Below are 57,671 nucleotides of genomic sequence, written 5' to 3'. Positions count from 1 at the left end.
AACTTCCGTAATACTCTAATACATATGGGAGAATGATCGCATTCGCTAATCCATGTGGGGTGGAATAAAAACCACCAAGTGTGTGTGCAATCGCATGAACATAACCCACATATGCACGAGTAAAGGCAAAACCTGCTAAATAGGAGGCTTTCTGCATATTCGTACGAGCTGTAACATTTGGACCGTTTGAATAAGCTTCAATAAGGTTTTCAAAAATTAACTTTACAGCTTCTCTACTACTCTGTCTAGTTTGTGATGTATTGCTTTTTCCAATGTAAGCTTCAACGGCATGTGTCAGGGCATCTATTCCTGTTGTAGATGTAATATGTGGTGGGAGATTTATTGTTAGTAATGGATCAAGTACCGCATAGCTTGGTATTAAAACAGGGTCATTAATAGGGTATTTCTCATGAGTCATGCTGTTTGATATAACCGCTGCAAGAGTGGCCTCACTTCCGGTACCAGATGTGGTCGGGACCGCAAAAAGAGGAGGAATTGGCTTTCTAATTTTTAACTGACCTTTCATTTGCTCTAACTTCTTATCCGGTCTAGCTACACGTGCCCCAACTCCTTTGGCGCAGTCCATTGGGGATCCACCGCCAAAAGCGATAATTCCTTTACAACCGTTTGTGTGGTAGAGGGTTAATGCTTCCTCGATGTTATCAATAGTAGGGTTGGGCACAGTCTCATCATACACCGAATAATGAATACCTTCTGACTTTAACCCTTTAAGTAAGTCATCCATTAATCCAAGTGAAGTAATACCCTTATCCGTTACAATTAGAACCGTATCAATATGAATACTTTTAATTAAATGGGGTAATCTTTGTAGACTATTTTCCCCTTCCAGGAGCTCTGGTTCACGCCATGGAATAAAACGAGAAGCAAGCCGATAAACACTTTGGTATGCTCTGCAATAGGTTTGATACATGTTATAGCACTCCTAATAAAAATTTAATTGGTTAATTTTATTCTATTAATGTTGAATACCCAAAAGACCAAAAAACAGATGGAAGCAAATGGTATCTAGTGTTATTGGCATAAGCCCAATATTAATTATAAAACTAAAAATCCCCAAAAAACCAAAAAATACAGTATATCCTTCTTATACCTTAAGGTTTAATATCGTGTCAAGTAATATTTTAAAAATTCTGACTATACGCAACTATTGCTATATAAAGTAAACACTGCAAAAATAAGGTTAGTAGAAATTTGCTATGGTAGAAGCAGTCTTGCTTGGAGGTCTAAGATGAAACTGACAAATCGAAGGAAACAGTTTTTAGAACAAATTGTACAAATGTACTCGGAAACAAATGAACCGATTCATTATAAAGACATAGCCGAATTGATAGGAGTAAGCAAGTGGACTGCCTATGATATGTTAAAGGAACTTGAAAAGAGTGCTTTCTTAGAGCGTACGTATGTGGTAAACCAGAATGAAACAGGGAGATCCATGGTGGTGTATGTGCCAACGGATAAATCCATAGGTTTGTTTGATTTGCCTAGAAAAAATATAAACAAAGCGGAAGAATGGGAAAAGATTAAACATGAGGTCCAATCTTTTATAAAACGAAATAGTGGATGTGAAAAACCTATAGAACCTTTATTAGAGATTCTTACAAAAGTTGAGTTAAAGGTAGAGCTATGCGCTTATTTTATTGCTGTACTTTTAATCTATTTGAATAGACAAGGTGAAACGATTAAGGGACTGACCATTAATCTTCTTAATGTATCAAAAACACCTGTTATCCAGCTATCCACTTTTGCGGGAGCTGTTATTGGGATGATCATTGACTCTGCCAGTGATGAAATCAGTCCAGAGATGGTTAATCTAGTAAAACAATTTATGGACACATTTGAGGAACTAAACGAGGAAGAATTGAAGTATATGATTGATTTTATAAATGAAGCTTAGATTATGGAAATGATCAAACAAACACACAAGCAATATGGACAGCCATTTCATATATTGTAGTAAAAAAGGAGATTCTGAAATGGCGAGTATTGAAAATTTCCCACAAAATTTGTTGGATGAACATGCCGAGTGGCACAGGAATATGAGAATGGATGATTTTCGAGCAGGGGACGGTTTAGACTTTTTACAATTTCATAGAGATTTTTTAAGGAAATCTTTAAGGTGGTATAGAAATCAGGGGCTGGATACAAGACTAGTACAACCTTGGAGAGCAATTCCTTCAGACTTGAAAAATCACCCAAGATGGGGAAGGGAACTTCTTGAAGCGGAAAACAGGATAGTCAATTCTCCGGAATCCTTTAGATCTTCAGATGAATTAGGTATCTATTTACAAAGCACTTCTCTACATGATGCGGTCCATGTGCTAGGGGCTGAAGTTTATAATGACCCCGATTTCAGTCTAATATTTCTTTCACCAAGAAGCACTTATTTTTATAACTGGCATGGATTAATTGACCAATGGTATAGTAATGTAGAGCATTTATAATTTTTTCCAGTACCCATATTGGGTGCTTTTTTACATGTATGTATAAAATATTCTTTTTGGTATGGATATTTCTATTAAAATATCTTTATATGGGGGAATGACAGTGAATCAAGCAACCATTCATGCCATAAACGAAATGGTGTTTATGGACAAACTAAATTTATTTGAAAAGCCAGATGTAATCCTTTATCATCCCGGACACTTCCCAGAATTGAATGACCAATTAGTTGCGTACTACAAAAGTGTAGGTGCAAGCTTAATTATGATACCTGGAGTGTATAATTCATTTTTGAATGGTATTGAATATGAATTTTATGCACCATTATTAATTCGTGAAGGTATTGAAAAAGAAAAATTAGTATCAATATCAGCAGATACATTGGCAAAAGGTGTAGAGGGTGTGGTTGAGTCGGCATTTAGTTATATCAATCAAACTGAATACAAAAATATTCTATTGGCTGGTAAGTCTTTTTTTTGTAGAAGATTCTATTTATTATCCTCTATTTACGCAAATGATGAAAAGGTAATTGATATTTTACCACTCGAGGATAATAGAGATATTACACCATCGAAGTGGATAAATAGTGAAAAAGGGAGGGCAAGAGTTTTAAATGAAATTGGTCAATATTCCAAGATCTTGACTGATAAATATCCAATTAATAAATAAATACTTTTTAGTGGGTGGGGAAAATTTATGAATTTCCACATTAGAGTTAGAGCAGGAGCATTAATCATTGAGAATAACTCCATACTCTTAATTGAATTTAATGATGAAAATGGATTGCATTATAATCTACCAGCAGGTGGGGTAGAACCAAATGAGTCAGTGAAAGAGGCAGTAAGAAGAGAGGCATTAGAAGAAGCTTCTATTAATATTGAAGTCGGGCCATTAGCCTTTGTCTATGAGTATGCACCGCACTTAAATTCTAATCTCTACGGTAAAACACATTCAATAGGGTTGATGTTTGATTGTAAGCTTAAGGGCGATACTAAGCCAATAATGCCTAACAATCCCGATCCCAATCAGACAGGGGTAAAATGGGTTTCAATAGATGAGTTGAAAAATATTGTTCTATATCCAAACATAAGGGAACAGATTTTTGGCTATGTTAGGCACAATAGAAACATAGAATTAATTGAAGAGCAGTTTTTAGGTAGATACTAATAATAGGATTTTAATTGAGGGCCACATTATGAAGAAGAAATTGAGTTTATTTGAATCATTTGGTTATTATTTAATAGGGTTCGGTTTATTTTTAGTAATATTTAAAGAGGTCAATTTTCTACATACACTGATTTTAATAATGGGGTTAATATTAATCTTTATTTACATATATACCAGTAGACGGAAAAATAATTGATGAGTCCGTAATTGCTCTTAAGGAGGGAAAGCTTATGAAACAAAATATATATGATCATCCGATTTTCTTTAAAGAATATACTTCCTTAAGGGAATCAGGTGTTACTTATAACGATTTCGTTGAACAACCTGCGATAAAATCCTTGCTCCCAACGTTAGACGGTAAAACCGTTTTAGATTTAGGTTGCGGAACGGGCCACTTTGCTAAGTACTGTGTGAATCACGGTGCATCAAAGGTGTGGGGAATAGATATTTCAAGTAAAATGATTAAACGGGCAAAAATGGAAAACAACCATGATCATATCGATTATATTTGTAAACCAATAGAAGACTTAGAGCTAGCAAATCAAAAATTTGATTTAGTTGTTAGCTCTTTAGCAGTGCACTACATAGAAGATTATTCGGCAGTTGTTAAGAAAGTGAGCGGTTTATTAGTCGAAAATGGCGAATTTATTTTTTCAACTGAACACCCGATTGTAACAGCAAATAAAGAAGCTAAAAAGTGGGTCAAAGACTCGCAAGGAAATAATTTGCATTGGCCTTTAGACAACTACCAAGAAGAAGGGAAAAGAGAACAACATTGGTATATTGACGGTGTGGTAACCTATCATCGAACCATTTCAACTTTAATTAATACTTTGCTTGATAATGGATTAGCTTTAGAAAAATTGCTAGAGCCTCAATCAACTCCAGAGGGATTAAAGGTAATGCCCAAAATAGTGAACGAAACACGGAGGCCATCTTTTATTGTCATAAAATCAATCAAGAAAAACTAGGGCAAGGGATTAGTATTTGAGTTAATAATAAACCGCATTGTTGAAGAGGAATTATTATGATTTTAGTAGAAATTATAAACTAGACAGAAAGAAATCCTGTATGTTCAAAACATACAGGCATTTTTATATAAATAAGGAGTCTAGACCCTATGAACGAAAAAATTAAAACTTACGATGAAGCAGTTAAAGTAGTACAGGACATTGGTTTACTTCCCCTAGCCCCGTTAGTTCCTGGCTATCCTTCTTTGAATAGTATTACATCACCAGAATCGTGGCATTCAGAAACGGAATTCGACCCATGGATATGGAGAACTAAGTTTTCGGTTGATGGAGTGGCAGGATACGGAAAATTCATAAAGAAAAAGTCTGTATTAATATCTAGGGAGCTCCTTCCTTACGTAAAAAAAGTAATAGGTAGCGAGCTTTCGGTAGAATCCCGTTACCAGAGCGGAAATATGTCAAAAGTAGCCGTAGAAATGTATAACATTGTTAAAGAAACGGAAGGGATCGATACTAGGTTATTACGAACAAAAGCAGGTTTAAGGGATAAGGAACATAAGAAGATTTTTGAAAATGCCTTATTAGAGCTGCAAGGAAGTATGGATCTTGTTATCTCCGGAATAAAAGAAAAGATAAATGAAGATGGAGAGAAAAACGATTGGAACAGTACTTCTTTTGAAACCTACGATTCATGGGCGGATAGAAATGAAATTATGGTGGTTGATATAAGTCGGGAAGACGCCAGAATCTATCTTTTAGAGCACTTTTCAAAGTTTAGTAGCCAGGAAACGTTGAAGAAGTTTCAGAAGATATTTTGATATCTCAATGAACTCCAACAATAAATATGGGCTGTTCAAAAAGTCATTTTACTGACTATTTGGACAGCCCCTTTGTTTTATATTTTTTATATCTATACAGTAATTCGGGTCTTTAGAGTTATAGTAAGCAAACATTCTCTGACTTTCTAGGTCTTTTAACCAATTCTCCGCCACAGTTTGGACAGACATGATTCATCTCTTCCGTACATGGAGAGCAAAAAGTACACTCATGCACACAAATATATGCGATTGAGTGGTCATCTATGGTTGAGTTACAACGCTCACATTCTTTTCTCATTTCTAATGCCATGTTAAATTCCTCCATTCATTGGTTTAGAAGAAATATAACATTATAAATAGGAATGGATAAGGTACAGTTTTAATTAATATTTCGGGTACAGCTTTGTAATGAGTCGTTTAATGTTAGACAGTTTCGTTTTCTCATTAATAATGGATTTCATATTTGTTACCTCCCATGGGATTATTTGCAAGAATATGGTAGCATAGTATAGTAATCAAAAAGAATATTCTAATAAAATTTCTTTGGCACTGTAAGATAGGTATTGAAGTTTAAGAAGTTAGTAGTGATTACTAGGAGGAAATAAAGTGGACGTAGTTTTTAAAACGGAAAGTGGTGTATTTAATTTCCGTGTAGCTGGTGTTATGATACGAAACGGTCATATTCTTATTCATCGAGATAGAAAAGATGATGCTTGGTCACTTCCTGGTGGTAGAGTTGGATTGGGGGAGGAATCCCAAGTGGCACTTCGAAGAGAATTTAAGGAGGAACTTGGGGTAGACGTAAAAATAGAAAGACTAATGTTTTCGATAGAGAATTTCTTTGGTTATAATGGTCATCGTTTTCACGAGGTGGGGTTTTATTATCAAGTTACAGATGACAGCTTGCCATTGAATACGGATGAATTCTATGGGTTAGAAGGAGATCGATTAATCTATAGATGGATTCCAATTGCGGCACTTCACGAGATAACCATATATCCAGAGATTTTAAAAACAGAACTACAAAATATCTCAAATTATCCAAAGCATTTCGTTGTCAATGATTAATCAATCTACTTTAATATTCGTTTTGGATATACCTATAGTAGGAATTGAAAATAGTAATATACTATGACAGTATATAGATATAGAAATTATGGATTAATTTCATAGAATACATATTAGAAAAAACGTTGGAGGTATTTATTTTTATCATGTCAACTTTACCAAATTGTCCAAAATGTCAATCAGAATACACGTATGAGGATGGAAGCTTGTTCATATGTCCAGAATGTGCACATGAATGGACTGCCGATTCGGAAATACAAACTACAGAAGACACTCTGATTGTAAAAGATGCAAATGGTGCCATCCTTGCTGATGGAGATGCAGTTACTGTTATTAAGGACCTTAAAGTAAAAGGAAGTTCATCAGTGCTTAAACAAGGAACAAAAGTAAAAAGTATCCGTTTAGTAGACGGCGACCATAATATCGATTGTAAAATTGATGGTTTTGGTGCGATGAAATTAAAGTCTGAGTTTGTTAAAAAAGCATAATACTTGTAATAAGTGAAATTTAAAGAGTTGAGGGCATAGAAAACTGCTTCAACTCTTTTTTCTTTTGTGGATTATATTCTATCCCTTGAGAGGACTAGGTATATAAATTAATGGTAAAATATAGATAAATAGAGTTCAAGGCAAGGGGAGTTGATTACATGCTAAAGGAAGCACTTAAAGCGGTAGAAAATTACAGAAAAATGGTTAATGGTGGGGATGTAAACGAAGTTAATGCATGGATTTCCAATGATTTTATTGGATACTTTGGGTATTACAATGATAGAGATTATGAAGTTTATACTGGAGAATCATATAAACAATCAAACGTTGAAACATTTAGCTCATATGAGGGGAAAAGTCCATATTGGGATTATCATGATTTAACACATAACATGAGGTCTGAAAGTGAAATTATCATTTCTTCTATTGTTGATTTTTATTTATCAAATAAAAAGGTTGCCACTGCATTAGCGATGGAAGTTTTTAGAAAGGAAAATGAGGAATGGAAGCTTTATAGGCAACACATGGAAAGGTATGCGGACGTAAAATAAATGGGTGATAGATATAATGAAAGGAGATGTAATGATGGGATCTAGAATGATGCACGCCATTATAGCAAACCGAATAGCGGACCAATTATCTATTAAAGACAAGCCGTCCTTCTTACTAGGAGGAATTGCTCCTGATGCAGTTTCACCAAAAGAAGCATCCCATTTCTATAGTGGAGATGTAAATGATTATACGAGAAGAATTGATTACGAGCAGTTTATACATAAATATAATAAACATATTCATTCTGACTATATGTTAGGTTACTATACCCACCTCATAGCAGACGATTTATGGCTTAAAGGATTTTATTTACCTTGGCTAAAAAATCGTATGGAGAAGGATGAGAGTATTTTTACCCAATATCATCAGGATTTTCGCTTATTAAATGGTAAATTATTAAACTATTACTCAATAGCTGAAGAAATAAAGGCTAACCTTCAAAATGATGGTGTTGTAATTGAATTAGAAGAGGTTAGTAGAAATGCTGTAATTCATTTCATTCCTCATATTATTGAAGATATCCATTATAATTCAAGTGTCATTCATGAACCTTTGAATGTTTTTACACTAGATCAAATAGTGGGTTATATCGAGACTTCTGTAGATATGGGTCTTATGCATTTAAAGAGAGTATAATATGAGAGTTAGTAGAATGTTGTCCATACTATTAATCATATTAAAAAAGGGAAAAGTAACCGGCAAAGAACTTGCTGAGCACTTTGAAGTATCACTTCGAACCATCTACCGAGACATTGAAAAAATTGGTGAAGCGGGGATTCCGATTGCCTCCTTTGGTGGAAAAGGTGGCGGTTATTATATTATGGATTCCTACAAAGTAAATAACCTCTTTTTAAATAACCGTGAAGCTAATATTTTTATTGAAGTAATGAACAATCTGGATTTTTTGTTCGGGAGCAATAACCAGTTTAATGATGTAGTCTTAAAGTTTGAAAATACATACAAAAAAAGTTCAAATCTAACAGACAACTTAAACATTAATATGTCCCATTTTAGTATGGAACAAGAGTTAGTGCAGTATTTAGGAATAATGAACAAAAGTATAGAAGAAAGCAGATTACTTGTCTTTGAATATGTGAACCGGAATTTGGAGTATAAGGAAAGAACGGTAGAGCCTTTACAAATCGAATTTTATAAAGGGCATTGGTATTTAATAGGCTTTTGCAGACTCCGAGATGATTTCAGGAGGTTCAAATTAGTTCGAATCAGGAATTTACGAATAGGGGAATTCTTTGTTGGCCAAAGTCTAACAACAGTAGAAATTAATCAAATCCTTGATGATGGCTTTAGAAAACAGAGTATAAATATTGCTCTAAAGTTTTCAAATCGTATAGGGGAGCAGCTAACAGAGTATTTTAGCGTAGATAAAATTACTAGATTAGAAGACGGACACTTTCTAGTGGAAGATTCCTATCCTAACAACGAAGGGTTAATTAAATTTATTTTAGGCTTCGGTCTTGATTGTGAAGTGCTGAAGCCAACTGAGTTAAGGGACGAAGTAAAAGAATATACAAAAAATTTATACCTTCAATACAATGACTGACATACTGTTGTCAGTCATTGTGTTTTATATTGGAACTAAATAATAGGAAAAGTGAGTGAGAGAAATGAAGTTTGAAAAAATAAAAAATAGAAATTATGTTTTTACAAAAAATACTCCTTGGGGATGGGATCTTACAATTCATGTCATTAAGGGCGATAAATTTAACTATGTAATCGACACAGGGCTAGGGTCTGAACACTTTGCTCCTGTACTAGAATTTATTATGCATGACAACAAACCAATAATTGCCATCAATACCCACTACCACTGGGATCATATTTGGGGAAATTCATCTCTTCCAAATGGCATGCTCGTTTCTCATAAATTATGTAGAGATATGATTGAGGAATATTGGGAAGAGATGATACAGAAAAATCAAAAGTGTATCGAAGGGGAGACGGCAATGGTTCTACCTAATGTAACCTTTGATCAAGAATTATACTTTCCGGAAGATAAAATAAGACTTATCTATACACCGGGACATACGATTGATTCTATTAGTGTGTTGGATGAAGTGGAAGGGGTTTTAAATGCAGCTGATAATATTGGCGACTCTTTAGAAGAACTGATTCCTAGTCTAGCCATAGAAAAAGAGCAATATATACAAACATTATTGAAGTATAAAGAGCTAGATTTTGATACTTGTATTTCGGGTCACAATGTCGTCCTAGATAAGAGTGTGATTGACCAAATACTGAATTTGATACAATGAACTACATAGAAAAAGTCCCTTTGGAGATTTCTTTCCAAGGGGACTTTTCCGTTTTAGATTTTCTTTCTATAGTGAAAACCACTGTTGTATTTATAACCTTTTTTTCCAATACAAACGGTTAGCGAACCAAGATGTTTTGAGTAATGAAAGCGAACTTGTCGGTTATCTAAATAAAAGGTTTCCTCAGTATAGGAATCCATATTTTTTTCATGTGCAATGTTATAGATAACGGTATAAAGCTCGTGGTAATAAGTAGGATAATAGAATCTCAAGATTTCCCTAACAGTTGAAGGGATAAGTTTTTCTTCCTCTGAAACTCCCGGGTAATCCCACGATGAGATATCTAGAAATGCTTCTGATACTTTGTTCGTATTATAGGTTAAAACTTCTTTTCCATATTCACTGACTGCCAGTGTTCCATTTGGTGCAAAAGAATAATCATTATCAAAACGTCCTGCGCCTAGCCCAAAACCAAGTGTCTCTCCAATCATCTTCAGATTGGTTTCAGGATTGTTTGTTGGTTTCCCTTTTAATGATGGTACTTTCGTTTTAGGGACAGGTGCTTTTTTGGATAGCTTCTTAAAGGTTCGTACCGGTTCAATAAATTCACTAATTTTACTATCTGGCACTAGCTTGGAGACATGTTTACCATCTATGTAATGTTTTTCGTCCCCTGGATATCCCACTCGATACCACCCATTGGACATTTTTTCAACAATAACTGGATGTACAAAACGTTTAATTTTTCTAATTTTCTTATATGAAGTACCAGGCCCTGAATATACGTCTACAAAGAGTGGTTTAATAACAGCATACATATTCTCGCCCTTATAGTACTTCTTCACTACTTTAACAGAGGCTTTCTCGGCAGCGTTTATAGTTGTTGCTTGGGTAGTAGGATAGCTTGAGACCAATAAAATTAGCAAAGTAGCTATCAAAATTTTTTTCATAAATCCTCCTCCTAGATGACTTAATATAGGTTAATGTAACTATTACATTTTACCATAATTACGCATATTAATAGTTACTTTTACCTAATTGGAAAGATTTACTATGTAAAAATTGAAATCAACTCAATACACGATTAGGAAATTCTTTAAGACTTGTTGATGGAGAAAAAAATGAGGAAGATTTATAATAGGGCTATCTTAATAAAGGTAACTTATTCCTTCTGTGAAGATAGTAGGATTAGAAGTTTAATTAGATAACACCATCATTAAAATAAATAGGAGGAAGAGTTGTGGAAATTGGGATTAGTACATTTGTAGAGACCACTCCTGATGTTAAAACAGGAGAAGTAGTTAGTCATGCACAAAGAATTCGTGAAGTAGTAGAGGAAATAGTTCTTGCTGATCAAGTAGGGTTAGATATTTTTGGTGTAGGAGAACACCACCGTGAAGATTTTGCTGCTTCTTCTCCTGCGGTTATTTTAGCAGCTGCAGCTTCAAAGACGGAGAAAATCAGATTGACAAGTGCCGTTACCGTTCTTTCTTCTGCCGATCCAGTTAGGGTCTATCAAGACTTTGCCACAGTTGATGCCATTTCTAATGGACGTGCAGAGATTATGGCAGGTCGAGGATCGTTTATCGAATCTTTTCCTCTATTTGGATATGACTTAAAGGATTATGATGAGCTCTTTGAAGAGAAGTTAGATTTATTGTTGAAAATTTGCTCGTCTGAAAAAGTAACATGGCAGGGGAAACATCGTGCCGCTATCAATAATTTAGGAGTTTACCCAAGAGCTGTGCAAGATCCATTGCCAGTGTGGATTGGTAGTGGTGGTAATTCAGAATCTGTTGTCCGCGCGGGACTACTTGGTTTACCACTTGTTTTAGCTATTATTGGGGGAAGTCCACGACAATTTGCTCCACTTGTTAAGCTATATAAAAAAGCGTTAGAGCATGCCGGTCATGATTCGTCCAAGTTTCCGGTTGCGTCACATTCCCATGGATTTATTGCGGAAGAAACAGAACTAGCAGCTGATAAGTTTTTCCCTTCCACTCAACATGTTATGAATAAATTGGGTCGAGAAAGAGGCTGGAGTCACTATGATCGTTCTAGCTTTGATTCAGCAAGAAGCTTAGAAGGAGCCTTATATGTAGGTGACTCAAAGACTGTTGCCGAGAAAATTATTCACTTACGAAAAAATGTAGGAATTACACGTTTTATGCTCCATGTACCGGTTGGCTCCATGCCTCATGAAGATGTCATGAACGCAATTAAACTACTCGGAACAGAAGTAGCCCCAATAGTTCGAAAAGAAGTGGCTATTTGGGAAGCGGAAAACAAAGAACAACTTTAAAGGAAGAAGAGTTGCGGATATCCTCTGTAACTCTTTTTTATTTGTTAAACATTCAAAATATTATGTTAAGATAAAATAGTAATGGATAAGCAAAATATAAGGGAGAAAAAATAAATGACCATTCATATTAGACAAGAAAAGACTGAAGACTATTCAATAGTCGAAGAAGTTATTAAAAGTGCGTTTGCAGATATGGAAATCAGTGATAAAACTGAACATGAACTAGTGGCACGAATTAGAAAATCAGAGGCTTTTATCCCTGAACTATCATTAGTAGCAACAAACGAAGAGGAGAACATTATAGGGCATATTCTTTTTTCAAAAATACACATTGTTAATGACACTCACTCAGAGGAATCACTTGCCCTAGCTCCTGTTTCTGTTCTACCAGACTTCCAAAATATTGGGGTTGGTAAGCTTTTGATTAATGAAGGACTTAAAATAGCAAAGGAACTTGGATATAAATCCGTCGTTGTGCTCGGCCATCCTAATTATTATCCAAAGTTTGGATTTGAGAAAGCCTCCTCATGGGGAATTAATCCTCCTTTTAAAGTACCAGACGAAGTATTCATGATAATGGAACTAAGAGAAAACGCCTTAGAGGGTGTTTCTGGAGTGGTTGAATATTCGAGTGCATTCTCCGGATAAGGACAATTTTAATATTTGAAATAAAAAGGGCTTTCGTAGCTCTTTTTTTGTTTTAAAAAGTCCTTTAATTAAAACAGGTTAGAAGAAACGTAATTGGGAATTATATGCTTATTATTGCTGAGGGTGTGACAACTATGATTTTAATACTCAAGATATTCACCTTATATCTAACCACCATTGCTGTTATGAGACTAATGGGGAAGTCCACCATCATTCAAATGACTCCCTACGATTTGGTTGCTATTATTATCGTTGGAACGGTAGCATCCGAACCACTGATAAGTACCGAATTTTTACCCACCGTGTACGCATTAGTCATTCTAGTTGTGTTACATATTCTATTTTCTAAGCTCACTCTTTGGCAATGGGGGAATCGGTTCTTTTTAGGTGAACCAACCATTCTGATTAAGGATGGAAAAATTATTGAAGATAATATGGAAAATTCAAGATTATCCATTGCCCAGCTTTTATCCATTCTTAGAAGTAAAGGATATCCAAAATTAGATGATGTAGAGTATGCTATTTTAGAACCCATTGGTGAAGTAAGTATTATTCCTAAACCTGAAAATACTCCTGTAACCGTAAAACATCTTGAAATATCTATAGAAGATGAAGGTTTACCCATATCTGTCATTATTGATGGAAGAATTCAAAAGAAAAATCTTAAGTTTCTAGGGAAATCAAAGGGTTGGCTATTAGCACAATTAGAAAAACATAATTTAAAAACAAAAGATATCCTGTATGCCTATATAAATGAAAAAACTAAGAAACTTAATATTGAAAAACGAACGAATGGCTAGTATTGAGAGGAAATTTGTAAAGAAGCAATTTTTTAGGGATATGTAGATTATGTAAATTATGGTAGAATGTGCATGGAGGGAGACCAGCTCTTGATCTCCCCAAATGATGGATTAAGGTCTCCAAGGGTATAAGTACGGATGTATTCCATAATGGTGATGATGCAAGGGTTGTGGTGTAGAATGCCAGTGATAAAGATGGTGTCCATGCTGATGCCAGGGGTTTGAGTGATGATACCCCCAAGGGTGATAGTGCTGATGCTGTCCATGCCAATAAGCATAAGGATACATTCTATAATCTTCCTTTCCATTCAGGATAATACCATTCTATTGAGGGGAACATCTAGTGGAGCTTTTCCTATTGAAATTAATAAAACTGTATTAGGCTATAAAACTATTTTGGAGGAGGCTTAACCATGGATTTATCTAATGAAATCAAAAGGATTATGAACAAATATCCTACTTTAAGTGCCATAGCTCTCACTATTTTCATTTGGTACGGATCTTTTTATCTAGGAAACCATGTGGGAGAATTTTTAGGGAATTTAAAAGATTAACCTCCGAAAAGTATTCCCCCTCTAGGGTTCCTCGTTATTGCCTCAGGATTCTTATCCTTCATCAAATATTTTTTTCCTTTTTTGCAACCTTTTTTCAAAATGGTCGTCTATACATAAACCAAAAAATGAGGGGAGGTGTATTTGTGGTTGAGCCCCACAAAATATTCAACAAAGACAAAGCGTTAGAATATTTGCTAGAACAGTATGGTGACAGTGTTAAGAAGCTAGCTTATACATACGTCAAGGATTGGTCATTAGCTGAAGACATTGCACAGGAAGTTTTCCTTACAAGTTATAGAAATTGGGATTCTTTTAGGGGAGAGTGCTCCTATAAAACCTGGCTATTTAAGATAACGGTTAATAAATGTAAAGATACATATAAAACAAAATGGTTTAATGTTCAACACTTATTTGAAACACTTAGTTTCAAGTTAAAATCAACGTCCTCAACGGAGCAGGAAGTTATTTTAAAAAGTGAATCTAGAGAGCTATCAGAACATGTTCTCCAATTACCAATAAAATACCGTGAAATCATCATTCTATTTTATTATGAAGAATTGAAAATTAAGGAGATTCAAGAGCTTACTGGATTGAAAGTAGATACGATTAAATCAAGACTTAAGCGTGGAAAAGAGAAACTACGTCAAATGTATCGGGGTGAATAAAAATTGGAAGAGAAGCTTAATAAATTAAGAGAGAGCATGAATCGAACGGTTTTAAAGAATGGAAGCATGACAATAAATGAAAAACAGAGAATCTTACTAAAAGCTCAGCAAGAGGACGGTCCAAAGGAATCCTTTATGGGACCGGTACTAACTTTTATCTTTTCTTTATCCTTCTTGATTTTTATTAGCCTATTTATCTATAACCAAGTGTTTGATAAAGGAGAGTTTATTATGTTAAGTATAAATCATATGTTTTTATGGTTGATGTTCATAGTATTTGTTGTCGTGGGAACTATATTTTTATTTTTACAAAGAGAAAATAAGTATTTTAAGCAGTACTTTGTTGCTATACCTACTCTATCCATTATCGGGGTAATATTATTGCTCAATCAATCAGATGACTCTGTGGCAATGGTTTCAAACAATGCAGCTGCACCTAACAAAGAAGTGAATGAAAAACAAACATCTGCAGTCGAAATGAAGGAAGAAGAGAATTTACCACTTAATCAGAAGATTCATAGAACTCTTAACGAGAAACTTTATGCCATGACGGACGTTAATGAAAAAAGAGTGGAAGAAATTATAGTAAGTAAGGATGAAAAAGAAGTACAGCTCTTACTCGGAGCAGATAGCATGGGACATATGGAAGATATTAGAACGAAATTAGGTAAAAGCAGTAGCAAAGCTTTAAGAGTTGTATTTGATAATAAGCAAGTAGATAAGGCTAGTTTTGAGTGGCAAGTAAAGCACTATGTAGGTGAATTTAGGGAAGCTAAAGAATTTTACGAAGTAGGTTTATCCTATGAGTTAACTAGAGCCGATTATGAAAAAATTAACTGGGATGATTTTAGCCTAGCAGAGATAGAGAAAGTGGCTACAAAATATGAAATCCAGCCGTTTCTATTAGAGAATAATTAGTTCAAAGTGTAATTGTATAATTAGCCAATGAATGTGCATACGTGGGTTGATGAGCAACGTTGTGATTTAATACGTTGCTCTCTTCTATTTATGAAAATAAAATCCGAAAAAAGATGGAATTATGAAACTATTAAAATATTCAATCGTAAATAAGTGAATAACTTTATTATAGAGGTACATAAATTGAGTAAAACGATGACTGATAAAAACAAAAAAATAAAAGAATTTAGTTTAAAAGAAGCTACACCAATTATTGGGTTGTTTTCATTAATTCTCTCCGTTTTAATACTTGCACTTACTATGGCAGGGAAATTACCTTTTGAACTATATTTATCTTTCAAAGACCCTATTAAACTTTTCGTAAGCTCATTGATTGCTTTTCTTGGGTTAATGACATTAGGGATCGTATTGACGTTAATAACTCCTGCACATCTCATTGATGACACCAATAAATCGTTACATAATGAATCATTATTCTCTATTATCATCGGAATGTTTATTTATGTTTTATTTGAGGAATTATTGTACAGGGGTTTAATTCAAAACTTTATATTACTAACTCTGAACAATGAGTGGATTGCCATTCTTGCCACAACATTCATTTTTGTTATGGCCCATACACGATATTTTAAGAAACCAATCATGTTATTAAACATTATCCTTCCAGGTTTCATATTTTGTTGGATCTATAATTATACAAATAACCTTTTAGTTCCTATCACCATTCATTTTCTTACAAATGTAGGAATGACATTATTGTTTAAGTATAAACTCTTAAAAATTAGAGGGAATGTTAGTTAAGTTTTCAAGATGGAATTAAAGGAAGCTGACGAATGTAAGTGAAGCCCAAATACCAAAAGGACTTGGGCTTTATGAATTTGCAGTAAGTGGTACTCCGAAAGCTAAACTTATGGAGTTGAACTATCTTGCTGCCCAAGCCTCAACTTCTACTTTAATATCAGGGCGAGCTAGGGCGGAAGCGTAAGCTAAAGTGGTTGCAGGTGGGGATTGGTTATGGAACGAGCTCCAGATTTCAGTGTATACTTCCCTATTAATAGGCTCAGTTAACCAAATATTTATTTTAAAAACACTGTTTGTTTCCATACCTTCACTTTGTAGTATTAACTTGATATTTTCAATTGCATTGGCAAATTGTGATTCGATATCTGACGGCAAAACACCGTCTATGTTATTTCCGATCTGACCAGATAGAACAACGAGCTCTGCGTCTCTAGGAATGACAGATACATGTGAGTATTGAGCGATAGGTGGTGCAACATTAGTTGGGTTTGATTTTCTAATTTTCATAGAATCCTCCGTTTAAGTTACTAACTTTATAATATATGATTGTTCTGAATTGTCAAAACGTGGATAAAAAAAAAGCGAAACTAGGTCGCTTCTGGTTTTATTGCTCAGAACCCCGCTCGAAGTGGTTCATGTCTGTTAATTCAATAATATACTCATAGTTCATAATAGTATTTTTTATGTTATCTTTTTCTTCTAGGGATAATAAATACATATTATTTAAGGATAAATGGTGGTCAAATGAAGAAAGTAAGCGTTATTTCTCTAATTGTTTTGATTGTTCTTATGACAATTCCATTAATAATTTATGAAAATTTAAATGTGGAATTTTCCTTTTACTTCATTGTTGGGTTTATTATCCTTCTCCTATTTTCCTTTCTATACTTCGTCATATTGATGTTTATAAACAGTAGACGCATATCTAAGAAGGAGTTAGTGGAGAGGGCTATAAAATTTATCTTCCTTTTCATTCTGTTTAGTGTAGTTAGTTACTTTCTAAATTCTATTTTTAAACCAGAGGATTTAAGTGTTTATAACTTTGGCATTCCTTTAGGGCTAGCTCTAGGATTAAGTTTTTTTGACTTGATTTATAGAAATAACGAGAAATAGACTTTTTGACGGTATTAGGATAATTTGGTATTATATTCAAAAAACTCTGAAGAGAAGATTGAACACTCTCGCCTCAAGATTTTTGTAGGTGGGAGTTTTTTGTAGGGGGAAACATTTGTGAATATTAGGCTTGCAACGATAGAAGATTATGCTTATGTGAATGAAATTGTTAAAGAAGGTCACGATGAACATGCAGAAGCACTTCCACATATTTTTCAAAAAGTAGTCCCAGTAATGCCTATTTCATATTTTAAAGAGCTATTAGATGAGAAGGATTGTGATATTTTAATAGCTGTAGAGGAAGGGGAGATTGTCGGATTTGCTGTTATGGAGTTAAAACAGTCACCACCCTTTGATTCAATGACACCTAGAATATATGCATATATGAGTGACTTTGGGGTGAAAAGTAATAGTCAAAGAAAAGGGATTGGGACAAAACTATTTCAAGCTTGTGTGGATTGGTCAAAGGATAAAGGGGCTACCTCACTTGATTTAAATGTATGGGAATTTAATAATAGAGCGATTTCTTTTTATGAAAGTTTTGGGTTGGAGACCGTTAGTAGGAAGATGAGTCTAACTATTTAGACTAAAACGGTGAACAGAATCTTAAATTGCCCATCCTATTTCTGTTAAAATATAGAAAAACATAAAAGGAGGAGTTCTCTCATGAAACGATTGCCGTTTGAACCACCTACGAAACATTATGACACTAGTATACAACATATTGATGAGCAGCTTTGCAATTTACTAAATAAGCGCAAGGAACAATCTAATGATCCGGGTTTTCCACCTCTTGAGAAAATTGTGGAATGGTCTATGAAATATAACTTATACGAAGATTTTCTCTCTTCTTTTTTTGGTTCCTTACTATTGGAAGAGGAATTTCGACCTCGGATTGAGCCGGAAGGATTTTTAAAGCATGTTCCAGTGTTAAAGTCAGTAGAAGTGGGAGAAAATCTATACACGATTACTTTTATTCGTCAATTCGAAAATGCTAGTGTAGTTCATCTGACAATGGATTGGTACGAACCAGATGATTCTAGACATTTACGTCCTCGACGTGTACGTGACCATGCATTTTTACAATTAGAAATTGATGAGAAATATGATTGTCGAACTACTGGTGGTGGAGGATCTACTGGACATATGACTTATGATTTTGTTGTTTCACCTCCTTTACCAGATGATGTTAGTGGGCTGATACTTACGTTTAAAGAATACAGTACCCCTTTCAAAAATAAACCGACGGGTATGGAAATTGTTATAAGTATAAGTGAAGATAACTCGAGGGAAAGGTCATGAAACAAATTATTGCTCTAGGAGGTGGAGGTTTCTCAATGGAACCGGAGAACCCTTTATTGGATCAATATATATTAAAACAAGCATATACAACTTCACCAAAAATCTGTTTTATTCCTACAGCTAGCGGTGATTCGGAAAACTACATAAACCGATTTTATCATTTTTTTAATGCGCAAAACTGTACACCATCACATCTATCCTTGTTTAAACCACCAACGAGAGATTTAGAAAGTTTTATTTTAGATAAAGACATCCTTTATGTTGGTGGTGGGAACACGAAGAATCTGCTGGCTCTTTGGAAGGAATGGGGACTAGATTTAATCATTGAAAAAGCGTGGAACGAAGGAATCATTCTTGCCGGAATTAGTGCTGGTTCTATTTGTTGGTTTCAAGAAGGGGTAACGGATTCTTTTGGAGACGGTCTAGCACCTATCAAATGCTTAGGCTTCTTAAAAGGTAGTAACTGTCCTCATTACGATGGTGAATCAGATAGAAGGACAGCCTTTCACCGTTTAGTTCGTTCTGGTTGTATACATTCAGGGATAGCTGCAGATGACGGAGTAGCCATTCATTACAAGAATGATGAGATTCATAGAATCATCTCGTCTAGACCGAACGCCAAGGCTTATCATGTCACAAATAATAACGATGAGTTAACCGAATCTGTACTTCAAACAGACTATTTAGGTTGAAATCTGGTTTGAACAGCGAGTAATTGAGTGTAAGAATATAATAATTATGAATATGATGGTACTACAGGAACCTTATATACAATTTATAGAAGAATATTAATATATAGAGTGAAGAGGTGGAGTATTGCTAATCGTATGGGGAATAGTCATGGTTTGTGTGGCTGGTCTTTTGGTTTTCGGTAAATATTTAGATTCAAAGACTGACCGTTACCGTCAAATGAGTGATAAAAAAGTGAAGGAAGAAATTGAATCTGTTAAAGACCGCACTTCAAAAGAAAGCTATCCTACAAATATCAATAATCATGGACCGTTTTAAATTTTAGTAAAGGTAACAAAATCCCTTATCATCACAACATGTGTGATAAGGGATTTTTCATTTTAATCAGAAATGGGACAAGATTTACATTTAATCCAAAAATGGTACAACAATCAACCCGAAAGGATTACTTAAATTGCTGGTATTAAATTCTCCTAAATGGACAGGGGCAATAGGATTAGCAATATTAAAAATCTCAACATTACTTCCAATGATGTTTGCTACATATAGTGTATCATCAGCTATGGCTAATTCAGTAGGACCGTTCAAGAATCCAGAACCAAACCTGTTTAGAAAAATGGGAGCTAGTGGGTTTGAGATATCATATATAGAGATTGTGTTAGCAAGGCTGAATTGAAAATTTGCTACATACAAAATATTACCTGTTACGGCAAGTCCAATAGGATTACTTAATTCCGATGCATTTCCAAACTGTCCTAGGCGAACGGGGGATTGGGGTTCAGATATATCATAGATTTCAATGGTGGCATCACCGGAATTCGAAACATAAAGAAGATTACCGATAATAACAAATCCATTTGGACCACTGACTTCACCTTCGCCAAATTGACCTACTCGCTCAGGAACTAGAGGTTCAGTAATATCATAAATTTCAATCGTAAAATCTATCAGATTGGTTACATAAAGAGTATTTTCTGCAATTGCTAATGCGTTAGGGTTAGTTAAATCACCTGTACCAAACTCCCCTACACGCACCGGAGCAAGTGGGTTGGAAATATTAAATATTTCAATGTTGGATGAACCTGCATTCGCCACATAAAGTAGGTTGCCCGTAATAGCTAAACCTGACGGTGCACCTAATTCGTTTACCCCAAACTCTCCAATTCGCACGGGAGAGTCTAGATTAAAAATATTATAGATCTCTACAGTTGAATCACCAATATTCGTCACATAAAGTAATCTAGGTTGTAACCCCAAATCATATCACCCTTTTCCCTGATTTGTTCCTATCCTATTCAACGGAATGACAAATTGTATAGGGCTTAACCTATGAAGAGGATTTTAATGATACTTCTTACCTCATTTTCTGTTTACAACCCAAACTTTCCACGAATTTCCTTAACTAGTATAATAATAGATAGTTTTATAGTAAGTACTAACTTTAAAGGATGAAAATTTATATGATCTCCATAGATAACTTAACAATCAGAGCTATGAACCAAAATGACTTTCCGTTGATGGCAAAATGGTTGAGTCATCCTGAAGTATTAAAGTTTTATGAGGAATCACCCTATAATCTAGAACAAGTATTTTTAAAATACGGGCCGAGAGTTGAAGGTAAACATTATGTCAAACCATGTATAGTTGAATATAAACTTCTACCCATTGGCTATATACAGTACTATCCTGTGCAGGATTCTGAACTTAAAGCCTATGCTATGAGGGAAAATGGAGTAATATTTGGTATCGATCAATTTATTGGTGAACCTGAAATGTGGGGTAAGGGAATCGGAACTTCTATGGTTTCTCTGATGTTAAAGTATTTAAGCCAAGTAAATGAAGAAGTGAAGGTAGTTCTAGACGTAAAGAAAAATAACATAAGAGCCATCGCTTGCTATAAAAAGTGTGGATTTAGGATTGTGAAAGTTTTAGAAGATGAAAAGTGGTTAATGGAGTGGAAAAAGTCGACTGTTAGTTAAAGGAGGATTCTATTTGAAAAAAACAGCTGTTTTATTATTTCCCCTATTTAGTGAATATGAAATAAGTGTAGCATTGTCTATTTTAATGCAAGGAAACAAACCTGTTGTAACGGTTGGAATGTCGAAGGGGCCTATTAAGGGAGAGGCTAGCCTATCTTGTGTGGCTGATTTAACGATAGATGAGATAAATTTTAATGAGATTGATAGTCTTTTAATCCCAGGTTGTATGGATATTAGCACCATCATGAACGAGGAAAAACTGATTCATTTTATAAAAGAAATTGCTTCTGAAAATAGAGTAATTGCAAGTATCTCTAGTTCACCATTATTATTAGCAAAAGCAGGTGTGTTAAAAGGGAAAAAGTTCACGGTTGGACTAACGGAAGAGTTCATGATCGAAACCGGAAGTTTTGAGATGGAGAACTTATCAAAAGAGCTCGTTGTTCGTGACGGAAACCTTCTTACTGCTAGAGGGAGAGGGTTTATCGACTTTGGCGTTACGTTTGGCCATATGCTCCATTTAAATTTTGATAAAGCCTGGTATTAGTACATATGGGGGCACCCACCCCCAACTATATACTATTTAATGGAGAAACCAATTCAATTAAGTCATTTTTTGGACTGTTAACTAGGGAAGAGACAGGATATTTCTCCATTTCATCTGCAGAATAGGGTACGAGTAAGGATTTTAGTCGATTACTATCACTAAAATGCGGATTCATCCACGTATCATAATCTTCTTCCTTTAGAATGACAGGCATCCTATCATGTACATCTTCAGTCACTTCGTTTGGAATGGTAGTGATAATTGTACAAGAGGTAATGAGCTGTCCGTTCTTTTTCCATATATCATACAATCCAGCAAATGCAAAAGGCTTTTGATTTTTCATGACAAATCGGTATGGCTGTTTTCCTTCAGTTGTCTTTTTCCATTCATAAAACCCATCAGTCAGGATTAAACATCTTTTATTTCTAAAGGAGTGCTTAAAGGAAGGCTTAGTATCAATCCCTTCACTACGAGCATTAATCATTTTATATCCTACTTTTGGATCCTCTGCCCAAAATGGTACAAGTCCCCATTTCAACATACTTCCTTTTCTTCTTTCTCCATTTGAACCTACCGCTAGTACATATTGACTAGGCGCAATATTGTATCTTGGGAAAATATCGTCTGTATACTCAAATAAAAACTGTTGCTGTAACACTTGAATATTCTCGGTTAATGTAAACCTTCCACACATGGTCCTCACCTCATTTTTGTCCATTTTAGCATAATGGCCAGATAATATAAGAATTAGGGATGCATATCTAGTCCATTATTCTTATTTTTTTCACTAGTACAAGATATATATTTATGCAATTGGTCATACATTTTGCTTATAAATCTACTTTTAGGAGGCTATAGATGGAAGAGGTTTTTATAAATATTCTACGTTTTTTAATATTTTTGTCATTAGTGCTAACGACCGTTGAGCTTTATCAGAAACATAGACAGAAGAAAAAGAATGTAAGTGAGGATTGTTCATCTAATAAAAACAATTAAATATAGTTGCTCCACCCTTTTTCCTCTACTCAACTACTTTTATTAAAACTCTTTTTTATCCACACTGTATCAGTATTTGACTCTTTATCCAAGCGGGTATTAACGCTTCTGTGAGGTGTTGTCATGCACATTATACCAGATAATGCTCAGCATATAGGAGCAAGAGAGAGACAAGAAGATTCCTTTGGTTTCTCTTCATTTGACAACGAAGAACTTGTGAAAAATCGAGGTTGCCTAGCTGTTATTGCAGATGGCATGGGAGGAATGTCTTCAGGACGCGAAGCTAGCAACACAGCCGTTCAATCATTTTTACATTATTATCAAGATTTAATGAATGGGGGGGATTTCCCTACTGTATTAAGAGAGTCGCTCTTGTACGCAAACCAAAAAGTTTGTCAGTATGCTAAAGAAAATGACCTCGTCAATCAAGTGGGGACTACTCTGATAGCAGCAGCAATAAAAGATGATCATTTATATTGGATTTCCGCTGGGGATAGCCGAATTTACTTATTTCGTGACCATCAGCTAATCCAACTAACTCAGGACCATGTATATGAAAAGATTTTACTTGAAGAAGCAGCGAGTGGAAGAATGTCGATGGAAGAGGTGAAGAATCATCCCCAGAAGGAAGCATTAACAAGTTTTCTAGGATTAGAGGAATTGAAAAAAATCGATGGGAATGTAAAACCATTTCCACTTGAGCCAGGTGACAGGATTCTTCTATGTACGGATGGTTTATTTGGTTTTTTATCAGAAGAAGAGATAACCAATACTTTAATGGGTCATATTGAGTGGGCCTCTCAGGAACTTGTGAACCGAGTTGTCGGAAAAAGTCACCCATACCAAGATAATGTAACCGTCGCTATTTTAAACTATAGAAGGGAAGTGTCACATCCTACTACACAAGTCTATAAAGAGGAAGTAAAGCCAACGGTCCGGCAACATAAAAAAACTAGAAGGTACTTACCAATCTTACTATCTATGATTCTAATCATTGCGTTAGGTGGTGGTGGGTATTTCGGTTATGTGTATTTAGTTAAGACAGAAAAATATAAAGAAGGAATCAATACAGTACTAGACTTTTTTAATCCTAAAAATAAGGAGAAAGAAGGTGAAAAATAAGATGAAAATGAAGCGGTGGTTTCTACTTATTTGGACTGGAATCCTGCTTTTATTAAGTGTTGGACCTGTAGTAACGATGGCAAAAGACGTGGAGGAAATGCAATCAAGTACCGTTCTTGTCATTTGTGGTGACATAAATGCTGGACAGTTTGGGATGGGGACTGGTTTTGTTATCGGTGATTCAGCTCATGTGGCAACCAATCATCATGTTATCGCATGTGCAGAACAAGGGCAACCTGTAAGTATTTTTCTAGATTCTAACAATATTATTCCCGCAGCTGTTATTTGGTCTTCACCTGTAAAAGACTTAGCCGTTTTACAGACGGAAGTGAACTTACAGAGGCCATCTGTTGTTTTTACGAAGGCGAAGGATGTAAAAGTATCTGACCAAGTATATGTAATGGGTTTCCCAGGTGCCGCACTTGATCAGCGATTAATTGATCCTTCAACCATTAGTACCGTTAAGGTAGCGAAAGGAATTATTAGTGCAAAGGTTCAATCAAAGGACGGGGTCGCTCTATACCAAACCGATGCACCGATTAATCCAGGGAATTCTGGTGGTCCATTGTTTACAGAAAGTGGTGCTGTTATCGGAATTAACAGTGCTGCCTCACTTGTGGCAGGAGTCACGCTAGATTCAGAGGGACAGCAAAAAGTAGACCGAATTCGACTAGGTGATAATATTGGTTGGTCGATTCAAGCAGAGGAATTATTGGTAGAACTGGATCAATTGGGGATTCCTTATAAAGTAGAAGGGCGAAAGGAAATCTCGAACGGTTCATCTGGCCTTGGAACCGTAACCTTTGTATTAGTTGTGATAGCTGTGTTACTCGCACTCACAGCGGTTATCTTATCATTAACGAAAAAAGGCCGTGTCATCGTTAAAGAGGTCAGTAGACGAGTTCTACCGGGAGCTGGTCCTCAGCAAGCAAAAGTGAATACTGTTCCACAATCGGGTACAGTTGCTCAACAAACTACTCCAAATCAAGGACATATTCCTTATTTAATCGGTATGAATGGGCAATATAGCGGTCAAAAAATTCGACTAGGTCAGCCTATAACGATGGGAAGAAACCCTGCACAAAGTCAGCTTGTCCTTTCATCTAATGACGTAAGTGGAAGTCATTGTTTAATAGAGTTTGACCCAACGCAGAGACTGTTTTTTATTACGGATTTACAGTCAACAAATGGAACCTTTATGGGGACTGGGCAAAGACTTACACCAAATCGTAAACACCCTCTTCAATCAGGGCAAACCTTTTATCTAGTCAATCAAGGGATCTCCTTTGGGGTTCGATTGGAGAATCAGTGATGTCAATCGTTTGGTCATCTATATCTAGAGCTGGAGGAAGAAGAACGAACGAGGATTATTGTTCAGCGGCATCTATTGGGGATTCCCATATTTGGACGGTAGCTGACGGAATGGGAGGGCATCATGGCGGGGAAGTGGCGTCACAATTAGCTGTTGAGAGTATGCTTCATTATTTTTCACAAAAGCCAGAGGTAAATCATGAGAATCTCCAGGCTTGCTTACAATTTGCTAATCATCAAATGTTAACAACGCAAGCAAGCCAGGCCCATTTGAGTAAAATGCAAACGACGGTTGTGACAGTAATGGCTGATAGGAGTAATACAGCCATTGCACACCTTGGTGATTCAAGATGTTATCTCTTTCAGCATGGAAAAATCATCTGGCAAACAAAAGACCATAGTGTTGTTCAAAAGTTAGTCAATCAAGGTGAAATTGAGGAAAAGGAAATGAGGAATCATGAGGACCGGAACAAAGTACTAAAGTCACTTGGTAAAGATCAACACATGAACCCTTCTATTCATCTATTGAATCGTCCACTGGCGGAGGGTGATGGGATTCTTCTATGCACAGATGGGTTCTGGGAGTATGTACTGGAAGCAGAAATGGAAGTGGATTATTTTAAAGCAAGAACACCAGAAGATTGGCTTAAAATGATGGAAAATCGATTAAGAACTAGAGTGGAAAAGAATCATGACAATTATACGGCTATAGCTGTAATCGTGGACGGTCATTTTTAAAACATAATAGAAATCCATTTCAGTGAGTGAGGGGAATGATGATGGATTATTACGCAGAATTTTTATTTCTCATGTTGTTTATGTTTGCTTTTTCTATTTTGTTCTATATTATTTATGTTTTTTGTATGTTCCGACTTGGACGTAAATTTGGGATAGGTAGTTTCTGGGGTTACGCGGTACCAATTTACAATCTATATTTGATTAATCAATGCGCAGGACTTCCAACCAATTATTTATTTTTACTTCTAATCCCTGGTGTAGGTCCACTCATATGGGGGACGATGGCCTACGGAAAAATTGCGGAACGTCTAGGAAAGGACTATTGGATTTTTGGACTCGGAACCGCACTCGTTGGAATTCCTTTTTTTATCATGGCTTTTGATAAATCCATGCCTGTGAACAGTGGGATAAATCAAGTCCCTTTACCTCCAAATCCCGGGCCTAACCTAGCCGTTACTCCACCCTTATCAACAGTACCGGACCCTAGATTTACCGGTTCGACCGCATTCTTAGTAGGGAGTTCTGGAATGTATCAAGGAGCTGTTATTCCTATTCCGGCAGAGGGAGTCGTCATTGGAAGAGATCCTCAGATAGCAAACATTATTATTAGTGAAGAAAGTGTATCAAAGTCCCATGTTCGAATTTCTCTTCACCCTCAAAGCTTTGATACGGTCATTGTGGAGGATTTAGGATCTACTCATGGAACGTACTATCTTGAAGGCCCTCACTTACAATGGTCTAAGATTCAAGGACCAAAACCATTTTCATCCCTTACTCCAGCTCAACTTCGAATTGGGTCAACAGAAGAAATTTTCGAAATAAAGTTTGTGATGTAAGCCTATGTATCAGGATTTATGCATGGGATGTTTTCAAAAAATGAATGGTGGAATCCATTGTGCCACTTGTGGTTGGAAGCGGAATCGAGAAAAAAACAATGCTACCACTCTACCGATGGGAACGGTTGTGCTGCAACGTTATTTAATTGGAAGAGTGCTAGGTCAAGGCGGATTTGGGATCACTTATGCGGCAATGGATTTACACGAGAATAGAAGAGTTGCGTTGAAGGAATATTATCCGATTGATATTGCCTCGCGAAGTCATAACTTAGATGTAGTACCTATTAGTGAGGAATATGTGTCCGTCTTTGAATACGGAATCCAACGATTTCTTGAAGAAGCACAGGCGCTTTCAAGGTTTAGTCGACATCCTGGTATTGTAGCTGTCTATAACTTCTTCTACAGTCATCAAACTGCCTATATGTCTATGCAATTTTTAGAAGGTAGTACTTGGATGAAAAAGATTGAGGACAGTGGAGGGAGGATGAGTGTAACTGAGGCTATGAATATATTATTGCCCGCTCTAGATGCCCTTCAGGCGGTGCATGAGGTAGGGATGCTCCATCGCGATATTAGTCCGGATAATATTATCATTCTGCCAAATAAACAAGTAAAGCTAATTGATTTTGGTGCAGCAAGATATGCAATGAAACAGCAAAATCAGGAGTTTTCAATTGTTTTCAAACCGGGTTACACTCCTGAGGAACAGTATCGAAGTCGAGGGAACCGAGGCCCGTGGAGTGATTTGTATTCTATCGCCGCCACCTTTTACCGTGCGATAACAGGGAAAATCCCTTTAGATGCCATGAATCGATTAGGAAACGATACGCTCTTACCACCTTCGAAAAATGGAGTGAGAATTTCCTCTGGAATGGAACAGGCAATTATGAAGGCTTTAGCTGTTAAAGGAGAGAATCGTTACCAATCTGTTCTTGAATTTAAACATGCTCTTTTACAAGGAAATAGTGCACCGGTAGAAATCGTGCCAGAGAATAAAACGTTGGTTTGGATTGGTTTATTAGGTGCTGTGTTTGTACTATTCGTTTTGATGTTCTTGTTTTTATTACTACTATAAAGGGGGAACAGGTTTGTGAGTATGGTTCAATGTGCAAATGGACATTTTTATAATTCAGCTGGTGGTAGTTGCCCTCATTGTCAGGGACAGGGTCAAGGTGCATCACCTATGCAAGGAAGAACGATGCCCATCACTCCACCTCGAGTGGATTCTTGGCAAAATGGAGGGGGAAACCATAGCCCAACACCTAAAGTTCAACCTCCTAATCCAAGCCCAGCATTTGATGTAACAGGTGGGCAACCTAGGCATCAACCTTCCGATGAAGGGAAAACGATTAGTTTCTATAATAAACAAAATGGGATTGACCCTGTAGTTGGCTGGTTAGTTTGTGTTGATGGGAAAGATAAAGGTCAAGATTACCGAATCCATTCGGAAAGAAATACAATCGGCCGTTCAGATAGCAATGATATTTATGTAAAAGGCGACCAAACGATTTCAAGAGATAATCATGCAACCATCGTTTTTGATCCAAAAAGAAAAGAATTTCGTCTGTTAGCAGGTGGAGGAAGAGGATTAGTGTATGTGAATAGTGATGTCGTTGATTACACAATTACTTTAAAGGAAGGGGATTTAATTGAACTAGGTGATACAAAACTCATGTTTGTTCCATTCTGCGGACCTAAGTTTGAATGGTAGCAGGTGATGAAACATCTAAGTGTACTCAGACTCTATTTTCCTATCATTCTATTTTTATTTCTAATCGATCCAACAGGGGTATTGGCCAACAGTGCCCCTGTTCATCAACCTGAACCAAATGGAACGCTTACACCACTCAGCAATCATTCCATTATGGTCAAAGAAGAAAAACTTCAATTTATTTTAAGGGAAGATAAAAGTGAAGCAAATGTAACAGTTAAATACGCCTTTTACAATCCAACAGAACATAAAGAAGAAATTGTGCTGGCCTTCCCTTATACACCGTCAAAATATAAAGAAATCCCAAAGTTACTCGTGAATGGAAAGCTTTATCAAGAAAAAGATATTTCTATCTATGAAAAAAGAGAAGAATATGAAAGCTTCTTAGATTGGTTTGACTCAACTTCATTTCTCTATGTTGATCCTATTACAGGGCAAATGTTGGAGGATTGGGATGCTTATGATGTCATTGAAGAAGCACAAATCGTTACGTTTCAGGTTAATTTTCCTCCTAAGGAAGAAGTGACGATACAACTCGAGTATACCCAGGAGGCGGGAATAGATAAAGAATCTTATATTAATCCGGTTTATCTCTATCAGTACTTGCTACAACCTGCTTCTGCATGGAAAGAGTTTCATCATTTAGAGGTGTTAATGGTTGTTCCAAAGGGTCAATACTTTGGTGCTAATTTACCAATCTCTTTGTATCAAGGTAGTTTGGAATCATTTGAATTATTACCTGGTGAGATTTTGAATAACGAACAAGCTTGGGATGTATATATAGGGGTTTTTGATACACTGCCTTCCGCTAACTTAGCTTTTTCAACCATAAGTACTAAGGGGACTGCTTTTGGAATCATGAATAAAGGTATATATGATTTGTTGGGAATGATTTTATTATGGGGTACTTCCACCATGCTCGTTTTTTTAATGGCTCGACTTTTCAATCGGTCTACGAAATGGTGGGTAAAGTGGGTGATAGGACCTGTCCTTTCATTCGGTCTTGTCAATATTTTGGTATTTATCATTTATGGAATGTTTATAGAAATCGTACCATCCGCTACAAATGGGGATTGGGTCGGTGGGTACAGCTTTATCTTTGTAGCCTTCTTACTCATTATTTATAATGGTTTAATCTATTTTCCTATTTTATTTTTTGTTAGTAAGAGGCGAAAGAAACTGTAATAAAAGGGGTGAAACAAATTGGAGGCCAATATGAACAGGTGTATGGGTTGTATGAATCCAAGAGGAAGTGAAGAAACTTGTTTGCAGTGTGGTTGGACAGAGGGTAAACTTCCAGATTCCCCTCAACATTTAGTACCTGGGACGATTTTACATGAGAAATATTTAGTTGGTAGAGTGCTTGGTCAAGGCGGTTTTGGAATTACTTACTTAGGCTGGGATTTGCAATTAGATATGAAACTGGCCATTAAGGAATACATGCCCCGAGATTTCGCAACTAGAAATAGTGGAGAAGCCGAAGTGACTTTTTTTACGGGGAATGTAAAAACCCATTTTGTAAATGGGATGAATAAGTTTTTAGAAGAAGCGAAAATCCTTGCCAAATATAACAATCACCCGGGCATTGTATCTGTCCGAGACTTTTTTAAGGAAAATGGTACAGCTTATTTGGTTATGTATTACTTAGATGGTATTGATTTAAAGAAGTATCTAGACCAGTATGGTGGGAGTCTTTCCTATGAACAAGGTCTTGCCATTATGCTTCCGGTGATGGATGCTTTGGCAACGGTTCATAAAGACGGTATTCTTCACCGTGATATTAGTCCAGACAATATATATATTACGATGAAAGGGGAGGTGAAGCTTCTAGACTTTGGTGCTGCGAGACATGCGATGAATGATTCAAATAAGAGTTTATCGGTAATCCTCAAGCCAGGTTATGCACCGGAAGAACAATATCGTAGTAAAGGAAATCAAGGTCCTTGGACAGATATTTATGGATTGGCGGCTACTTTTTACCGAGTTCTCACGGGAAAAGTCCCTACCGAATCACTTGATCGACTGGAAGAAGACACATTGATTCCACCAAGTAGATTAGGAGTTACGATACCACCCTTTGCTGAAGCAGCCATCATTAAAGCTTTATCTATTCGAGCACAAGATCGATTTCAAAGTATGGAGTCTTTCCAGCAAGCATTATTAGGTCAATTAAATCAAGCAAATCAAATGAGTCATCTGACGCATACCATACCAAATAATCAATCAAACCAAAAAAACCACTCATTCACCCACACAAATTCATCTAATCAATCCTATACCACACCTGTCTCAAATGACGAAGAACGAAAAACAACTCCTCTATATAATCAAAATCAAGTGAATCAAACTTCAAAGAAGAAAAAAACGGGCCTAATCATTGGTCTAATCTCTGGTGGAGTAGCCATCTTACTCTCGATTGTTGTTATGGTTGTCATTTGGTTAATTCCAGACGAAAAGCCTGTAAAACCAGTACCAGGAAATGTAGTCGTAAATAATAATGAAAAGAAAAATGAAATTAATAATGATAAAAAACCTGAAGTCAATCCGTCCGTTCAAGTGGTTGTTCCTAGAATGTATAACCTAACGGAGGAAGAGGCAATCGCTCAATTACAGGCGGCCGGCTTAACGGTGGGTAACGTTGAATACGAGGAAAATTTTATCGCGAAAAAGGGACGTGTTGCTTTTCAATCGGTTATTCCTGACGAGAAAGTAAGTCAGAATAGCCCTATTGATATAAAAATAAGTACCGGTATCGAACTTCCGGTGGATGTTAATACGATTTACGATCAACAAATGGACATTGTCAATCAATATTGGGATGAAGCAGCTTCCTTACTTCAAAACCAACAATTAGAAGAGGCATTAAAAAAATACATTCAAGCAAGAGATATGGCTAGTGAATTATTTAAACATAATCAAAATGAGGATGCTAGATTTGCAGAAGGTTTTATCGCTAATCATATGGCAAAAATCAAGGCTCAGTTAGGCTATCCTTATTATGCCCTCGAGGATAGTTTGGAAAGTGTAGCGATTATTAAAGAAATTAATAATCCAGCTAATCATTTCTATTTAAGTGAGGCCTATGGAAACTTAGCTTGGCACCAACTATTAAACCAATTACCAGCTGAGGCAATTACTTCTTCCCAAGAAGCGATAAAATTGGACCCTGAAAATGAGTTTAACAAAATTAATCTAGCCCATGCACTTTTACTTACTGACCAATTTGGTCCTGCATTTAAACAATATCGTGAAGTGGTAGCTAAAGATGTTGATAACTTCGGAATGGCTAATGTCATTGCAGAGGACCTTGTTGCCTTAGAGAAAGTGGGCTACACCCATCCAGATATGAAGGAAATTAATGAAATTCTTCTTGGGAATATGGCTAAGACCGATGAAGCAGGAATAGAACGTACGATATACTATCAAACCTATTCTGAAATTGGAGAAGATTTAGAAGGCTATATGAGTACGTACTATTTAGATTCTCCTCAATATGCCACGATCAAGCAAAATTATCAGAACTTTTTCGATTCAGCAGAGATTATAAATGTACATGTGGAGAATTATAGCATCGATCAAATTTCTGAAGGAACAGCTTGGGTAACAGTTACAAAGACGTTTACGTATGGAGACAATTCAGAAGAAAAAGTGACCTATGAACTCATATTAATTGCCGTAATGGGCTCAGAGCTTGAATGGGTCATTCAAGAGGTTAGAGTGCAAAATTAAATGATGTATAAAAACAAAAACTGCGCACAACCTATAAAGGTTGTGCGCAAGTAAAGTGGCCCTCATATGTGTCCATTGGTGTGTAGTCATGGAGGAATTACGTGTTGTTAGTCATGGTGTGTCTTTGGGCATATAGGAGGACTACTGTATAAGATATTGTGACCATATACATTAGGTTTATACGGGTGTAAAAAATGATTAAATCTTTTGTTTTTTTAGAACTTTTCTATAACGGCGTTGTGATAACCAAAAAACGGAAGAGATTATTAACGCCCCGAGAGCCAAGGCTGATAAAACACCCCATTCAAATATTGCTGAACGACTCCATAAATAAACAGACGTAATGACATAAAGGAAGATGAACACATATAGCATATTGATTTGTGGAAAGAACACTTGAAAAACAGCTGTTATAATTAACGCATTTAAAAGCAATACAAACATAAAAATTCCAAAATTAATAACCATAAATTCACTTCCTTTTTTTTACGTTAGACAGTATTTTAATTCAAATTAAAATGTGCCTATACACTTAAAAAAATAAGCTATATACACAATATATAAAATGGGAGTGACATTTGTGCCTTTAGTGAAGGCTATAAATAGGAGGTGGTGTATGTAATGCCTAGAGGAAAAGAACTCGAACAGCTACCTATGGCGAATACTCTCCCGGGAATGGGTGACGACCAAAGTAAGATGAATCGTACTAATCTAAATGGAATCCTTCGTGAAGATACTCCTAGACCTGGTGAAATGAACAAACAGAAACAACAAAAATAGGGGGAGCAGCATCCCCCTATAACTATCCTATTCAAGCCTATTTATTTTAAGCCCTTAAAATATTTTTTTCTCGCCTATAAAGCATTATTTCTGTAGGCTAAATAATGCTAATACCAAGCTACTATTTCAAACTAAAAAGTGTCCCCTTACTTCCCGACACCATTTCCATTTCTCTTGCTCCTAATCTCCATTGTCTGCTTAAACATTTGATGACCAAATACGGCAACTCCTGCTGCTATAATGCCATTCACGACCGCCTTAACCGTAAACCCAAATGCAAAAGTACCAAATAGAATAGCAAATATTAATAAGATCCAAATGATGGACCAGCTCGGAATTCGTGGAGTTTGTTTTAATGCGTATCCTAAAACCCATAGGGCAGGGACAAGCATATAGTAATTCTCATTTAAAAATTGCAATAAATCCAAGTTTCTACACCTCCTAAAACAGCTTGTATACCACATCATATGAAAGATTGTGTCTTATTGACTGTTTTTCTGTACTAGCTTGAGGAGAAAGGTAGAAAATTGTTGAAAAGTTTATTGTTATAATTTTTAGAAAATATTGACTTTTAATTTTCACTTTCTTTATGATGAATATGTAGGACTAGATCATAAAGGAGGGAACGCTAGATGAATTCACTTTGGTTAGCAATCATTGGAATGACGGTCTTTGCGATAGGCTACCGCTTTTATTCAAAATGGGTAGCAGAAAAGATTTATCGACTAGACCCTAATTATGTTACCCCTGCCCATCAGTTCAATGATGGAGTGGACTTTGTTCCAACGAAGAAGACGGTACTATGGGGACACCACTTTACTTCTGTTGCGGGTGCAGCCCCCATTGTTGGTCCAGCAATCGCTGTTTATTGGGGATGGCTACCAGCATTTCTATGGGTTATTCTTGGAACGGTCTTTGCTGCTGGAGTTCATGACTTCGGAACATTAGTTTTATCCGTTAGAAACAAAGGTCAATCGGTTGGTACGATCACTAGTAAGCTCATTGGAAAACGAGCAAAAATGATGTTCTTATTTATTATTCTAATTTTAGTATTAATGGTTAACGCTGTATTCGCTTGGGTTATCTCAAACTTATTTATTAAGTTCCCAGCAAGTGTTTTACCAATCTTCATTGAAATTCCACTAGCGATTTGGATAGGATATGCGGTTTATAAAAAGAAAAAATCCATGCTTATACCTTCAGTAATTGCACTTATCGTCATGTACGGAACTGCTGTATTATCCAGTATTTATCCTTCTTTACAAATTGACTTAGTTAAATACTTTGGCGGGGCAGAAAGTACCGTTCTATTCGGACTTGATGGGGTCGCCATGTCGTTCTTTGTATGGATTATCGTCTTGATGGTATACTGCTACATTGCATCCACTCTACCTGTATGGAAACTACTTCAACCCCGTGATTACATTAACTCACATCAATTAGTCGTAGGATTAGTCATTTTATACGCTGGACTTGTGTTTTTACAACCAAAATTAACGGCTCCAGCTACGAATGCTGCAGCTGATGTTTCATGGTTCCCGCTACTGTTCATAACCATTGCGTGCGGTGCCATCTCTGGTTTCCACGGACTCGTATCTTCTGGAACATCTTCTAAGCAGCTGGATAAAGAAACGGATGCACGTTTCGTCGGTTATTTAGGAGCAGTAGGAGAAGGAATTTTAGCATTAGCGGCCATTATTGCCGTTGCTACTGTTTTTGCTACAAAAGGGGAATTTTTAAACGCGTATGAAAGCTTTGCTGCTGCTAGTGCTGGGGGGCTAGGAAACTTTATTAACGGTGCGGCTGCTTTAGCAACGGGAATTTGGATTCCAGCCGATATTGCCAAAACGATCGTATCTGTTATTGTCGTAAGTTTCGCGGCTACTACACTTGATACATCTGTACGTTTAATGCGCTATATCATCGCTGAAATTGGAAGCGAATACAATTTTAAACCACTTACTAAAACACATGTTGCTACATCTGTTGCCGTTGTAGCAAGTGCTGCCCTAGTTTTACTTCCAAAGGGTCCGAACGGTTTCGGTTCAGGTGGATATTTACTATGGCCATTATTCGGTACGAGTAACCAATTATTAGCGGGAGTAAGTTTACTTCTCATTTCCATTTGGTTAAAACGACAAGGACGGAACTATCTCGTCACCTTTATCCCAATGATCTTCGTTTTCTTTATGACTCTATGGGCGATGATTCAGCAAGTAGTGTTTACTTGGTCAGGTTTAGGGACCCAAGATGCAAATATGCTTCTCTTTATTCTTGGGGGCTTAATTTTAATCTTTGTGTTCTGGATCATTTTAGAAGCTATCTCCGCCTTTAATAAAAAAGAACCACCATCCATCACTCACAATATGTAAAGGGAGGGAGACCGGAATGTTTCGGTCTCTGTTCCTATTCTAAAAAGGAGTTCTACTCAAAATGACATTGTTTGATTTATTAAAAAAAGTCATCCAAACATATGATGAAATATTAAGCCAACCACATCGAGCAGAGTTAGCTAGAGAAATAAGGGACGAAGAGGACCTTTTTATGCTTCTATGCTTTTCTGAAATGCTCGGAATTCCTAATCCGGCCTTTTATTACACACTAGAATTGTATCCTCTAATTATCGAAAGATTTCATGAATGGCATATAAGAATGGGTATGGAAAAATCACCATTAGATGGTGTTCGATGCTGCTAGGGAGGCTATCATTATGACATTTTTACATAAAAAGATTTATTTTGTAGGCGGAAAAGGTGGAGTGGGGAAAAGTACCTCATCGGCTGCTTTAGCTTATCTACTATCAAAAGAAGGTAAAAAGGTTCTTTTAATATCAACAGATCCCGCTCACAATACAGGTGATTTATTTCATGTGAACTTAAGTGGGGAAATTACGCCTGTGTTACCAAGTTTAGATATCCTTGAAATCAATTCAGAGCAAGAATCTAAAAAGTATATTGAATCTGTAAAAGAAAATATTAGAGGACTTGTAAAAGCAACCATGATTCAGGAAGTACACCGTCAAATTGAATTGGCTGCGACTTCACCTGGAGCAGAAGAGGCTGCATTATTTGACCGGATCACCTCCATTATTTTAGAAGAGAGCCGCAACTACGATTCAATCGTTTTTGATACCGCTCCAACCGGGCATACCCTTAGACTATTAACTTTACCCGAATTGATGGGAGTTTGGATGGACGGCTTACTTCAAAGAAGACAAAAAGTGAACGAGAACTACAACCAGTGGATGAACGACGGGGACCCTATTGAAGACCCAATCTATGAAAAACTTCAAGAACGAAAAACCAAGTTTATGAGAGTAAGAGAAATTCTCCTGAATCAAGAAACAACAGAATATATTTTTGTTTTAAACGCTGAAAGACTACCTATCTTAGAAACTCATAAGGCTATTCAAACGTTACGTCAACATCAACTAAATGTAAACACCGTAATCGTGAACAAGTTGATTCCTGAAGAGGCGGATGGATCGTTTATGGCAAAAAGAAGGGAAAATGAACAATCCTATAAGCGTGAAATTGAGGAAACATTCAGTGAGCAAAAAAAGGTTCTCATTCCTTTATTGGAGCATGATATCTCAACGTTGGACCATGTGCGAGTGTTTTCGAATTTTATAGAAAAGGCTGTAAAATAGGGCTGTATAAAAAAAGAGAGAAGGAAATCATCCTTCTCTCTAAAGAAAGTAAGTCACAATATGCGTTAATAATCCACTCATGAGAACATAAAATAACATCGGCCCGAGTGTATATCGAATGATCGTACCTTCTTTCCCAACAAGTCCAACGACGGATGCTGCAGCTACTACATTGAGTACACAAACCATATTCCCTGCATTTGCCCCGAGCACTTGGGCAGAGAGAATGTTAATGGGATTTACGGCAATTTGCTCCGCTACGCTAAACTGGAATAAAGCAAACATCATATTAGAGAAGGTAGCACTTCCAGAAATAAAAGAACCAAGTGCCCCGATTAAAGGTGCTACGATAGGCCAAGCCCCTCCGACTCCATTTGAAATAAGGGAAGCGAGCTCCATCGGCATGCTCATCAGATCTGCCCCATTCACTCCCGAATTGATAAAAATCCTCACCATAGGTACAGCTGTCCCAAGTGCAATCGCACTTCCTCCCAATGTCAGTAAGGATGTATGAAACGTCTTTTTGACAATAACCTTGTTCATCCCATGAACAAAAATGGTGATTAGGACAACAAGGATAAAAATAGTCCCTGGTAAATAGAAAGGCTCAAATTTACTACTGATTCCTGTCCCCAAAATATCCGTCATACCAATCTTCACACTTTGTAGCCAAGCTTTAATGGGTAAAACTTTTAAACGTGTGAGGACTAATAAGACAGCTACTAAAATATACGGGACCCAAGCACGTAACAAAGACATTTGTTTTGCCTCAGCGAGATCTTCTACCAAATCATTCGTATCATTTCCATGGAAATCCCAAGTGTTTTTAGGAATAAACCAGCCTTTTTTTGTGATTGGAATGATGATGACTAAACCTATTAATCCTCCTATTAAAGAAGGAAAATCAGGACCTAGCAAATGGGCAGCGAAATAGGCAGGGATGGTAAAGGAAAATCCTGCAACAAGAGCAAATTTCCAAACCTCTAAGCCTTCTCTCCAAGATTTATTTTTCCCAAAGAATCTAGTCAGTAGGGCCACAATAATGAGTGGTATAAATGTACCGATGAATAAATCAATCGTAACCGCTGTTTCAGCTGTTTCTTTTAGCAGGTTCTCAAAAGGAACAGGTCCAATGAATTCGGCAACCTGTGGGGCTAGTGAAGCTCCTTCTTGAAGACCTTGGTTAATTCCTACTAATATAGGCGTTCCTACTGCTCCAAAGGTAACTGCACTGGAATCTGCCACAAGTGCGGTTACAACAGCGGCAAGTGGAGGGAAGCCAAGGGCAACTAAAATAGGTGCGGCAATTGCTGCTGGAGTACCAAAACCGGCAGCTCCCTCAATAAAGGATCCGAATAGCCAGGCGATAATAATCGCTTGAATCCGTTTATCAGGAGTAATGTTCGTAAAACCGTTTCGAATCGTATTCATTGCTCCACTTAATGACAGTGTATTTAAGAGAAGAATGGCACCAAATACAATCCAAAGGATCGAAACAGCAATAATGAGTCCTTCTATCGTAGCTGCAGCCACTCGAGTAAAATCCATTCTCCAAATAAAAATGGCTAAAAGGGCTGTTGTGATAAAACTAATGGGCATTGCTTTTGAAGAAGGCAGCCTAAAAACAACAAGAAATAAAAAGACAGCTAGAATAGGGGTTAAAGCCGTGATTAATTGCATAATGTTCATATTTTTCACCTTACATTTGATTGGTTAAATCTTGATAGTAGTAATGATATAAGGCCTCCAAAGGAATTAAATTTTTCTAGAACCACTAGAAATGAAGCTTATGTTTGTGCAATCGATTGCTTTCCTTAGAACAAATAAATTTTAACATGATTGTTTTAAGACTAGAGGGTGGATTCTTTAAAATTATTTGACACTGAACTTAGCTAACCTTTTTCAAAATCTAACATCTAAAAATTTATTATCCCCAATTTAAAATTCACCATGTCCGATTTCGCCATTTTTCCGTATAAAGAAGGTGAGAGGAAGGAGGTGAACACAATGGCACAACAAATGATTCTAAGTTCCAAACTACGTTTAGTCTTTGATGGTGGGATGGACGATAATGGTAAAACAATCTACAAGAATAAAACGTATTCAAACATCCGTAGAGAGGCTACAGCCGATCAGTTACTTCAAGCGGGACAAGCCCTTGCTAACTTAAGTGTAAATGCGTTAGTGAGTGTGGAAAGAACAGACAATTTTGAAATTGTAAACTAAGTGGTTTTAACAATAAATAAGGGAGGAGGTGAAGGGAATGGCTAAAACGCTAGAATTAGTATTTCTAACGGAAACAGGTGCGACTTCAAGTATTATGGTCGATTTTCCTAAAGAACCGGTTAATCCGGTAGAGGTGAAAGCTGCAATGGATGCAATCATCACTTCAGATGCATTTTTTAGCACAAAAGGGAAATTAGTAGAATCAAAGGGTGCTAAAATCATTGAGCGAAATGTGACCGAGTACGAATTGTAATCCCAGGATCTAGAGCCGGTTTCGATTGTTGAACCCGGCTCTTTTGACAGTGTAAATGTCGAAACTTGTAAATATGTCAATAATCTAGAACAAATGATTAAATCAGAACAGGAGGCGAAAAAGCTAATGGATCAGTTCATTCCCCTCATTAGTGAGGTAGGCTTTCCGGTTGTAGTCACACTATACTTGCTCCATCGAATTGAAGCAAAGTTAGATGTGGTTGTCCAGTCCATTCAAGGTCTTCCAGAACGATTGAATGGTCAATGAAGATGAGAGAAATAATGGGTATTTTTGTCGTAAATCGTAGGAATTTGAAGAGAAAAAAACCGTCTAAACATGCATGAATATTGGGTTTATCGCCTTGACACAAGTCTTTGTATGATGATAAATTTAGGTTAGCCGTTATGCATCGTGTTATGTATTTGCAAGACTTGGTTCAAACGCTTTATAGCAAGTTTGGAAGAGTAATTGAAAGAATGCTAAACGTTGTAAATGGTGAAATTTACACATGGCTGATTTTGGCCAATAGGAGGATTATTTTCTATGAAAAACGGTAAAGTAAAATGGTTCAACGCTGAAAAAGGTTTCGGATTTATCGAAGCTGAAGACGGAAACGATGTATTCGTACATTACTCAGCAATCCAAACTGAAGGATTTAAAAGTCTAGAAGAAGGTCAAGAAGTATCTTTTGAAGTTATTGAAGGTGCTCGTGGACCACAAGCTGCTAACGTAACTAAAAAATAATCGCTTACTAATGAATCCTACAGCTCAACCACACCGGTTGGGCTGTTTTATTTTTGCATGAAACTTTACTAGACTTTCCTATTTCTGCGATAATTTCTACTGAGGTGTAGTCATGAATCTTTATGTAAAATCCATTTTTCATCAACTACAAGTGGCAAACGAAAGTCTACTAGAATTAATGGGTCAAATCGATGTGAATCTTTTAGATGAAAAGACTGATGAAAATAAGCGAACGATTAGAGAGCTATTAGCACATATAGTTGTTATTTACGCAGCGGACTATTATATTATGGAAGGCTCAACACAAGAAGAAATGAACGATTTTTATAAAAATCATATTCCTTATTCAATAGAAGAAATGAGATTAGAATTGGACAGGAATTTTAATTTTTTACGAGAACAAGTATCAACATTCTCAGAGCAAGATTTAACTGAATTAAAAACCTCCTGGTGGGGAGTCACGTATTCACGGTTTGAGTGGTTGGTTGAAATCGTTGCACATATTTACCACCATCGAGCACAGTTGCATACGATGCTCATTGAAATAGGGACACATCCACAAGTACGATTATTTGAATAACTTTTTCTAACATTTGTAAAAGTCATACGAACATTTGGTCTGGTATAATGATAGAATATTTAATAGAGTAGATATTTTAAAGAGGTGAGTAGCTTGAAGTTTATTCATACGGCCGATTGGCACTTGGGGAAGCTGGTGCACGGAATTTACATGACAGAAGATCAGCGAGAAGTGTTAAATCAATTTGTTCAATTAGTAGAAGAAGAAAAGCCAGATGCTGTGGTCATTGCTGGTGATTTGTATGACAGATCCGTACCACCGACAGACGCGGTTGAATTGCTTGATGAAGTACTATTCAAAATCAATGTCGAGTTAAAAACACCTGTTGTTGCAATTGCGGGAAATCATGATAGCGCAGAACGTCTTCATTTTGGAAGCTCATGGTATCGCAACAGCCATTTTTATTTAACAGGGAAAATCCAAAACGAATTTAAGCCCGTTCAAATTAATGGTGTGAATTTTTACCTCGTTCCATATGCGGAGCCTGGAAATGTACGTCACGCTTTAAATCGAGAGGGTGTGAATAGTCACCAAGAAGCGATGAAAGCGATTATAGGAAAAATCGAAGAAAATTTGAATCCGAATGAACCGAACGTTTTTGTTGGACATGCCTTTGTACTAGGAGGCAATACGACTGATTCTGAACGTACGCTTTCCGTTGGTGGTTCGGGGTGTGTAACGCAAGATTTATTTGCTCCATTTTCCTATACAGCATTGGGTCACTTACATAGTCCAGATGCGATTAAACATGACAAAATCTTTTATTCTGGCTCTCTATTAAAGTACTCATTTTCTGAAGCGAAGCAGCGTAAATCGGTTTCTATTGTAGAAATGAAAGAGAATGGAACCTTTGATATTCGCTATCGTTCCTTAGCACCAAAGCAAGACATGAGAGAGCTATCCGGGTACCTAGAGGAGCTTCTTGATACGAGTTTTTATGAAAAGGAAAAGGTAGATGATTATTTAAAAATCACTCTTCATGATGAAGGGGCGCTCCTGGATCCGATTGAAAAACTACGTCAAGTGTATCCAAATGTACTACATCTAGAGCGTAAATTAGTGTTAAAGGATATGAAGGATAAAAAATCTTTTACATCGGTTCGAGAAGAAAAGAAATCGGAACTAGAATTGTTTGAACAATTTTACACAGAAATGACTACTGCTGAGTTTACTGAAGACAAAAAGGAAGTCATGACAGAGGTTATTGAAAAGGTGCTTCAAGAGGAAGGTGACCGCCGATGAGGCCGATAAAGCTTTCGATGCAAGCATTTGGACCTTATGCAGGAGTAGAAATGATTGACTTTACCTCGCTTGGAAACCGGACGATGTTTGTTATTTCAGGTAAAACTGGTTCAGGGAAGACTACGATTTTTGATGCCATTAGTTATGCTATTTACGGGAAAGCAAGTGGGGAAGACCGAAGCGGACCGGAACTAAGAAGTCAATTTGCGAAAGATGAGCTGTTAACAGAAGTTAGTTTGCAATTTTCCCTCCGAGGCAAAAATTATTTTATTACTCGTTCTCCTCAACAAGATAAAAAGAAAGAACGAGGAGATGGCGTAAGGACAATCGGAGCGAAAGCTGAACTTTACGTCTTTAACGATGTAGGTGAAAAACTTCTTCTAGCAGCAAATGTACGTGATGTGGATGAAAAAATTAAAGAAATTATGTTAATTGACAGCAATCAGTTCAGACAAATTTTAATGATTCCACAAGGGGAGTTCCGTAAGCTTTTAACATCAGATAGTAAAGATAAAGAAGTTATTTTACAAAGATTGTTTCATACAGAAATATATAAAAAGGTTGAAGAAAAGTTAAGAATAGAAGCAACAGAGCTGAAAGTGGCTGTTGAAAAGCAAGTGGAAGACCGACATTCTGCGATTAAGCGAATTCATGCCCTTTATTCGGATGAACTGAAGAATTATGTGGAAGCGAACAGTGTAAATGATACATTGATTTTTCCATTGCTATTAGATGAACTTACATTGATGAGTGAGCAATTAACGAAGTTAGCTGAAGAAGTGGCAAAAAAGCAAGCTTCACGAGATCAGCTTCAGCAAAAATTGTTTGAAGCCGAAAATTTAGCGAAGCAATTAAAGTCTAGAGAAGAGTTAGGCTTAAGAAAACAGCAACTTGAAGCAGACAAAGAGGTTTACCAATTAAAAGAGCAAGAAATCGTTTCAGCTCAAAAGGCAGCCCTACTCGCTCAACAAGAAGAGCTTTGTCATCGTCTAAAAAGAGAATTGGACGAAGGAAATAAAGATTTAGAGGCAAGAAAAAGTCATTTAGAATCTTTAACTCTTTTATTAAAAAGTCGTGAAGAAGCATGGTTAAAAGAGAAAGACCGAGAAGATGAACGCAAATCAGCTCAAGAAGCGGTCAATCAGTTACAGCATATGAAGGAAGATGTTCAATCCTTTGCTGTTATCCAAAAAGAAGTGAGCCATTTAGAAAAAGAACTAAATGAAACAAAGACGTTAAAGAGTTCCTCTGAGGATCGACTGAAGAGAATTGAAGAGGCACTTCAATCACTAGCGGAAGAGAAAAGCATGATTGAAAAAAGTCAGCTTACCTTTTTGGAAAACGAACGGAAAGTCGAGAAATATTCTAGTGAGCTTGATTTATTAGTGAAACTAGAAAAACAGATGGAGCGTCAAAAAGTAGCTACACAAACATTATCCGTTAGATCGGGGATATTTAATCAAGTCGATTCAAGGCTAAAGGACGCTAAGATTCTACTAGAAGACTTAGAAAATAAATGGTTGAAGGGACAAGCGTCCATTTTGGCCAGTCACCTTCACGACGGGGAAGCATGTCCGGTATGTGGTTCGGAACAGCATCCTCATTTAGCTACTTCCTTAGGTGCTGACATTCCAACAGAAGAGGATTTAAAGGCTGCTAAAAAGCAAGGTGCTGAGCTTGAGTTAGAGAAATCTCGTGCTGAGTCCGCCTTGTATGAGGCCCGTTCAGAAGTTTCCACTGTTGATATGGCCGTACAAGAATTAGCGGATGAAATCAAAAAGGGAAGAGAACATTTTACTCTAGATGAACTATCTACCGTTAAAAATACGGTGATCAGCCAAAGAGATGAGTTACTGGGGACTCAAAAAGAGCTGCAGGCTAAGATGTTAAAACTGGAGAAAATCAACGCCAACCTTGAAAAGGGACAAAAAGAAAAAGAGCTAGCTGCGAATTTCATTCATGAGTTAACGGAAAAGCTAAACAACCAGACGATTGCCTTTACTGAAAAAAATACAAATTTAAATCGTATGCTAACTAGCTTACCTGAGCATTTACGTTCGGTGGAGGCTTTTGAGTTAGAGTGGAAAAAAGCGACTGTACGCCATGAGACATTATTAAAGCTGTTAGAACAAACTCAAAAAGAATTTCAGGAAACGGCAAAGGAACACGCTTCAAAACAGGAAGGTTACAACACGGTTTCCCAATTTGTTAAAGAGAAAGAACAAGCGCTAAATGTTGAAAAAGCCGCTTTTGTTGAAAAGATGTCCTCTCAAGGATTTGAGAACTATGGATCTTATCACGGAGCAAAGAGAAGCGATTCACAGATTCAACAATTAGAAATGCAAATTCGCAGGTACCGTGAGGAACTAAGATCCGTTACCGACCGTTTTAACGAGTTGACGCTGTTGCTTCAAGATGCAAAAGAGCCTGATTTAGAGGGATTAAATGCGGCATTTGCTGAAGCAAATAAAGAAATAACAGAATTAAATGAGCAGTACAACCAATTATTTATGAAAAAACGTGATAATGAAGATGTTCGAGATAAAATTACTTCTATTAATGAACATATTAAAACATTAGAAGATCGATACAAGCTCGTTGGACACTTATTTGAAATCGCTAAGGGACAGAACACGTACCGAGTTACATTTGAACGATTTGTTTTAGCCGCATTTTTAGATGACATTTTACAAAATGCAAACGGTCGACTATCCAAAATGACGAGCGGAAGATACCAACTTTTAAGAAAAACAGACCGATCGAAGGGTAATGTACAAAGTGGGCTGGAATTGCTTGTATTTGACCAATATACCGGTCAAGAGAGACACGTCAAAACATTGTCTGGTGGGGAAAGCTTTAAGGCGGCACTTTCCCTTGCATTAGGACTAGCAGATGTCGTCCAGCAATACGCGGGTGGAGTTTCTCTAGAAACGATGTTCATTGACGAAGGATTTGGAACACTAGACCCGGAATCATTAGATCAAGCCATTGAAGCATTAATCGATATCCAAAGCAGTGGTCGTCTTGTCGGAATCATCTCCCACGTACCAGAGTTGAAAGAACGAATTGATGCTAGATTAGAAGTGTACTCGGCTCAAACAGGTAGTAGGACAGAATTTGTGTTTATGAATTAAGGGAAGAGGCAAAGTCTAGAGGGACTTTGCCTCCTTTTTTTTGAAAAAAACTCCTATTTACTCGCCCAAATTCAAGATTGCCAAACTCTACTTGCGTAGGCAAATACAATTTATACGAAACTTCCTATCTACCATCATCTCCCAAACATGTTATGATAAATGTACAAATTTTCTTACAAAAAGGATGACATAATTATGACTCAAAAAATAGCTTTATCATGGAGCGGTGGGAAAGATAGCTGCTTAGCTTTACATACACTTATGGAACAAGGTTACGAGGTGGTCTCTCTTGTTACGACAGTACCAAAGGAGTTAGGGAGGACTTTTGCTCATGGTGAGAGAACGGAATTAATCAAGTTACAAGGAGAGTCTTTAAATATTCCCGTTCATTTTATAGAATGCCAGTTTGAGAGTTATACTGAAAACTTCTTCGATTCTCTAAAAGAGCTTAAACAGACACACGGTATAACAGGGATTGCCTACGGAGATTTATATTTAGATGAACATAGAGATTGGGGAGAGAAAGTAGCAGACCAGGCCAACTTAACAGCCATTTACCCACTTTGGATGAAAAAAGAAGACTCTCTGTCTGCTCTAGAAAAGTTTGTACAGTCTGGTTATCAAGCAGTCGTGATTCGTGTTCGAGAAGATGTATTGGATGACACGTGGTTAGGTAAACCACTTGACGAAAAATTCCTTGAAGAAATTCAACTAAATACGGAAGTATGTCCTATGGGGGAAGCGGGGGAATATCACACATTCGTGTATGACGGACCCCTTTTTACAAAAAGAATTGAACTGCAGGAGCCTAGCTTCATAGCTTTAGAAACCACCAAGAGGTTAGAATTTAGACACTTTCAACTGATAGAAAAATAAAGTTGTAAAGGAGAGGGGGACACAATGAGCTTATTTGGTCATTCATACGATACGTACCCATTTGAAATTTTTTCTTTGTATCACCTTGTGACCCTAGCTGTATTTCTACTCATATCCATACTGATATACGTGTACCGAACCCCATTATCTAAGTATGAAAAAACCGTCCGGTATACGATGTTCATTTTGCTTTTCGGTTTGGAAGCCTTGTATCATATATGGCTTTTCAAGGGAGGAGTTTGGGATCTGTCATTCACGCTTCCGCTCCAACTCTGTTCAATCAGTTTACTTTTATGTTGTGTGCTCCTTATAACGAACTCAAAAGTACTTTTTCAAATCGTCTATTTTTTGGGAATAGCCGGAGCTCTGCAAGCGTTAGTTACCCCTGAGCTTTTTTTAGGGTTTCCGCATTTTCGATTTATTCAATTTTTCCTTACTCATATGCTTATCATTTGGGTTGCTCTTTTTTATGTATTTGTTCATAAGTACAAACCGACATGGAGAGGACTACTGCAAGCTTTTTTATTTTTAAATGTTGCAGCAGCGGTTGCTTATCTAGCCAATAAATTAACACTAGGAAACTACATGTTTCTCGCACAAAAGCCTACAAACGCTTCTCTATTAGACTACCTTGGTCCATATCCATATTATATTCTCTCGTTAGAAGCAATTGCTTTTACTTTGTTTGTTATGATGTTCCTTCCTTTTTGGTTACGTGAAAGAATGAAAATGAGACAAGAGTCTTACTATTAGAAAGGTGAGGAATAACTAAAGTGGAGAGAGCTTAAGAAGCAAACGTGCTTGAAAACATTAGAAGGAGCGGAAGCAGTGAAAAAATCCAAAATCGGAATCGACGCAGGTGGTTCTCTTATCAAATTGTGCTATGAGCAAAAGGGAAAGCTTCATTTTAAAAAATATGACTACACACAAGTGGAATCCGCTATCGAGTGGTTGAAGTTTCTCGCTCCACATAGTCAAGTGAGATTAACAGGTGGAAAAGCAGGAGTTATTCAACAGACATTTTTACCAGAAGCTCGTATCATCCCAGAGTTTACAGCCACATGCGAAGGAGCCCAGTTCCTTAACAAGCAATCCACACTTCCTATAAAAGGCCCATTCCTTTTAGTTAATATCGGAACAGGTACCTCTTGGTTTTTAATCAATGGAGATCACTACGAAAGAGTGTTAGGTAGTGGAATGGGTGGAGGGACATTTGTTGGATTAGGGAATGTAATCTCAAACGAACGAGATTTTTTTAAATTAAATCAACTCTCGAGTCTAGGAAATAAAAATAATGTGGATTTGCTAGTGAAAGATATTTACCACCCGCTAGAACCACCGATAAATGGAGATTTAACCGCTAGTAATTTCGGGAAAGTGGCTGACATTAAACCTGAAGATGGCATCGCAGCATTAAGCAACCTGATGGCCGAGACCCTAATCTTATTAACCATGCAAACAGCAAAATTACATAAAGTGAACGAAATCGTTTATATTGGAAATACATTAATAGGAAATTCCCTATTAAAAACAACTCTTGAATCTTACACAACAGCGTTAGGGTTCTCTGCCTACTTTTTAGAGAATGGAGAATTTAGTGGTGCGGTGGGAGCTTTCATGGCAGATTGACATTACGTAGCTTGAACAAAATGAACATTCAAGCTACATTAGATAGAGGAGAAACATAGAAGAAGGTGTCAGTTTTGAATAAAAGGTATTTTACGATCGGAATGGCAGGACATATCGACCATGGGAAGACAACGTTAACGAAAGCATTAACGAATATAGATACCGATCGATTAAAAGAAGAAAAAGAAAGACAAATTTCGATAGAATTAGGGTTTGCTCCCTTATACGATGACGACGAAATCCAAGTTTCCGTCATTGATGTTCCAGGTCATGAGCGCTTTATCCGTCAGATGATTGCCGGTGTCGCAGGAATTGATTTAGTGGTTCTAGTTGTTGCCGCTGATGAAGGGGTCATGCCACAAACGAAGGAACATTTGGAAATCCTCGGTTTCCTCGGAATAAAAACAGGTTTAGTTGCCATCACGAAGATTTCAAAAGTTGATGAAGAATTTATTGACCTTGTACATGAAGATATCTTTGAAGAATTGAAAGGGACCGTTTTTGAACATTCCCCTTACGTCTTAGTGGACAGTCTTGAGCATAAAGGAATTGAAGAGCTGAAAACCCTTATTTTACATACGTTAAAAGAACAAAATATGCGCGATGCAAAAGGCCCTTTTCGTTTGCCAATCGATCAAGTATTTACCGTGAAAGGTCAAGGGACGGTTGTTCGGGGTACCGTGTATGAAGGAATGGTAGAGGAAGGACAAACTCTAAAAGTCATGCCTACTGGGTTAACGGTAAAAGCCCGTCAATTACAAGTCCATCACCAGCCTGCGGAAAGAGCCTACGCTGGTCAAAGAGCTGCCATTAATTTGGCCGGTGTGGATAAGGACGAGCTAGAAAGAGGAGATGTCTTAGTTTCCTCGGAGCATTTTATCGTAACAAGAACGATTGATGTGGCCATTCGTGTAGTTGAAAATCTTGAATACTTGATTAAACAACGAATGCCGATTAAATGCCATATTGGAACGGCAGAAGTCATGGGTAGAATCGTCTTTTTTGACCGTAATGAGCTGAAAGAAGAGAATGGCGAGATTCTTTGCCAACTCCGTTTAGATGAGGAAATTGTAACGAAGCGGGGAGACCGATTTATTTTAAGACGCCCAAGTCCTCAAGAAACGATTGGTGGAGGATGGGTCATTGATCCAAAAGGGGAAAAGTATCGTTTCGGTGAGAAAACGATTGAAAGCTTAGAAAGTAAGAAAGAAGGGTCTTCTTCTGATCGAATCATCGCAGCATTAGTTGAAGGAAAGAGTTTGACCATCGACGAGTTAATGAAACGAACAGCCTTAACGGAAGAAGTACTGAAAGATGAGTTGTTAGCAGCTCCATTCCATTTATATAACGGAAAAGAATACGCATTAACGAGAGTTATGGAAGAAATCGAAGAAGATTTATATGATCGATTGAGAGACTATCATCATCAATATCCAATGAAACAAGGATTAAATAAAGCCGAACTTCTTCAAGCGCTTCAGAAAAACTATCCAAAATCGCTACTTGATTATGTAGTGGAACAAGCGGTTTTAAAACAAACATTCAAGAGGAAAGGTCAGTATGTTTCCACGGGAGATTTTGAACCACATGTTCCAGAAAGCTGGCAGAAACGCACGGAAAATATGCTAGATGCTCTTAAACAAGATAAACTAAAGGCAGAATATTTAACCGACTATATAAAAAAAGCAGGAATCCCTGATCACCTTGTGCCTGATTTGAAAAGATTTTTAGAAGAAAGCAACCAGGTCGTTTCATTGGATGATAAATTCTACTACCATGAGAATGTTTTTTCTGACGCAGTCACTCAACTGAAGCAAGGGACAGGATCCGAGTTCGAAGTAGGGCAAGCGAAAGAAATCCTAGGACTTTCCCGAAAATACATGATTCCCTTTCTAGAAAGACTAGACGCAATGGGATTGACAGATAGAGTAGAAAACAAGCGGGTTTGGAAGATAAAGTAAAAAGAATCGAGTAAATTTTACTCGATTCTTCTAATTTAACGATTAATAAAACGCTTCAGCGTACTAATAGCATGAAGGTGTAAACCTTCATGATAAAGGGAAAAGTTAATAAATTCCCCAATCGTACTCAATGTGACTCCACTGCTTGTAGTATAAGGTCTCTCTACAGATTCATTTAATCGACCCTTTAAAGATTCTTGGATACGCTTTGGTTGCTCTTCAAGAAGAACGAGTAATTCACTTAGTGTTGGAACTTCCTCATTCCAATCAGCTGGCTTTGTTCCTCTGCCAAATAAGCGATCAAAGTTTTCTGGTAAATTCATTGGTTCCCCTGAAAAGAAGAATGCAAATCTTTCTTGAACTAAGTAAATATGACCTAGGTTCCACTTAATATGATTGTTAAAACCCTCTGGAATCTTAACGACCGTTTCCTCAGTCAAATCTTTAACAGCATTGACCGTCAGTTGTCGTACAATTTCTAGCTGTTTAAGCACTACTTGTTCCATAAAAACCCTCTTCTCACTTATGATTTTGAAAAATCTTCCTAATAAGTAGTTTACTATATTAAGAGGAAAAGGAGGAGTAGAGTGACTTAAAGTCATCATGTAAATTTTCGACCTTTTTCTCAATTTAATTGACATATTATACTTTAAATTGTATATTCTCTATCAAGTGATAGATTTATGATTTAGGAAGTGGAAAACATGAGGCACAAGCGAAGAGATGGAATAGAGACTAGACACTTGATTGTTAAAGTTTCACGGGATTTATTTATGGAGCTTGGATATCGAGCCGTTTCTACTAGAAAAATTGCTACTGCTTGTCAAATCACACAACCCACTCTATATCATTATTTTGAAAATAAAGAAGCCATTTATCTAGAAGTTCTTAGAACCGAGCTATTGGAAACAAAAAACCAGTTAGATCAAGTGATTTCAAATCATGAGGATCTTGAAGAATGTTTATTTCAAATTTCGTATCACCTTTTACTTCATGTACCTAAGGATTTAAGCCAAATGGAACATGATATTCGCCATGAATTAGCTGAGCAGCATAGAGGAATGATTTTTCAGTGGTGGCAAGCCGCTTACTTAACTCCTATTTCAACCGTATTAGAAAAAGGAATGAATAAAGGGGAGATTAGACATCCTTCTGAATATCATACCACCGTTGATTCATTATCGATGCTTTTGCTAAATTTAATTAAAGCATACCCGCCTTCAGATCCGAGTTCGCCTGAAATACAGATAGAAAAGCGAGCAGAAGAACAGGCAAGATTATTCACCAATATCCTTTTATATGGTTTGGCTCCAAAATAAGCAGGCAAATCATATTTATTTGATCAAAACTTATCATTTGATAGATATCTGAAAATTTATAAAAGGGATGAGAAATTGTATGCAAATACCAAAAGAATTAATGGAACTGATTGGAGATTTAGTGTTAAGTTACAAGCTTGGTACACCCTATCCCTTTGAAATGCAATTCGAAAGTGGTGGTCTGACTGTGGAGTGCCCATGGAGACTCCATCGAGCAGGAGAGACGGTACTAGGTTATACAGATCTACGCAACTCGGTAAAACTTGAAGAAGTAGCGTGTGTATTAGATAGCCTGCTCTATAAAAAAATCATAGATATTAAGTTTTATAGTGATGTCAATGTCTTGTGTATCATTTTTGAAGAGGGATATCAAGTAGACCTTTTTCATGATAGTTTACAATACGAAGGTTGGGAAGTGTACACAAATTCAGGATTTACTTTTATATCATAGACATTAAAATCAGGTAAATAACCTACTTAGAGAAGTCAGGTATCCAAGGGGGATACCTGACTCATCAATCAAATTTCAATAATAATCGGGAGAATCATCGGTTTTCTCTTCGTCTGCTGGAACAAATATTGTCCTACAGACTTCTTAATGTTTTGTTTCATGACACTCCACTGACGGACATTTTCCTCGTTTAGATCATGGATGGTTTTCTTCACTAGGTTGTTTACTTCTTTTAATAAGTCTTCGGAGTCACGAACGTACACAAACCCACGCGTAATCGTGTCAGGACCAGAGATAATTTTACGCTCTGATTTGCTTAGTGTTAAAACAATGACTAACATTCCATCTTCAGAAAGTTGTTTACGGTCGCGGAGCACGATTGCTCCTACATCACCAACGCTTATCCCGTCAACATAAGTGTCTCCAGCTGGGATATTTCTCGTTTGACGGGCAACAGAATTTCTAATATCTAGGACATCACCATTTCGCATAATAAAGGTATTTCCTTTTTCTACTCCGACAGACTCTGCAAGCAAGCGATGATGATGAAGCATACGATATTCCCCATGAATAGGAACAAAATAGGTTGGTTGCATTAATGTTAGCATCAGTTTTAAATCTTCTTGATAGCCATGTCCAGAAACATGCATGCCTGTAGTACTGCCAGAACCATAAATGACTTTTGCTCCTTGCTGGAACAAATTATCAATGATACGGGATACCGCTTTTTCATTTCCAGGAATAGGGGAGGCCGCTAGAATAACGGTATCTCCAGGATAAACGGTTACATCACGATAGTTTCCAGTAGAGAGGCGGGCAAGAGCGGCCATTGGCTCTCCTTGGCTTCCTGTACAGAGAATAGCGACTTTGTTTGCAGCAAAATTGTCCACATCGTGAGGCTCGATCAACATTCCTTCTGGCAGAGTCAAATATCCTCTTTCAATAGCAACAGAAACTACGTTCACCATACTACGTCCAAGCAAGGCAAGCTTCCGATTCGTTTTGATTGCCGACTCGACGACTTGTTGAACACGGTTAATATTAGAAGCAAAGGTAGAGACAAAGATTTTTCCTTCCGCTTTTAAAAAGGCTTCATCCATGTGGTTTCCTACCATTTGCTCAGATGGAGTTAATCCTTTTCGTTCAGCATTTGTACTCTCCGATATTAAAGCTAAGACACCGTTTCTGCCGATTTCAGCCATTTTATGTATATCTGAATATTGGTTGTTGGCAGGTGTTAAATCGAATTTAAAGTCCCCCGTATGGACGACATTTCCTTCAGGAGTGTGAAAAACAATGCCTAGACAGTCAGGAATACTGTGACTAACTTTGAAAAATGAAACGCTTGTTTCACCGAACTCAAGCTTAGATTCTGAGTCTATCGTTACTAGTTTTGTATCCCCTCTAAGGCGATGTTCGTCTAATTTTAATTCAATTAGTCCGAGTGTAAATCTTGTTGCATATATAGGGACATTCAATTTTTTTAAAAAATAAGGGATTCCGCCAATGTGATCCTCATGTCCGTGTGTAACAATGAGTGCACGAATTTTATTGCGATTTTCTTCCAAATACGTCATATCTGGGATAATTAAATCAATTCCTAATAAAGATTCATCTGGAAATTTTCCACCACAATCAATCACAAAGATATCGTCTTCATACTGGACCACATACATATTTTTCCCGACTTCATTTAAACCGCCTAAAGCAAAAAAGGATAATGTATTTTCATTGTTTGCCACTAATTTACCCTCCTATTCTTAATAACCTTTCATGATGAATATTTTGTAGTATTCCCTAAATGACTTCCTTTATTTAGGTTGTTAATTAAAGATGGGGATTAAATTCGATTTTTTCGGGAAAACACACATAGAGACGAAAGGACCTTGAAAAGTGAATTAGCGGGGAAAACGTCATTTTCTTTCTTTTTGCGACATAAACCAAGCTTTCCAATCGTATGGTATGGTAATGGTCTGAATTCTGATTTCTCATGGGTAAACATGAAAATATTAGTAGCTTTATTACAAAATCAATCTTTTTGTTGCAGAAATGAAAGCAAACTGAAACTTTATTAAGAAGTAACTTTGTTAAAATACTTAAATGAATTCTTTTCTAAACTACTTGTATTCACAAATTTTTAGCGAGTAGCTTACTAGATAGAATATTTTGTGTTAAAAACGCATTTAATGAACTTGATAAAATATAATAAGACTCTTTACACCGGAGGAACCTATGACATTTGATGATCAATTAATTAATAAATCGTATTATATAAAGTTTTTGGACGAAGATCATAAAAACCCATTTCTAGCTTTAGGAGAAGTCTTTTATACAGAACAAAAAAAAGATATTCCCGAGCTTTCAGACATTCGCTTTGCACAAGGAGAGCTGTACTTTCAGGCAAAAGATTTTGAAGCAGCCATACACAAGTGGGAGAAAGTGAGTAACGAGTTAGAATTTTGGGCGAAAAAGAATATGGCAGATGCCTACATTGAGCTTGACTTACTTTCAACAGCGGAAGATCTTTATAATTCCATTTCTACTGATAACTTAACGCTAAACACAGAAATTTCCTTACAATTGTTCTCTTTATACATACAGCGTGGAAAACATGATTTAGCTGTTAAGGAAATTAAAAAAGCAGTTGCTTCTAATCCAGATTATCCAAATGTAACGGAAGCAGCAAGAATGTATTTTGAAGAACATGAGGATTGGGCTCATGCGATAGAATTAGCTGTAAACGAGGCCATTCGTACTGAGGATCCAGAATGGTTTGATGTGGTAAATACGTATATTAGCCAAAAACTCACACAGGATTTACTTCCAAATTACTTTTACCAGCCACTAATGAGTATTTTTCATGTCGATTCTGAGCGTTTTGAGAAGATGGTTTGTGCACTTTGGCAAAACTACAAAGGGACCGTTTCTTATTTATCATGGATCAGTGAAATCAATCACCTGTTACTTGAGCTAGAACTCTCAGCGGAAACTTACTGGAGAGACTTGAGCTCCGTCTATAAAGAAACATATCTTGAATTAGTAAATGGTCAGTATTTATTAAGAGAGGTAGTCGATTTACTGCCAGCATTACTGACTAACTGGGTTAAAATGAGTGACAGAGATCAATCATTATTTGCTGCAACAGCGGTGTTAGCTTGGGGAGAAATGTATTCATCAACGATTGACCCTAAAATTACTTCCTACGCTGAGTCTTGTATCCATCATACGCGTCTACACACAAATGGTACGGAAAGTAACATTAAACTTTTAGAGGCGATACTTAAGTGGGCAGACCAACATGACTTAGAGGTTGGTCCAAGACTAAGATGGATGATTTCAGAAACGATTCAAATGGATACGAACCATTTACTAATAGGAGCCACTGCGGGTAATCAGAAAAATGCAGTGATTAATCACTTAATTGGGGAACAGGCATTGAAAAAAGGTCTACCTGCAGTCGTCGTTTACCAGGACGACGAAGAAGTGGTGTTAACAGAGCTGTCTGATATCGATAAGAGTGCGATTACCAATGTCACAGAACTGTATCAGCAATTGTTAGAAGGTCGCCGTCGCCAGAAACATGTTGATAACACCTTTATTATTAATCGTGGTCCTTCTGAATTTTTACAGGCAAACCAGCTCACATTGTTTGATTTACCAAGCTTTAATGACGTTCCAACAGAACTAGAGCGAAAATACGTTAATCTCGGAAATCAGCTATTATATGTTTTAAACGCAAACACACCTTTTAATGAACTAGAGCGAGATATCCTTTTAAAAATAAAGCAATTAAATCCAAATATTAATGTTCATTTCCTTATCAATAAAACGGACAGTGCTTATAGTGAACAAGAAATGGTTCATTTGATTGATGAAACTTGTGCAAGAATTAATGTTCATTTCCCAAGAGCAAAAGTGTTCGCCTTCTCGACTCATTATAATAGTCATCAGCAGTGGAGTGACTTATCAGACTTCATTGAATCTAACTTAATGACTAAGTATGTGGATGAATACCGAGCGGAAAAGCTGCTATATTTTACAAGAGAAGTCATCAAGCACTTATTAAAAATGAGGGTGGACGTTGAGAACCATCTACTTGATTCTATTGAGTGGAATGGAGATCTTTCTAATAAGTTTAATGGTGCTATTAATCAATTATCCGATTTAGAAAAAGAAAAGATTTATGAAATCCGAAAAGCTTATCGTTTTATTAAGGAAGAAGTAAAAGAACAAATTTCAAATGAACTTCCAAATCTATTAAGAAACTGCTCGGAAATTATTCATGAAGATAGTGATTTCTCTAAGATGCACATCACCTTAAACAATGAGATGAACGACCAACTACAAACGTACTTAAAAGAAATCATTTTACCAAAGTTTTATCTATCGATTGAAGAGTGGATTGCTTTATCGAATGAAGAACTAAACCAAAGTAAGTTGTTTTTAGAAGAAATGAGTAGAAGCTTCAATACTATTTATGGTGAAGACCGAATACATTTAGATTGTGAATTTAAAGTGGTAGAGGATTGGCGCCGTGATGCCATTCGCATGACTAGTGGTGTACCCCTTGAAAAAATGAATATTTTCCTAAGAAATACGCCTGCGCAGTTCTTACTTAAGAGTGCCGGGAAACTATTTGGGGCTATTCAAAACAAAACGATGCTTTACAATCAATATAAGAAATTAGTTGAAAATGAAGATTATAAGGATATAGTAGATACGATTAATAATAAATTCTTAATGCAGTTTGAACTTTTCGAAAGTGCGTTAGAGCGGGACATTAAAATGTTCTTCCTATCCTCCCATAGTGAATTGAAAAATGTTCTTGCTGATACAGAACGAAAAATTAGTGAAAATAAAGATACTTTAAGTAAAATGCGAGCAAACCCTGAAACGTTCCAAGATCCATTAACCTTATTCGAGCTTCGATCGCGTCAGCATGAATGGTTAACGGTGGGTGGTCGGAAAAGTCATCAAAGTGTTTGATGAATACTAACTTAAAAAAAGTAAATGAGAGTTATTTTTATTGCCATAGGAATTAGGTTTCCTATGGTTTTGTTTTATAGAGGAATCTATTATACATTTTTGACTGTTGCTGACGAGAATATATCCATACACCTATTGCTCATACTAAGTAAAAAACAAAGGAGCTATAAGTGAAAATGGAACATACCCCAAGACTTATATCCTCAGAGGTAGCAGCGCTGTGGAATGCCTATATGCAGAATTCAATGACGTATTGTGTTATTAGGCACTTTGCAGAAGTGAATGAAGACCCGGATTGTACAGATCTTATTAAAACTGCTTTAACAACTTGTCAGTATGTTATAACTGAAGTCAAACAAATATTTGAAAAGGAGAATCATGCGGTTCCAATTGGATTTACACAAGAAGATGTCAATCTAAAAGCTGGACGTATATATTCAGATCTGTTTACTATGCGTTACATAAAATACATGGCCTCTGTAGGCACTGCTGCTTCGGCTGCATTTCTCGAGGTATTGGCTAGAAACGATGTAAGGGTATTTTTTTCAACAACTTCCCAAATGTTTATGAAGCTTTACAATGATTCTTGTGACTTACTATTGAAAAAAGGGGTTTTTGTACGTTCACCCACAATCCCTCCTATGGAAAAGGCAGAGTATCTTCAGAGTGAGTCATTCTTGTCAGGTTTAGTTGGCAAACATCGCCCCTTAACTGCTATTGAGTTAGCTCACATCTCAAAAAATTCAGAAACCAATTCTATCGGTAGAACATTCTTGGTTGGATTTTCCCAAGCTGCTCAGTCGCCTGATGTACGAAAATTTATGGAGAGAGGTATAGAAATAGCTGCAAAACATGAAACAGTCTTTAGAAACATTTTAGTTGAGGATGGTGTTCCTTTACCAACCACTTGGGACTCCACGGTTTCCGAATCAATAGACCCACCATATTCAGATAAGTTAATAATGTTTCAAACAAACAGCTTATCTGCTATTAGTGTCGCTGGTTATGGGGCCGCAATAGGTGCGAGTCTAAGAAAAGATTTAGGTGGCCACTACACAAGACTTGTTTCAGAAATTCTTCAATTCGCAAATGATGGTGTTAAATTAATGATTGAAAATAGATGGTTAGAACAACCACCGCAAAATGTGGACAGGGAAGCATTAAGAAATAGAGAAAACTAACAAGATGACAACGATTTGCTACGGGAAATCGTTGTATTTTTTTACTTTAAAAAACTATATTAATATCGGTTTGAGGATATCTATTCCTGTTAGCTTGTTCA

Annotated in this window: 65 protein-coding genes (1 of these 65 only partly in view); 53 read left to right on the top strand and 12 right to left on the bottom strand. The window is 36.7% G+C overall.

The features are described from left to right. Window positions 1–931, bottom strand: the 5' portion of a protein-coding gene (locus tag SM124_RS15290) for an iron-containing alcohol dehydrogenase (protein ID WP_322447386.1). 269 nt of this gene lie to the left of the window's left edge; 931 of the gene's 1,200 nt are visible here — the first part of the coding sequence; the start codon lies at window positions 929–931; its stop codon lies beyond the left edge, outside the window. Window positions 932–1,249: 318 nt separating this feature from the next. Here SM124_RS15290 and SM124_RS15285 point away from each other — a divergent pair, with 318 nt between their 5' ends. From SM124_RS15285 to SM124_RS15260, 6 genes are all read left to right on the top strand, one after another. Then, on the top strand, window positions 1,250–1,915 hold the full coding sequence (locus SM124_RS15285; protein WP_322447385.1) for an Lrp/AsnC family transcriptional regulator: 666 nt from the start codon (window positions 1,250–1,252) through the stop codon (window positions 1,913–1,915). 79 nt (window positions 1,916–1,994) lie between these two features. After that, complete coding sequence (locus SM124_RS15280) at window positions 1,995–2,462, top strand: hypothetical protein (protein WP_322447384.1); 468 nt, start codon at window positions 1,995–1,997, stop codon at window positions 2,460–2,462. 103 nt (window positions 2,463–2,565) lie between these two features. Beyond that, entirely contained in the window at window positions 2,566–3,129 is a 564-nt protein-coding gene (locus SM124_RS15275; RefSeq protein ID WP_322447383.1) for a hypothetical protein, read from the top strand. Window positions 3,130–3,156: 27 nt separating this feature from the next. Beyond that, on the top strand, window positions 3,157–3,627 hold the full coding sequence (locus tag SM124_RS15270) for an NUDIX domain-containing protein (RefSeq protein WP_322447382.1): 471 nt from the start codon (window positions 3,157–3,159) through the stop codon (window positions 3,625–3,627). Window positions 3,628–3,857: 230 nt separating this feature from the next. Further along, the gene (locus SM124_RS15265) at window positions 3,858–4,598 is read left to right on the top strand and encodes a class I SAM-dependent methyltransferase (protein WP_322447381.1); all 741 of its coding nucleotides are present in this window, start codon (window positions 3,858–3,860) and stop codon (window positions 4,596–4,598) included. A 149-nt stretch (window positions 4,599–4,747) separates the two neighbouring features. Continuing rightward, complete coding sequence (locus SM124_RS15260) at window positions 4,748–5,416, top strand: AlkZ-related protein (protein ID WP_322447380.1); 669 nt, start codon at window positions 4,748–4,750, stop codon at window positions 5,414–5,416. 118 nt (window positions 5,417–5,534) lie between these two features. Here the strand turns inward: SM124_RS15260 and SM124_RS15255 are convergent, their stop codons facing one another. Further along, window positions 5,535–5,726, bottom strand: a complete 192-nt coding sequence (locus SM124_RS15255) for a DUF1272 domain-containing protein (RefSeq protein ID WP_322447379.1) — start codon at window positions 5,724–5,726, stop codon at window positions 5,535–5,537. Between the two features lie 296 nt (window positions 5,727–6,022). Between SM124_RS15255 and SM124_RS15250 the strand changes: the two genes are divergently transcribed. The 6 genes from SM124_RS15250 to SM124_RS15225 all read left to right on the top strand — a co-directional run bounded on the left by SM124_RS15250 (window position 6,023) and on the right by SM124_RS15225 (window position 9,797). Further along, entirely contained in the window at window positions 6,023–6,484 is a 462-nt protein-coding gene (locus tag SM124_RS15250; RefSeq protein ID WP_322447378.1) for an NUDIX hydrolase, read from the top strand. 146 nt (window positions 6,485–6,630) lie between these two features. Next, window positions 6,631–6,972 (top strand): zinc ribbon domain-containing protein YjdM, encoded by a 342-nt coding sequence (locus SM124_RS15245; protein WP_322447377.1) that lies wholly within the window; start codon window positions 6,631–6,633, stop codon window positions 6,970–6,972. 158 nt (window positions 6,973–7,130) lie between these two features. Beyond that, window positions 7,131–7,523 (top strand): DUF4440 domain-containing protein, encoded by a 393-nt coding sequence (locus SM124_RS15240; RefSeq protein WP_322447376.1) that lies wholly within the window; start codon window positions 7,131–7,133, stop codon window positions 7,521–7,523. Window positions 7,524–7,539: 16 nt separating this feature from the next. Next, window positions 7,540–8,160, top strand: a complete 621-nt coding sequence (locus SM124_RS15235; protein WP_322447375.1) for a zinc dependent phospholipase C family protein — start codon at window positions 7,540–7,542, stop codon at window positions 8,158–8,160. A gap of 1 nt (window position 8,161) precedes the next feature. Next, entirely contained in the window at window positions 8,162–9,085 is a 924-nt protein-coding gene (locus tag SM124_RS15230; protein WP_322447374.1) for a helix-turn-helix transcriptional regulator, read from the top strand. Window positions 9,086–9,149: 64 nt separating this feature from the next. Beyond that, a complete protein-coding gene (locus SM124_RS15225) occupies window positions 9,150–9,797 on the top strand; it encodes an MBL fold metallo-hydrolase (protein WP_322447373.1) in 648 nt (215 codons plus the stop codon). 53 nt (window positions 9,798–9,850) lie between these two features. Here SM124_RS15225 and SM124_RS15220 read toward each other — a convergent pair whose 3' ends face one another. Then, a complete protein-coding gene (locus tag SM124_RS15220; protein ID WP_322447372.1) occupies window positions 9,851–10,747 on the bottom strand; it encodes an SH3 domain-containing protein in 897 nt (298 codons plus the stop codon). Window positions 10,748–11,037: 290 nt separating this feature from the next. Between SM124_RS15220 and SM124_RS15215 the strand changes: the two genes are divergently transcribed. The 7 genes from SM124_RS15215 (at window position 11,038) to SM124_RS15185 (ending at window position 16,485) form a co-directional block, all read left to right on the top strand. Next, on the top strand, window positions 11,038–12,099 hold the full coding sequence (locus tag SM124_RS15215) for an LLM class flavin-dependent oxidoreductase (RefSeq protein ID WP_322447371.1): 1,062 nt from the start codon (window positions 11,038–11,040) through the stop codon (window positions 12,097–12,099). A 114-nt stretch (window positions 12,100–12,213) separates the two neighbouring features. Beyond that, window positions 12,214–12,747 (top strand): GNAT family N-acetyltransferase, encoded by a 534-nt coding sequence (locus SM124_RS15210; protein WP_322447370.1) that lies wholly within the window; start codon window positions 12,214–12,216, stop codon window positions 12,745–12,747. 134 nt (window positions 12,748–12,881) lie between these two features. Next, entirely contained in the window at window positions 12,882–13,547 is a 666-nt protein-coding gene (locus SM124_RS15205) for a DUF421 domain-containing protein (RefSeq protein ID WP_322447369.1), read from the top strand. A 413-nt stretch (window positions 13,548–13,960) separates the two neighbouring features. Beyond that, window positions 13,961–14,101, top strand: coding sequence for a hypothetical protein (locus tag SM124_RS15200; RefSeq protein WP_322447368.1), 141 nt, complete (start codon window positions 13,961–13,963; stop codon window positions 14,099–14,101). A gap of 143 nt (window positions 14,102–14,244) precedes the next feature. After that, window positions 14,245–14,766 carry a sigma-70 family RNA polymerase sigma factor gene (locus SM124_RS15195; protein WP_322447367.1) on the top strand — a complete coding sequence of 174 codons (522 nt, stop codon included), beginning with the start codon at window positions 14,245–14,247 and terminating at the stop codon, window positions 14,764–14,766. A 3-nt stretch (window positions 14,767–14,769) separates the two neighbouring features. After that, entirely contained in the window at window positions 14,770–15,684 is a 915-nt protein-coding gene (locus SM124_RS15190) for a hypothetical protein (protein ID WP_322447366.1), read from the top strand. Between the two features lie 183 nt (window positions 15,685–15,867). Continuing rightward, a complete protein-coding gene (locus SM124_RS15185; RefSeq protein ID WP_322447365.1) occupies window positions 15,868–16,485 on the top strand; it encodes a CPBP family intramembrane glutamic endopeptidase in 618 nt (205 codons plus the stop codon). A 120-nt stretch (window positions 16,486–16,605) separates the two neighbouring features. Here SM124_RS15185 and SM124_RS15180 read toward each other — a convergent pair whose 3' ends face one another. Then, window positions 16,606–16,992: a RidA family protein gene (locus SM124_RS15180; RefSeq protein ID WP_322447364.1), complete on the bottom strand. Its 387-nt coding sequence runs from the start codon at window positions 16,990–16,992 to the stop codon at window positions 16,606–16,608. A gap of 97 nt (window positions 16,993–17,089) precedes the next feature. Further along, window positions 17,090–17,203: a DUF3896 family protein gene (locus SM124_RS15175; RefSeq protein WP_322447363.1), complete on the bottom strand. Its 114-nt coding sequence runs from the start codon at window positions 17,201–17,203 to the stop codon at window positions 17,090–17,092. 512 nt (window positions 17,204–17,715) lie between these two features. Between SM124_RS15175 and SM124_RS15170 the strand changes: the two genes are divergently transcribed. The 4 genes from SM124_RS15170 to SM124_RS15155 all read left to right on the top strand — a co-directional run bounded on the left by SM124_RS15170 (window position 17,716) and on the right by SM124_RS15155 (window position 19,908). After that, window positions 17,716–18,183 (top strand): GNAT family N-acetyltransferase, encoded by a 468-nt coding sequence (locus SM124_RS15170; RefSeq protein ID WP_322447362.1) that lies wholly within the window; start codon window positions 17,716–17,718, stop codon window positions 18,181–18,183. Window positions 18,184–18,264: 81 nt separating this feature from the next. Further along, entirely contained in the window at window positions 18,265–18,900 is a 636-nt protein-coding gene (locus tag SM124_RS15165) for a hypothetical protein (protein WP_322447361.1), read from the top strand. Next, window positions 18,897–19,592, top strand: coding sequence for a Type 1 glutamine amidotransferase-like domain-containing protein (locus SM124_RS15160; protein ID WP_322447360.1), 696 nt, complete (start codon window positions 18,897–18,899; stop codon window positions 19,590–19,592). The genes SM124_RS15165 and SM124_RS15160 overlap by 4 nt, the downstream gene beginning before the upstream one ends. Window positions 19,593–19,716: 124 nt before the next feature. Beyond that, on the top strand, window positions 19,717–19,908 hold the full coding sequence (locus tag SM124_RS15155; protein WP_322447359.1) for a hypothetical protein: 192 nt from the start codon (window positions 19,717–19,719) through the stop codon (window positions 19,906–19,908). Window positions 19,909–19,998: 90 nt separating this feature from the next. On the opposite strand, the gene SM124_RS15150 is transcribed toward SM124_RS15155, so the two are convergent. After that, on the bottom strand, window positions 19,999–20,847 hold the full coding sequence (locus tag SM124_RS15150; protein WP_322447358.1) for an LVIVD repeat-containing protein: 849 nt from the start codon (window positions 20,845–20,847) through the stop codon (window positions 19,999–20,001). 203 nt (window positions 20,848–21,050) lie between these two features. Here SM124_RS15150 and SM124_RS15145 point away from each other — a divergent pair, with 203 nt between their 5' ends. Then, the gene (locus SM124_RS15145; protein WP_322447357.1) at window positions 21,051–21,569 is read left to right on the top strand and encodes a GNAT family N-acetyltransferase; all 519 of its coding nucleotides are present in this window, start codon (window positions 21,051–21,053) and stop codon (window positions 21,567–21,569) included. A gap of 13 nt (window positions 21,570–21,582) precedes the next feature. Further along, window positions 21,583–22,116: a DJ-1/PfpI family protein gene (locus SM124_RS15140; RefSeq protein WP_322447356.1), complete on the top strand. Its 534-nt coding sequence runs from the start codon at window positions 21,583–21,585 to the stop codon at window positions 22,114–22,116. Window positions 22,117–22,141: 25 nt separating this feature from the next. Here the strand turns inward: SM124_RS15140 and SM124_RS15135 are convergent, their stop codons facing one another. Continuing rightward, window positions 22,142–22,810: an SOS response-associated peptidase gene (locus tag SM124_RS15135; protein WP_322447355.1), complete on the bottom strand. Its 669-nt coding sequence runs from the start codon at window positions 22,808–22,810 to the stop codon at window positions 22,142–22,144. Between the two features lie 164 nt (window positions 22,811–22,974). Between SM124_RS15135 and SM124_RS15130 the strand changes: the two genes are divergently transcribed. The 9 genes from SM124_RS15130 (at window position 22,975) to SM124_RS15090 (ending at window position 32,559) form a co-directional block, all read left to right on the top strand. Beyond that, complete coding sequence (locus SM124_RS15130; RefSeq protein WP_322447354.1) at window positions 22,975–23,112, top strand: hypothetical protein; 138 nt, start codon at window positions 22,975–22,977, stop codon at window positions 23,110–23,112. A 123-nt stretch (window positions 23,113–23,235) separates the two neighbouring features. After that, window positions 23,236–24,234, top strand: a complete 999-nt coding sequence (locus SM124_RS15125; protein ID WP_322447353.1) for a PP2C family protein-serine/threonine phosphatase — start codon at window positions 23,236–23,238, stop codon at window positions 24,232–24,234. Beyond that, on the top strand, window positions 24,224–25,546 hold the full coding sequence (locus tag SM124_RS15120; protein ID WP_322447352.1) for a trypsin-like peptidase domain-containing protein: 1,323 nt from the start codon (window positions 24,224–24,226) through the stop codon (window positions 25,544–25,546). Before SM124_RS15125 ends, SM124_RS15120 begins: the two co-directional genes overlap by 11 nt. Beyond that, window positions 25,546–26,283: a PP2C family protein-serine/threonine phosphatase gene (locus tag SM124_RS15115; protein ID WP_322447351.1), complete on the top strand. Its 738-nt coding sequence runs from the start codon at window positions 25,546–25,548 to the stop codon at window positions 26,281–26,283. The genes SM124_RS15120 and SM124_RS15115 overlap by 1 nt, the downstream gene beginning before the upstream one ends. 35 nt (window positions 26,284–26,318) lie before the next feature. After that, window positions 26,319–27,119, top strand: a complete 801-nt coding sequence (locus SM124_RS15110; protein ID WP_322447350.1) for an FHA domain-containing protein — start codon at window positions 26,319–26,321, stop codon at window positions 27,117–27,119. A 40-nt stretch (window positions 27,120–27,159) separates the two neighbouring features. Next, window positions 27,160–28,194 carry a serine/threonine protein kinase gene (locus SM124_RS15105; RefSeq protein ID WP_322447349.1) on the top strand — a complete coding sequence of 345 codons (1,035 nt, stop codon included), beginning with the start codon at window positions 27,160–27,162 and terminating at the stop codon, window positions 28,192–28,194. Window positions 28,195–28,215: 21 nt separating this feature from the next. Continuing rightward, window positions 28,216–28,830 carry an FHA domain-containing protein gene (locus tag SM124_RS15100; protein ID WP_322447412.1) on the top strand — a complete coding sequence of 205 codons (615 nt, stop codon included), beginning with the start codon at window positions 28,216–28,218 and terminating at the stop codon, window positions 28,828–28,830. A gap of 6 nt (window positions 28,831–28,836) precedes the next feature. Further along, a complete protein-coding gene (locus SM124_RS15095; RefSeq protein WP_322447348.1) occupies window positions 28,837–30,015 on the top strand; it encodes a hypothetical protein in 1,179 nt (392 codons plus the stop codon). A 30-nt stretch (window positions 30,016–30,045) separates the two neighbouring features. After that, window positions 30,046–32,559 (top strand): protein kinase domain-containing protein, encoded by a 2,514-nt coding sequence (locus tag SM124_RS15090; RefSeq protein ID WP_322447347.1) that lies wholly within the window; start codon window positions 30,046–30,048, stop codon window positions 32,557–32,559. Between the two features lie 198 nt (window positions 32,560–32,757). Here SM124_RS15090 and SM124_RS15085 read toward each other — a convergent pair whose 3' ends face one another. Beyond that, window positions 32,758–33,027, bottom strand: a complete 270-nt coding sequence (locus SM124_RS15085; RefSeq protein WP_322447346.1) for a hypothetical protein — start codon at window positions 33,025–33,027, stop codon at window positions 32,758–32,760. 153 nt (window positions 33,028–33,180) lie between these two features. Here SM124_RS15085 and SM124_RS15080 point away from each other — a divergent pair, with 153 nt between their 5' ends. Then, complete coding sequence (locus SM124_RS15080) at window positions 33,181–33,339, top strand: hypothetical protein (RefSeq protein WP_322447345.1); 159 nt, start codon at window positions 33,181–33,183, stop codon at window positions 33,337–33,339. A gap of 146 nt (window positions 33,340–33,485) precedes the next feature. Here the strand turns inward: SM124_RS15080 and SM124_RS15075 are convergent, their stop codons facing one another. Further along, the gene (locus tag SM124_RS15075; RefSeq protein ID WP_322447344.1) at window positions 33,486–33,767 is read right to left on the bottom strand and encodes a phage holin family protein; all 282 of its coding nucleotides are present in this window, start codon (window positions 33,765–33,767) and stop codon (window positions 33,486–33,488) included. Window positions 33,768–33,971: 204 nt separating this feature from the next. Here SM124_RS15075 and SM124_RS15070 point away from each other — a divergent pair, with 204 nt between their 5' ends. The 3 genes from SM124_RS15070 to SM124_RS15060 all read left to right on the top strand — a co-directional run bounded on the left by SM124_RS15070 (window position 33,972) and on the right by SM124_RS15060 (window position 36,988). Continuing rightward, window positions 33,972–35,711 (top strand): carbon starvation CstA family protein, encoded by a 1,740-nt coding sequence (locus SM124_RS15070; RefSeq protein WP_322447343.1) that lies wholly within the window; start codon window positions 33,972–33,974, stop codon window positions 35,709–35,711. Between the two features lie 61 nt (window positions 35,712–35,772). Next, window positions 35,773–36,036 carry a cory-CC-star protein gene (locus tag SM124_RS15065; RefSeq protein WP_322447342.1) on the top strand — a complete coding sequence of 88 codons (264 nt, stop codon included), beginning with the start codon at window positions 35,773–35,775 and terminating at the stop codon, window positions 36,034–36,036. Between the two features lie 13 nt (window positions 36,037–36,049). After that, window positions 36,050–36,988, top strand: a complete 939-nt coding sequence (locus SM124_RS15060; protein WP_322447341.1) for an ArsA family ATPase — start codon at window positions 36,050–36,052, stop codon at window positions 36,986–36,988. Between the two features lie 39 nt (window positions 36,989–37,027). Here SM124_RS15060 and SM124_RS15055 read toward each other — a convergent pair whose 3' ends face one another. Next, on the bottom strand, window positions 37,028–38,677 hold the full coding sequence (locus SM124_RS15055; protein ID WP_322447340.1) for an L-lactate permease: 1,650 nt from the start codon (window positions 38,675–38,677) through the stop codon (window positions 37,028–37,030). 318 nt (window positions 38,678–38,995) lie between these two features. Here SM124_RS15055 and SM124_RS15050 point away from each other — a divergent pair, with 318 nt between their 5' ends. From SM124_RS15050 to selB, 11 genes are all read left to right on the top strand, one after another. After that, a complete protein-coding gene (locus SM124_RS15050) occupies window positions 38,996–39,214 on the top strand; it encodes a DUF1659 domain-containing protein (protein ID WP_322447339.1) in 219 nt (72 codons plus the stop codon). 37 nt (window positions 39,215–39,251) lie between these two features. Continuing rightward, on the top strand, window positions 39,252–39,467 hold the full coding sequence (locus SM124_RS15045) for a DUF2922 domain-containing protein (protein WP_322447338.1): 216 nt from the start codon (window positions 39,252–39,254) through the stop codon (window positions 39,465–39,467). 126 nt (window positions 39,468–39,593) lie between these two features. After that, window positions 39,594–39,734, top strand: a complete 141-nt coding sequence (locus SM124_RS15040; protein ID WP_322447337.1) for a YvrJ family protein — start codon at window positions 39,594–39,596, stop codon at window positions 39,732–39,734. Window positions 39,735–40,010: 276 nt separating this feature from the next. Beyond that, window positions 40,011–40,211: a cold-shock protein gene (locus tag SM124_RS15035; protein WP_322447336.1), complete on the top strand. Its 201-nt coding sequence runs from the start codon at window positions 40,011–40,013 to the stop codon at window positions 40,209–40,211. 112 nt (window positions 40,212–40,323) lie between these two features. Continuing rightward, entirely contained in the window at window positions 40,324–40,791 is a 468-nt protein-coding gene (locus tag SM124_RS15030; protein WP_322447335.1) for a DinB family protein, read from the top strand. Between the two features lie 93 nt (window positions 40,792–40,884). Then, window positions 40,885–42,033 (top strand): exonuclease SbcCD subunit D, encoded by a 1,149-nt coding sequence (locus tag SM124_RS15025; RefSeq protein WP_322447334.1) that lies wholly within the window; start codon window positions 40,885–40,887, stop codon window positions 42,031–42,033. Then, window positions 42,030–45,167, top strand: coding sequence for an SbcC/MukB-like Walker B domain-containing protein (locus tag SM124_RS15020; protein WP_322447333.1), 3,138 nt, complete (start codon window positions 42,030–42,032; stop codon window positions 45,165–45,167). Before SM124_RS15025 ends, SM124_RS15020 begins: the two co-directional genes overlap by 4 nt. Window positions 45,168–45,362: 195 nt before the next feature. Beyond that, window positions 45,363–46,043, top strand: coding sequence for a Dph6-related ATP pyrophosphatase (locus tag SM124_RS15015; protein ID WP_322447332.1), 681 nt, complete (start codon window positions 45,363–45,365; stop codon window positions 46,041–46,043). 24 nt (window positions 46,044–46,067) lie between these two features. Further along, window positions 46,068–46,796, top strand: a complete 729-nt coding sequence (locus tag SM124_RS15010) for a YwaF family protein (protein ID WP_322447331.1) — start codon at window positions 46,068–46,070, stop codon at window positions 46,794–46,796. 75 nt (window positions 46,797–46,871) lie between these two features. Continuing rightward, window positions 46,872–47,672, top strand: coding sequence for a type II pantothenate kinase (gene coaW / locus SM124_RS15005; protein ID WP_322447330.1), 801 nt, complete (start codon window positions 46,872–46,874; stop codon window positions 47,670–47,672). Between the two features lie 74 nt (window positions 47,673–47,746). Next, window positions 47,747–49,633 (top strand): selenocysteine-specific translation elongation factor, encoded by a 1,887-nt coding sequence (selB, locus tag SM124_RS15000; protein ID WP_322447329.1) that lies wholly within the window; start codon window positions 47,747–47,749, stop codon window positions 49,631–49,633. Window positions 49,634–49,668: 35 nt separating this feature from the next. Here the strand turns inward: selB and SM124_RS14995 are convergent, their stop codons facing one another. After that, window positions 49,669–50,139: a DinB family protein gene (locus SM124_RS14995; protein ID WP_322447328.1), complete on the bottom strand. Its 471-nt coding sequence runs from the start codon at window positions 50,137–50,139 to the stop codon at window positions 49,669–49,671. Between the two features lie 198 nt (window positions 50,140–50,337). Between SM124_RS14995 and SM124_RS14990 the strand changes: the two genes are divergently transcribed. Next, the gene (locus tag SM124_RS14990) at window positions 50,338–50,952 is read left to right on the top strand and encodes a TetR/AcrR family transcriptional regulator (protein ID WP_322447327.1); all 615 of its coding nucleotides are present in this window, start codon (window positions 50,338–50,340) and stop codon (window positions 50,950–50,952) included. Between the two features lie 79 nt (window positions 50,953–51,031). Beyond that, a complete protein-coding gene (locus tag SM124_RS14985; RefSeq protein WP_322447326.1) occupies window positions 51,032–51,403 on the top strand; it encodes a hypothetical protein in 372 nt (123 codons plus the stop codon). 68 nt (window positions 51,404–51,471) lie between these two features. On the opposite strand, the gene SM124_RS14980 is transcribed toward SM124_RS14985, so the two are convergent. Then, window positions 51,472–53,145 (bottom strand): ribonuclease J, encoded by a 1,674-nt coding sequence (locus tag SM124_RS14980; RefSeq protein ID WP_322447325.1) that lies wholly within the window; start codon window positions 53,143–53,145, stop codon window positions 51,472–51,474. A gap of 490 nt (window positions 53,146–53,635) precedes the next feature. Here SM124_RS14980 and SM124_RS14975 point away from each other — a divergent pair, with 490 nt between their 5' ends. Together SM124_RS14975 and SM124_RS14970 are read left to right on the top strand one after the other, a co-directional pair. Continuing rightward, complete coding sequence (locus SM124_RS14975) at window positions 53,636–56,389, top strand: GTP-binding protein (RefSeq protein WP_322447324.1); 2,754 nt, start codon at window positions 53,636–53,638, stop codon at window positions 56,387–56,389. A gap of 176 nt (window positions 56,390–56,565) precedes the next feature. Continuing rightward, a complete protein-coding gene (locus SM124_RS14970) occupies window positions 56,566–57,570 on the top strand; it encodes a DUF3231 family protein (protein WP_322447411.1) in 1,005 nt (334 codons plus the stop codon). The last annotated feature ends 101 nt before the right edge of the window (window positions 57,571–57,671 follow it).

The organism is Robertmurraya mangrovi (genome assembly GCF_034427655.1).
Classification (GTDB): domain Bacteria; phylum Bacillota; class Bacilli; order Bacillales; family Cytobacillaceae; genus Robertmurraya_A; species Robertmurraya_A mangrovi.
Note: the sequence above shows the minus strand (reverse complement) of the source record. Positions and strands in the feature narration are given on the sequence as shown.

Excerpts from the sequence above, each read along its gene's own strand:
- SM124_RS15220 (WP_322447372.1), bottom strand. The coding sequence starts at position 10,747 with ATGAAAAAAATTTTGATAGCTACTTTGCTAATTTTATTGGTCTCAAGC.
- SM124_RS15045 (WP_322447338.1), top strand. The coding sequence starts at position 39,252 with ATGGCTAAAACGCTAGAATTAGTATTTCTAACGGAAACAGGTGCGACT.
- SM124_RS15040 (WP_322447337.1), top strand. The coding sequence starts at position 39,594 with ATGGATCAGTTCATTCCCCTCATTAGTGAGGTAGGCTTTCCGGTTGTA.
- SM124_RS15285 (WP_322447385.1), top strand. The coding sequence starts at position 1,250 with ATGAAACTGACAAATCGAAGGAAACAGTTTTTAGAACAAATTGTACAA.
- SM124_RS15210 (WP_322447370.1), top strand. The coding sequence starts at position 12,214 with ATGACCATTCATATTAGACAAGAAAAGACTGAAGACTATTCAATAGTC.
- SM124_RS15110 (WP_322447350.1), top strand. The coding sequence starts at position 26,319 with ATGATGATGGATTATTACGCAGAATTTTTATTTCTCATGTTGTTTATG.
- SM124_RS15105 (WP_322447349.1), top strand. The coding sequence starts at position 27,160 with ATGAATGGTGGAATCCATTGTGCCACTTGTGGTTGGAAGCGGAATCGA.
- SM124_RS15135 (WP_322447355.1), bottom strand. The coding sequence starts at position 22,810 with ATGTGTGGAAGGTTTACATTAACCGAGAATATTCAAGTGTTACAGCAA.
- SM124_RS15205 (WP_322447369.1), top strand. The coding sequence starts at position 12,882 with ATGATTTTAATACTCAAGATATTCACCTTATATCTAACCACCATTGCT.
- SM124_RS15225 (WP_322447373.1), top strand. The coding sequence starts at position 9,150 with ATGAAGTTTGAAAAAATAAAAAATAGAAATTATGTTTTTACAAAAAAT.
- SM124_RS15180 (WP_322447364.1), bottom strand. The coding sequence starts at position 16,992 with ATGAAAATTAGAAAATCAAACCCAACTAATGTTGCACCACCTATCGCT.
- SM124_RS14995 (WP_322447328.1), bottom strand. The coding sequence starts at position 50,139 with ATGGAACAAGTAGTGCTTAAACAGCTAGAAATTGTACGACAACTGACG.
- SM124_RS15245 (WP_322447377.1), top strand. The coding sequence starts at position 6,631 with ATGTCAACTTTACCAAATTGTCCAAAATGTCAATCAGAATACACGTAT.
- SM124_RS15145 (WP_322447357.1), top strand. The coding sequence starts at position 21,051 with ATGATCTCCATAGATAACTTAACAATCAGAGCTATGAACCAAAATGAC.
- SM124_RS15200 (WP_322447368.1), top strand. The coding sequence starts at position 13,961 with ATGGATTTATCTAATGAAATCAAAAGGATTATGAACAAATATCCTACT.
- SM124_RS15265 (WP_322447381.1), top strand. The coding sequence starts at position 3,858 with ATGAAACAAAATATATATGATCATCCGATTTTCTTTAAAGAATATACT.
- SM124_RS15125 (WP_322447353.1), top strand. The coding sequence starts at position 23,236 with ATGCACATTATACCAGATAATGCTCAGCATATAGGAGCAAGAGAGAGA.
- SM124_RS15240 (WP_322447376.1), top strand. The coding sequence starts at position 7,131 with ATGCTAAAGGAAGCACTTAAAGCGGTAGAAAATTACAGAAAAATGGTT.
- SM124_RS14985 (WP_322447326.1), top strand. The coding sequence starts at position 51,032 with ATGCAAATACCAAAAGAATTAATGGAACTGATTGGAGATTTAGTGTTA.
- SM124_RS15235 (WP_322447375.1), top strand. The coding sequence starts at position 7,540 with ATGAAAGGAGATGTAATGATGGGATCTAGAATGATGCACGCCATTATA.
- SM124_RS15095 (WP_322447348.1), top strand. The coding sequence starts at position 28,837 with ATGAAACATCTAAGTGTACTCAGACTCTATTTTCCTATCATTCTATTT.
- SM124_RS15065 (WP_322447342.1), top strand. The coding sequence starts at position 35,773 with ATGACATTGTTTGATTTATTAAAAAAAGTCATCCAAACATATGATGAA.
- SM124_RS15035 (WP_322447336.1), top strand. The coding sequence starts at position 40,011 with ATGAAAAACGGTAAAGTAAAATGGTTCAACGCTGAAAAAGGTTTCGGA.
- SM124_RS14970 (WP_322447411.1), top strand. The coding sequence starts at position 56,566 with ATGGAACATACCCCAAGACTTATATCCTCAGAGGTAGCAGCGCTGTGG.
- SM124_RS15050 (WP_322447339.1), top strand. The coding sequence starts at position 38,996 with ATGGCACAACAAATGATTCTAAGTTCCAAACTACGTTTAGTCTTTGAT.
- SM124_RS15280 (WP_322447384.1), top strand. The coding sequence starts at position 1,995 with ATGGCGAGTATTGAAAATTTCCCACAAAATTTGTTGGATGAACATGCC.
- SM124_RS15100 (WP_322447412.1), top strand. The coding sequence starts at position 28,216 with ATGGTTCAATGTGCAAATGGACATTTTTATAATTCAGCTGGTGGTAGT.
- SM124_RS15080 (WP_322447345.1), top strand. The coding sequence starts at position 33,181 with ATGCCTAGAGGAAAAGAACTCGAACAGCTACCTATGGCGAATACTCTC.
- SM124_RS15015 (WP_322447332.1), top strand. The coding sequence starts at position 45,363 with ATGACTCAAAAAATAGCTTTATCATGGAGCGGTGGGAAAGATAGCTGC.
- SM124_RS15255 (WP_322447379.1), bottom strand. The coding sequence starts at position 5,726 with ATGGCATTAGAAATGAGAAAAGAATGTGAGCGTTGTAACTCAACCATA.
- SM124_RS14975 (WP_322447324.1), top strand. The coding sequence starts at position 53,636 with ATGACATTTGATGATCAATTAATTAATAAATCGTATTATATAAAGTTT.
- SM124_RS15115 (WP_322447351.1), top strand. The coding sequence starts at position 25,546 with ATGTCAATCGTTTGGTCATCTATATCTAGAGCTGGAGGAAGAAGAACG.
- SM124_RS15030 (WP_322447335.1), top strand. The coding sequence starts at position 40,324 with ATGAATCTTTATGTAAAATCCATTTTTCATCAACTACAAGTGGCAAAC.
- SM124_RS15165 (WP_322447361.1), top strand. The coding sequence starts at position 18,265 with ATGAAACGATTGCCGTTTGAACCACCTACGAAACATTATGACACTAGT.
- SM124_RS15130 (WP_322447354.1), top strand. The coding sequence starts at position 22,975 with ATGGAAGAGGTTTTTATAAATATTCTACGTTTTTTAATATTTTTGTCA.
- SM124_RS15260 (WP_322447380.1), top strand. The coding sequence starts at position 4,748 with ATGAACGAAAAAATTAAAACTTACGATGAAGCAGTTAAAGTAGTACAG.
- SM124_RS15160 (WP_322447360.1), top strand. The coding sequence starts at position 18,897 with ATGAAACAAATTATTGCTCTAGGAGGTGGAGGTTTCTCAATGGAACCG.
- SM124_RS15230 (WP_322447374.1), top strand. The coding sequence starts at position 8,162 with ATGAGAGTTAGTAGAATGTTGTCCATACTATTAATCATATTAAAAAAG.
- SM124_RS15085 (WP_322447346.1), bottom strand. The coding sequence starts at position 33,027 with ATGGTTATTAATTTTGGAATTTTTATGTTTGTATTGCTTTTAAATGCG.
- SM124_RS15175 (WP_322447363.1), bottom strand. The coding sequence starts at position 17,203 with ATGTATTTATTATCCCTAGAAGAAAAAGATAACATAAAAAATACTATT.
- SM124_RS15020 (WP_322447333.1), top strand. The coding sequence starts at position 42,030 with ATGAGGCCGATAAAGCTTTCGATGCAAGCATTTGGACCTTATGCAGGA.
- SM124_RS15090 (WP_322447347.1), top strand. The coding sequence starts at position 30,046 with ATGAACAGGTGTATGGGTTGTATGAATCCAAGAGGAAGTGAAGAAACT.
- SM124_RS15270 (WP_322447382.1), top strand. The coding sequence starts at position 3,157 with ATGAATTTCCACATTAGAGTTAGAGCAGGAGCATTAATCATTGAGAAT.
- SM124_RS15055 (WP_322447340.1), bottom strand. The coding sequence starts at position 38,677 with ATGAACATTATGCAATTAATCACGGCTTTAACCCCTATTCTAGCTGTC.
- SM124_RS15070 (WP_322447343.1), top strand. The coding sequence starts at position 33,972 with ATGAATTCACTTTGGTTAGCAATCATTGGAATGACGGTCTTTGCGATA.
- SM124_RS15060 (WP_322447341.1), top strand. The coding sequence starts at position 36,050 with ATGACATTTTTACATAAAAAGATTTATTTTGTAGGCGGAAAAGGTGGA.
- SM124_RS14990 (WP_322447327.1), top strand. The coding sequence starts at position 50,338 with ATGAGGCACAAGCGAAGAGATGGAATAGAGACTAGACACTTGATTGTT.
- SM124_RS15010 (WP_322447331.1), top strand. The coding sequence starts at position 46,068 with ATGAGCTTATTTGGTCATTCATACGATACGTACCCATTTGAAATTTTT.